At 52.0% G+C, this 50863-nt stretch carries 22 protein-coding genes and 1 pseudogene (1 of these 23 running past the window's edge); 22 read left to right on the forward strand and 1 reads right to left on the reverse strand.

Going from position 1 to position 50863, the window contains the following annotated elements; translation table 11 throughout:
* Positions 1-16349, reverse strand: partial view of a SprB repeat-containing protein gene (locus GGR27_RS15645; RefSeq protein WP_168038992.1) — the 5' portion only. It extends 5953 nt beyond the left edge of the window; 16349 of the gene's 22302 nt are visible here — the first part of the coding sequence; its start codon is at positions 16347-16349; its stop codon lies beyond the left edge, outside the window.
* 1254 nt (positions 16350-17603) lie between these two features.
* Here GGR27_RS15645 and GGR27_RS15650 point away from each other — a divergent pair.
* From GGR27_RS15650 to GGR27_RS15750, 22 genes and pseudogenes are all read left to right on the forward strand, one after another.
* Positions 17604-17825, forward strand: coding sequence for a hypothetical protein (locus GGR27_RS15650; RefSeq protein WP_168038994.1), 222 nt, complete (start codon positions 17604-17606; stop codon positions 17823-17825).
* A 1174-nt stretch (positions 17826-18999) separates the two neighbouring features.
* The gene (locus GGR27_RS15655) at positions 19000-19734 is read left to right on the forward strand and encodes a hypothetical protein (RefSeq protein ID WP_168038996.1); all 735 of its coding nucleotides are present in this window, start codon (positions 19000-19002) and stop codon (positions 19732-19734) included.
* A 343-nt stretch (positions 19735-20077) separates the two neighbouring features.
* On the forward strand, positions 20078-20743 hold the full coding sequence (locus GGR27_RS15660) for a hypothetical protein (RefSeq protein WP_168038998.1): 666 nt from the start codon (positions 20078-20080) through the stop codon (positions 20741-20743).
* 346 nt (positions 20744-21089) lie between these two features.
* Entirely contained in the window at positions 21090-22823 is a 1734-nt protein-coding gene (locus GGR27_RS15665; RefSeq protein ID WP_168039000.1) for a TonB-dependent receptor, read from the forward strand.
* Positions 22824-22825: 2 nt separating this feature from the next.
* Positions 22826-27925 carry a fibronectin type III domain-containing protein gene (locus tag GGR27_RS15670; protein ID WP_168039002.1) on the forward strand — a complete coding sequence of 1700 codons (5100 nt, stop codon included), beginning with the start codon at positions 22826-22828 and terminating at the stop codon, positions 27923-27925.
* 1 nt (position 27926) lies between these two features.
* Positions 27927-30626, forward strand: coding sequence for a hypothetical protein (locus GGR27_RS15675; protein ID WP_168039004.1), 2700 nt, complete (start codon positions 27927-27929; stop codon positions 30624-30626).
* A gap of 41 nt (positions 30627-30667) precedes the next feature.
* Positions 30668-31813: a hypothetical protein gene (locus tag GGR27_RS15680; protein ID WP_168039006.1), complete on the forward strand. Its 1146-nt coding sequence runs from the start codon at positions 30668-30670 to the stop codon at positions 31811-31813.
* 2 nt (positions 31814-31815) lie between these two features.
* On the forward strand, positions 31816-32463 hold the full coding sequence (locus GGR27_RS15685) for a hypothetical protein (protein ID WP_168039008.1): 648 nt from the start codon (positions 31816-31818) through the stop codon (positions 32461-32463).
* Positions 32463-33140 carry a hypothetical protein gene (locus tag GGR27_RS15690; RefSeq protein ID WP_168039010.1) on the forward strand — a complete coding sequence of 226 codons (678 nt, stop codon included), beginning with the start codon at positions 32463-32465 and terminating at the stop codon, positions 33138-33140. The genes GGR27_RS15685 and GGR27_RS15690 overlap by 1 nt, the downstream gene beginning before the upstream one ends.
* A 5-nt stretch (positions 33141-33145) precedes the next feature.
* On the forward strand, positions 33146-34324 hold the full coding sequence (locus GGR27_RS15695) for a hypothetical protein (RefSeq protein WP_168039012.1): 1179 nt from the start codon (positions 33146-33148) through the stop codon (positions 34322-34324).
* Positions 34324-34569: a hypothetical protein gene (locus GGR27_RS15700; protein ID WP_168039014.1), complete on the forward strand. Its 246-nt coding sequence runs from the start codon at positions 34324-34326 to the stop codon at positions 34567-34569. Before GGR27_RS15695 ends, GGR27_RS15700 begins: the two co-directional genes overlap by 1 nt.
* Before the next feature lie 432 nt (positions 34570-35001).
* Positions 35002-38583 carry a hypothetical protein gene (locus tag GGR27_RS15705; RefSeq protein WP_168039016.1) on the forward strand — a complete coding sequence of 1194 codons (3582 nt, stop codon included), beginning with the start codon at positions 35002-35004 and terminating at the stop codon, positions 38581-38583.
* 129 nt (positions 38584-38712) lie between these two features.
* On the forward strand, positions 38713-40683 hold the full coding sequence (locus GGR27_RS15710) for a fibronectin type III domain-containing protein (protein ID WP_168039018.1): 1971 nt from the start codon (positions 38713-38715) through the stop codon (positions 40681-40683).
* A gap of 1378 nt (positions 40684-42061) precedes the next feature.
* Positions 42062-42466 (forward strand): hypothetical protein, encoded by a 405-nt coding sequence (locus GGR27_RS15715; RefSeq protein ID WP_168039020.1) that lies wholly within the window; start codon positions 42062-42064, stop codon positions 42464-42466.
* Between the two features lie 720 nt (positions 42467-43186).
* On the forward strand, positions 43187-43303 hold the full coding sequence (locus tag GGR27_RS20640; RefSeq protein ID WP_168039022.1) for a pentapeptide repeat-containing protein: 117 nt from the start codon (positions 43187-43189) through the stop codon (positions 43301-43303).
* Between the two features lie 209 nt (positions 43304-43512).
* On the forward strand, positions 43513-44142 hold the full coding sequence (locus tag GGR27_RS15725) for a hypothetical protein (protein WP_168039024.1): 630 nt from the start codon (positions 43513-43515) through the stop codon (positions 44140-44142).
* A 624-nt stretch (positions 44143-44766) separates the two neighbouring features.
* Positions 44767-45222: a transposase gene (locus GGR27_RS15730; RefSeq protein ID WP_168039026.1), complete on the forward strand. Its 456-nt coding sequence runs from the start codon at positions 44767-44769 to the stop codon at positions 45220-45222.
* Positions 45223-45415: 193 nt separating this feature from the next.
* The gene (locus GGR27_RS15735; RefSeq protein WP_168039028.1) at positions 45416-46789 is read left to right on the forward strand and encodes a hypothetical protein; all 1374 of its coding nucleotides are present in this window, start codon (positions 45416-45418) and stop codon (positions 46787-46789) included.
* 250 nt (positions 46790-47039) lie between these two features.
* Positions 47040-48404 carry a hypothetical protein gene (locus GGR27_RS15740; protein ID WP_168039030.1) on the forward strand — a complete coding sequence of 455 codons (1365 nt, stop codon included), beginning with the start codon at positions 47040-47042 and terminating at the stop codon, positions 48402-48404.
* Between the two features lie 272 nt (positions 48405-48676).
* Positions 48677-48736, forward strand: a pseudogene (locus GGR27_RS20310) (MopE-related protein); the annotation flags it as partial.
* A 6-nt stretch (positions 48737-48742) separates the two neighbouring features.
* Entirely contained in the window at positions 48743-49015 is a 273-nt protein-coding gene (locus GGR27_RS20155) for a T9SS type A sorting domain-containing protein (protein ID WP_320060361.1), read from the forward strand.
* A gap of 280 nt (positions 49016-49295) precedes the next feature.
* On the forward strand, positions 49296-50723 hold the full coding sequence (locus GGR27_RS15750) for a sensor histidine kinase (protein WP_168039034.1): 1428 nt from the start codon (positions 49296-49298) through the stop codon (positions 50721-50723).
* The last annotated feature ends 140 nt before the right edge of the window (positions 50724-50863 follow it).

The following is a 50863-nucleotide window of genomic DNA, read 5'->3' on the forward strand; positions in this document are numbered from 1 at the left end:
GTATTATTGTCGATTGCCGAGTAGGGTGCCGTGCCACCGGTAATGGTCAGTGTGACCGACCCAGCACCAGCTTCAATGCGCGCGTTCGTTTCATCGCAACTGCTCGTTATGGGAGCGGGGCCGGTAATTGATATACTTGCACTATCAACGCATCCCGTAGCGGCGTCAGTGACCGTGACGGAGTAACTCGCTGCTCCAGAAACCTGAATGGAACTCAAGTCAACTGCTTGCTGTCCGTCACTCCAGGCGTAAGTCAGTGCGCCGGTTGCCCCTGCTACGGTAGCGACCAGGGTGGTCGATCCATCCGAGCAATCCAGTACATTCTCGTTCGCCACCAAGTCGACGGAAAAAGTATTCGTACAATCTGTTGGGTCAACCAATATTTCGCCCGAACAAACGACTTGTTGCTCACAGCCATTAGCATCTGTGACGGTGAAGCTAAGTGCGTAAGCTCCTACGGGTAGGTTGGTAATACCGAGCTGGTTCAGCTCGGTAACCATAGCAGCTAGGTTAGTGCTATCGTTGATTGCCGTGTATGGTGCTGTACCACCGCTGATGGTCAGCGTAACTGAACCGAAGCCGTTGTCGATTAGCGCGTCCACCTTTTCGCAATTAGCGGTGATGGGTGCGGGGGCGGTGATGACTAAGCTTGCTGAATCAACGCAGCCCGTAGCGGCATCAGTAACCGTGACGGAATAGCTCGCTGCTCCATTTATATCGATGGAAACCAAGTCAACTGCCTGCTGCCCATCGCTCCACGCGTAGGTTAGGTCACCGGTAGCTCCCGTTACGGAAGCCATCAGTACTGTCGCTGCGTCCGCACAATCCAGGGCATTGTTCTCCGCCGTAAGAATAACGGAAAAGGTGTTCACACAATATTCCGTGTCTACGCCGATGGTACCCGCACAGTTAACCTGCTGCTCGCAGCCGTTAGCGTCCGTTACGGTGAAGCTAAAGTCATAATCTCCCGCGGGTACGTCTGTGACGATAATCTGGTTAAACTCGTTAACGGTGGCCGTCTGATTAGTGCGGTCATCGATTGCTACGTAAGGCACCGTGCCGCCGCTGATGGCCAGCGTGACGGATCCAGTGCCGTTCTCGCTTGGTGCGTCAATTTGATCGCAGGTAGCGGTAATGGGTGTGGGCGCGGTAATTTTTAAACTGGCGCTATCGACACAACCCGTGGCTGCATCGGTGACCGTTACGGAATAGTTTGCCGCGCTAGTCACCTCAATTGAAGTTAAACCAACCGCTCGCTGCCCGTCACTCCACGCGTAGGTTAACTCACCCTTAGCTCCGGTAGCGGAAGCCGTTAGCGTGGTCGCTCCTTCCGCACAGTCTAAGACATTGTCTTCCGCCGTGAGGGTAACGAAGAAGTTGCCAGCGCAATCTTCCCCTTCGACTTCAATTTCACCCGAACAGCTAACCTGCTGTTCGCAGCCATTAGCATCGGTGACGCTGAAGCTGAGGTCGAACCGTCCTACGGATACGTTAGTGATGATTTGGTTCAGATCGGTAACTGTAACTGCTTGGCCGGTGCTATCACTGATCGCTGCGTAGGGGGCGGTGCCACCACTAATGGTCAGGACGACCGAACCGGTACCTGTTTCTATGAATGCATCCACCTTTTCGCAAGTACTGACGATGGGGGTGGGCGCGGTGATTTCTACGCTGTCGGTGCTAACGCAACCCGTCGCCGCGTCGGTTACCGTGACGGAATAATTTGCCGCACCGGTCACCACAATAGAAGTCAGGTCAACTGCCTCCCGTCCGTTACTCCAGGCGTAGGTCAACTCGCCAATCGCTCCCGTAACGGAAGTTGTTAGCGCGGGCGATCCGTCAGAGCAGTCCAACACATTACTATCCGCCGTGAGGAAGACGAAGAAGTTACTAGCGCAATCTACTTCGTCGACTTCGATTTCGCCCGAGCAACTGACTTGTTGTTCGCAGCCATTAGCGTCGGTGACGGTGAAACTGAGTTCGTACGCGCCGACGGGTAAGTCAGTAACAATTTGGTTCAATTCAGTAACGGTGGCCACCCGATCGGTGCCGTCATTGATTGCCGTGTACGGTGCGGTACCACCGCTAATGGTTAGGGTGACCGACCCGGTGCCGCTCTCGATTAGCGCATTCGTTTTTTCGCAAGTAGCGGTGATGGAAACGGGGGCGGTGATGGAAACGCTCGCGCTATCAACGCAACCGGTGGCTGCATCGGTAATCGTGACGGAATAGCTTCCCGCTGCGTTCACGGTAATGGAAGCTAAGTCGACTGCTTGCTGCCCGTCACTCCATACGTAGGTCAGTTCCCCCGTACCTCCGGTGACAACCGCCGTCAGCGTAGTTGATCCGTCCGAACACTCCAGTGCACTATTGTCGGCCGTCAGGGTGACGGAGAAATTACTGGTACAGTCCTCCGCATCGACGTTGATTTCCCCCGAGCAACTAACCTGCTGTTCGCAGCCGCTAGCGTCCGTTACGGTGAAGTCGAGCGTGTACGGCCCTACGGGTAGGTCAGTGACGGTGATTTGGTTTAGGTCATCAACGGTAGCTAATTCGCCGGTGCTGTCATCGACCGCCGTGTACGGTGCGGTGCCACCACTGATGGTCATTGTTACCGAGCCGGCTCCAGTCGCAAGGAATGCGTTTACTTGGTCACAACTAGCGGTGATGGGCGTGGGTGCGGTAACTACCAGGCTGGCACTATCGACACAACCGGTAGCTGCGTCCGTGACCGTAACGGAATAGCTCGCCGCACCGGTCACCTCAACGGAAGTCAAGTCAACCGCTTGTTGCCCGTCGCTCCACGCATAAGTTAGTTCACCCGTGGCTCCGGTAGTAGTGGCCGTTAGTGTAGTAGAGGCATCCGAACACGCTAACACGTTGCTATCCGCCGTGAGGGAGACGGAGAAGTTGCTGGCACAATCTTCCGGGTCGACTTCAATCGTGCCCGAGCAGGTGACTTGCTGTTCGCAAGCGTTAGCATCCGTTACGGTAAAGCTGAGGGCGTACGGACCCGTCGGCAGGTCAACTATAACTTGGTTTAGTTCGGTAAGGAAAGCTGCCTGGCCGGTGCTATCATCGATCGCGGTATACGGTGCGGTACCACCGTTGATGGTCAGTGTTACCGAACCGGTGCCGGCCGTAATGAACGCGTCCGTTTTGTCGCAAGTAGCGGTGATGGGGGCGGGTGCGGTTACGTTTAAGCTCGCGCTATCGACGCAGCCCGTAGCCGCATCGGTTAAGGTCACGGAATAATCTGCCGCACCGGTTACCTCAATGGAAGCTAAGTCGACCGCCACCCGTCCGTTACTCCACGCGTAGGTCAATTCGCCGGTAGCGCCCGTAACGGAGGTTGTTAGCGTGGTCGATCCATCAGCGCAATTCAACACATTATCGTCCGCCGTAAGGGAGACAGCAAAGTTACTGGCGCAATCTTCGGGGTTGACCCCAATTTCGCCCGTGCAACTAACCTGCCGGTCGCAACCGTTGGCGTCCGTTACGGTAAAACTGAGTGCGTACGGACCTACGGGTAGGTCAGCGGTAATAATCTGATTCAATTCGGTCACAACGGCCGTTTGGCCGGTACCGTCGTTGCTGGCAGTATAGGGTGCGGCGCCACCAGTAATGGTTAACGTGACCGAACCAGTACCGGACTCGATCAGCGCATCCGTCTTTTCACAGGTAGCGGCAATGATTGCGGGAGCGGTTATCGTCAAACTAGCCGAGTCAACGCAGCCCGTAGCCGCGTCGGTCACGGTGACGGAATAGCTTCCCGCACCAGTTACTTCGATGGTATTTTCGGTGGATTCGCCCGAGGCTTCACTCCACGAATAGGAGAGTTCGCCCGTAGCGCCCGCAACGGAAGCCGTCAGGGTGGTCGCTGCGTCCGCACAGTCCAGTACGTTGTCGTCCGCCGTGAGGGTGACGACGAAATTGTCAGTACAGTCTGCTGGGTCAACGTCGATCGTACCCGAGCAACTTACCTGTTCTTCGCAACCATTAACGTCGGTAACGGTGAAATTGAGGTCGTACGGTCCCACGGCGAGGCCGGTGACGAGAATTTGGTTGAGTTCGGTGACGGTGGTCGTATCGCCAGTGTCAGTATCGACGGCCGTGTACGGCCCGGTGCCACCATTAACGGTCAGCGTAACCGAACCCGTTCCGGACTCGATCAGCGCGTCCGTCTTGTCACAGGTGGCGGTGATGGGTGTGGGAGCGGGGTCACTAATCGTAACGGCGGTTTCGGCTACGCAATCATTCGCCGCGTCGGTAACGGTCACGCCGTAGCGGCCGGCTTCCAGTACGGTAATACTACTGAGTTCCGGACCGGATTCTCCCGTGCTCCAGACATAGCTTAGGGTACCCACCGCGTTGGTGGCGGTCGCGGTGAGTTGGACGGGCTCGCCAGCACAAGTGAACGGCGGTGGCGTAGCCAAACTGACTTCCAGCGCGCAGGCAACGGCGGTGATCGTATCACTCACGTACGTCGCCCGGTCACCCGCACAGCCGAGGCTGTCTACTACCCGAATGGTATAAGCCTCGCCCGTGGGTAGTGGCCTTACCAAGATCATGGCACCCGCGTCCGCGCCAAAAAATTCATCATTTACGAAAACGGAGTAAGGAGGAGTGCCACCGGAGACGGTGAGTTCGACGCTACCCGCCCCGTCGGCCGCCGCTGGCTGCTGGGTTGATCCGCTAACGACGAGTTCAGTAGGTTGGCCAACTTCGTAGCTTGCTACGGTACTACAATTGCGCGCATCGGTAACGGTAACCGCGTAGGTGCCTACGCTAAGATCGGACAGTACGGCACCGGCAGTTTCGTCGGCCCAAGTGATAACGTAAGGAGGAAAATCTCCGGTGACCGTCAGTTCGAGCGAGCCATCGCTGCCACCGAAACACGTCACGTCCGTCGTCGCCACCCCGATGGTGGGCGGGGCGTCGCACGCCGGGTCGAGCACGGTTGAGGTACAGGCGGCTGACGAGCAGCCGGTTGAATCAGTGAACTCAAACGAGTAAGTACCGGCGGCGAGGTTTCTCCAAACGTACCGTTCCGCGTTGATGTCGGCGCGGGATTCGATGAGCTCATCGTCGAGGTAAGCCCGCACTACGAAGGGAGGGCTTGCGTCGCCAAAGGTCAGCACCACCCTGCCGGTAGACGTGCCGACGGAAGTCGTCGGCCGCGGCGAACAAGAAATGATGAGTTCGTCGCGCGGGGTGACGGAGAAAGTTCTTACCACCACGCAATTGGCTTCATCGGTCACCGTAACGGTGTAATCACCACCGTTCAGGCCGGTGATGTCTTCGCTCGTAGCTCCGTTCGACCACTCGTAAGTGACCCCGCCGGTAGCACCCGTAACGGTCAGGTCCAACACCCCGGTCGTCGTGCCGAAACACGGGTCCGTGGAGGTAGCGTCGACGCTCAAATTACACGCCGGGTCGGTAACGACGGACGTACACTCCGTGCTACAATCGTTCGCGTCAACTATTCGAAGCACGTAGGTCGCGGCCGTAAGGTCCCGCAGAACGAACGTGTCCGTTAACTGGGTAGCGATGGGTTGATCAGTACTGTCGACGTAGACAGAATAGGGGGCAACACCGCCTCCGAAGGCGAGCGAAACCGAACCGTTATTTCCCCCTACATCAGTAGTTGCCGTAGCCTGGCAAACGAGGCTTAGTTCGGTGGGTTCTTCGACGGTAAAGGTCCGGGAAAAACGACAGTTGGTGGCGTCGGTAACTACTACTGAATACAGTCCGGCGGATAGGTTCGAGACCTCGTCCTCGGTGGAAAAGACCTCTTTTTGGTCGTTCGTCCACACGACCGCGTAACTAGTGGCATCCGTTAAAATGTCCAACGAGATGGTACCGGTCGCCTCGCCGAAGCAGCTGACATTTTGAATGCTTCTCGTCACCGCAAGCGTGCATTCTAGGTCGGGAATCGTGGCTTCACAGTCGGTCGCGGAGCAGTCATTGCCGTCCGTCGCGGTGATTACGTAAGTACCGACGGACAGCAAATCATCGTCGATCAGTACGGTGCGTGAGTTGGTGAACACCGGCGCGCGGTCGGCGATTTGGTAACGGAAGGGAGGGGTGCCGTTCACGAAGGTGAGCGAGATGGTCCCGTCGGAGCCGCCGCGTGTCCTGACGGTGTCGCCGCTACATTCAACGGCAAAAGCGGGGGTGTCGAGCACGCTGGCGCTGTCTATTTGTTCGCAACCGTTAGCGTCGACGACGCGGACGGCGTGTAGGCCGATGGTCGCGTCGATTTGAGGGCCGGAAGCAGTTTCGTTATCGTCCCAGAAGTATGCGAACGGGTTGGTGCCGCCTACGGTAATTGCCGTGAGCGTGGCGGTTTCGCCGGCGCAGTCGACGGTGACGTCTTCGACGGATACGACCAGTTCATCCGGCGCGGTAACGGTCGCGCTGAGCGCTACGGAACAGCCGTTATCGTCGGTGACCGTGACGCCATATTCACCTGCGGAAAGCTGGGTGGCCGTGGCACCGCTGGCGTCGGTTCCGGACCATTCGTAGCGGTAGGGCGTCGTTCCTCCCCGTACTTCGGCGGTTAGGCTGGTCTGGTCGGTGGCGCAATCGAGGCTGACGTTACCGGTTATTTCTCCGGTAAATTCGGCGGGGTCAGCCAAGTCGAACGTGTAGACTTCGACGCACTGCTTGTCGCTGGTCACGGTTACCGTGACGGGGCCGCTACACAGGTTGGTTGCCGTGGCGGTGTCGCTCCCGTTGCTCCAGGAGTAAGTGTATTCGTACCGGTCATTCAGGCCAACCACTTGCAGGGAAGCATCGCAGGCGCGGGCGCAGGATGCCAGGTTGATGGGTTGGATGCGCCCGCCAAAGTCTTCGAACGGAGTGATGACTAAGCGCTTCGACTGGGTGCATTCGTTACCGTCGGTAACGTTGATGGTATACTGGCCGGCGGGTAAAGTCGGGTTCCGCTCGGTAGCGACGGTATCCTTTTCGTTGGTCCAGACAATCGAGTAATCACCGTCCCCACCGGAAATACCGACGTTAAACTGGCCCTGCTCGCCGGGGCAGACTTCCACGTCGCGGCCCGTGATGGTAATCCCTGGAGTACGGTTTACTGCCACATTGGCTACCCGCTCCCTGCAATCGTTGCCATCAAGTACTACGATGACGTAGGTACCATCATCAAGATCCGAAAAAGTATAGTTGGCTACCGAAGTGCGCTGACTGCGGGTCACTTCTTCCCCACCTTCATCGCGTAAAATATAGGTGTAGTCGGGCGTACCGCTGGTTACGGTTGCCGTGATGGTTCCGTTGTTTTGGTCACAGCTGGCGTTTTGATCACTAGCGGCCGTAACGATAAGTTCGGGCGTGCTAGCCGGCGTAACGCAGCCGGATACTTCACAGCCATTTGCGTCGGTGACGGTCACGCAGTATTCAGTATCACCCTTTAAGTTAGCTACGGTTTGGGTAGTACCGGCTTGGTCGGACCACTCGTAGGTATAGCCAGCACCCGGTGTTCCACCGGAGGCATTTGCGCTTGCCTGGGCGTTAGCCTGCCCACAGCTGCTTGGCGTACTCGACAAAGTAAGCTCTAGCAACTCGGGCTCCGTTAGGGTGTCGCGTAAGGTTTCGGTACAGCCATCCGGGCTGGTGATTTGAACCTGGTACGGGCCGGCACAGAGTTGAGTGGCGGTAGCGCCGGTTTCGTTGTTGCTCCAGGAAAAAGTGTAGCCATCCGTTCCGCCGGGAATGCTCACGCTGGCCCGCCCGTCGCAGACGCCATTGCAGGAGATGAGGCGGGTCTGGGTTAGGGTGGGGGTGAAATCGGGGAAGGTGTTGACGCTAAAATTAGCGGACCTCCGGCAGTCTTTGCTGCGTACGGTAACCGTGTAGTCACCGGGACCGAGGATCGGGTTCTGCTGATCGGATACTTCTTCCTTGCCGTTGGACCAACTGTAGGTGAGTGCTCCACCGCCACCCGTAGCGGTGATGTTCAACTGCCCGGTTTGGCCGGCGCAGACGTTGATGTCAGCGCCGCTGATGGTGATGGCGGAACTGCCGCGGACCTCGATGTTTTCTACTAGTGCTTCACACCCGCCTCCGTCAATGATTCTTCCTCGGTAATTACCTTCGGCAAGGTTGGAAAAGGTAAAACTGGAGTCTACGGTGGCTGTCTCGCGCGCTACTTCGTCGCCGCTAGTACGCAGCAGGATGTAGGTATAATTTGCTTGTCCGTCGGTGACGTTGAAAGTAACGCGACCGTCGTTTCTTCCACACTTGGTGTCAGCGGTGGTGAAACTTGCGGTCAGCGTGTTGCTCCCGCCGGGAGTGGCACACTTGGTGATCGAACAGTTATTTTCGTCAGAAACCGTGACGCAGTACTCCACACCACCGGCTAGGTTTTTGACAGTAGAGGTTGTTAAGCCATTGGACCAGAGATAAGTGTAATCACCCGTTCCGCCGTTGGGAACGGCGGTGACGCTAGCGTTAGCTTCCCCACAAGTAGAAGCGGAAACGCTTAGGTCGAGCGTGATCGGACTCGGCTCGGTGAAGGTGCCGCGTAGTGTTTTGCTACAGCCATCGGTGCTGGTCACCACGACGGAGTAATCGCCGGCGCAGAAACCGCCGAGGGAACTGCCGCCGTCCTCACCGTTCCAGGAAAAAGTGTAGCCATCTGTTCCGCCGGGGATGCTCACGCTGGCCCGCCCGTCACAAACGTCGTTGCAGGAGATGAGGCGGGTCTGGGTCAGGGTAGGGGTGAAATCCGGGAAGGTGTTGACGCTAAAATTAGCGGACCTCCGGCAGTCTTTGCTGCGCACGGTAACCGTGTAGTCGCCGGGGCCGAGGATCGGGTTCTGCTGATCGGATACTTCTTCCTTGCCGTTGGACCAGCTGTAGGTGAGTGAGCCACCGCCACCCGTAGCGGTGATGTTCAACTGCCCGGTTTGACCGGTGCAAACATTGATGTCGGAGCCGCTGATGGTGATGGCGGAACTGCCGCGGACCTCGATGTTTTCTACTAGTACTTCACACCCACCTCCGTCGACAATTCTTCCTCGGTAATTACCTTCGGCTAAATTAGAAAAGGTAAAGCTGGAGTCCGCAGCGTCCGTCTCGCGCGCTACTTCATCACCGTCACCATCACCATCACCATCACCATCAGCTTGGAGCAGGATGTAGGTATAATTTGCTTGTCCATCGGTGACGTTGAAAGTAACGCGGCCGTCGTTCCTTCCACACTTGGTATCGGCGGTGGTGAAACTCGCCGCCAGCGCGTTGCTCCCGCCGGGAGTAGCACACTTGGTGATCGAACAGTTATTTTCGTCGGAAACCGTGACGCAGTACTCCACATCACCGGCTAGGTTTTTGATGGTAGAGGTTGTCAATCCATTAGACCACAGATAAGTGTAATCACCCGTTCCGCCGCCGGGGGTAGTGGTGATGAGCGCATTATTCTCACCGCAGGTAGAAGCGGAAACGCTTAGGTCGAGCGTGATTGAACTCGGCTCGGTGAAGGTGCCGCGTAGTGTTTTGCTGCAGCCATCGGGGCTGGTAACCACGACGGAATAATCACCGGCGCAGAAACCGCCGAAGGAACTGCCGCCTTGCTGACCGTTCCAGGAGAAAGTGTAACCGTCCGTTCCGCCAGGGATGCTCACGCTGGCCCGTCCGTCGCAGACGCCGTTGCAGGAAATGAGTCTAGTTTGGGTTAGCGTCGGGGTGAAATCAGGGTAGGTGTTGACGCTAAAATTAGCGGACCTCCGGCAATCTCTGCTGCGTACGGTGACCGTGTAGTCGCCGGGGCCGAGGATCGGGTTCTGCTGATCGGATACTTCTTCCTTGCCGTTGGACCAGCTGTAGGTGAGTGAGCCACCGCCGCCCGTAGCGGTGATGTTCAACTGCCCGGTTTGACCGGTGCAAACATTGATGTCGGAGCCGCTGATGGTGATGGCGGAACTGCCGCCAACCTCAATATTTTCTACTAGTACTTCACACCCACCTCCGTCGACAATTCTTCCTCGGTAATTACCTTCGGCAAGGTTGGAAAAGGTAAAAGTGGAGTCCGCAGCGTCCGTCTCGCGCGCTACTTCATCACCGTTAGCTTGGAGCAGGACGTAGGTATAATTTGCTTGTCCGTCGGCGACGGTGAAGGTGACGCGGCCATCATTCCTTCCGCACTTGGTGTCGGCGGCGGTAAAACTTGCGTTCAGCGTACTGCTCCCGGCGGGAGTAGCACACTTGGTGATCGGACAACCGTTCGCATCAGTAACCGTGACGCAGTATTCTACGCCACCAGTTAAATTACTGACGGTAGCTGAAGTCTGCCCTCCCGCCCAGTTGAAGGTGTAGCTACCCGTTCCGCCGCCGGGAATGGCGGTGATGCGGGCGTTGGCTTCGCCGCAAGTAGAAGCGACAACCCGCAGGGCGAGCGTGACGGGGGTGGGTTCGGTAAAGGTGCCGCGCAGCGTTTTGCGACAGCCGTTGGGGCTGGTCACCACGACGGAGTAGTCACCAGCACAAAAACCGCCGAGGGAACTGCCGCCGTCCTGACCGTTCCAAGAGAAAGTGTAGCGATCCGTCCCGCCGGGGATGCTCACGCTGGCCCGCCCGTCGCAGACGCCGTTGCAGGAGATGAGGCGGGTTTGGGTTAGGGTTGGAGTGAAATCAGGGAAGGTGTTGACGCTAAAATTAGCGGACCTCCGGCAGTCTTTGCTGCGTACGGTGACCGTGTAATCGCCGGGTCCGAGGATCGGGTTCTGCTGATCGGATACTTCTTCCTTGCCGTTGGACCAGCTGTAGGTGAGTGAGCCACCGCCCCCCGTAGCGGTGATGTTCAACTGCCCGGTTTGACCGGTGCAAACATTGATGTCGGAGCCGCTGATGGTGATGGCGGAACTGCCGCCAACCTCAATATTTTCTACTAGTACTTCACACCCACCTCCGTCGACAATTCTTCCTCGGTAATTACCTTCGGCAAGGTTGGAAAAGGTAAAAGTGGAGTCCGCAGCGTCCGTCTCGCGCGCTACTTCATCACCGTTAGCTTGGAGCAGGACGTAGGTATAATTTGCTTGTCCGTCGGCGACGGTGAAGGTGACGCGGCCATCATTCCTTCCGCACTTGGTGTCGGCGGCGGTAAAACTTGCGTTCAGCGTACTGCTCCCGGCGGGAGTAGCACACTTGGTGATCGGACAACCGTTCGCATCAGTAACCGTGACGCAGTATTCTACGCCACCAGTTAAATTACTGACGGTAGCTGAAGTCTGCCCTCCCGCCCAGTTGAAGGTGTAGCTACCCGTTCCGCCGCCGGGAATGGCGGTGATGCGGGCGTTGGCTTCGCCGCAAGTAGAAGCGACAACCCGCAGGGCGAGCGTGACGGGGGTGGGTTCGGTAAAGGTGCCGCGCAGCGTTTTGCGACAGCCGTTAGGGCTGGTCACCACGACGGAGTAGTCACCAGCACAAAAACCGCCGAGAGAACTGCCGCCGTCCTGACCGTTCCAGGAAAAGGTATAGCCATCCGTCCCGCCGGGGATGCTCACGCTGGCCCGCCCGTCGCAAACGCCGTTGCAGGAGATAAGGCTGGTTTGGGTTAGGGTTGGGTTAAAATCTGGGTAGGTGTTGACGCTAAAATTAGCGGACCTCCGGCAGTCTCTGCTGCGCACGGTAACCGTGTAGTCGCCGGGGCCGAGGATTGGGTTCTGCTGATCGGATACTACGTCCGTACCGTCGAACCAACTGTAAGTAAATCCTCCGCCGCCCCCCGAAGTGGTGATGTTAAGCTGTCCGGTTTGGCCGGCACAGACGGTGATGTCGGAGCCACGGATGGTGATGGCGGAGCTACCGGGAACGTTGATTTCTTCCAGGGTAGCTACGCAGCTGCCTCCGTCGACGATGCGCGCGCGGTACTTACCGACTGCGAGGTTGGAAAAGGTGAAGCTTTCAGTCGGCGCATTCGTTTCCCGGGCCACTTCCTCTCCGCCGTCGGAACGGCTAAGAGTGTACGTGTAAGTCGGTCGACCTCCGGTGACGTTGACGGTAACCCGGCCGTTGTCCGCACCACATTTGGCCGCCGTGGTGGTGAAACTCGCCGCCAGCGCATTGCTCCCGGCAGGAGTAGCGCACTTGGTGATCGGACAACCGTTCGCATCAGTAACCGTGACGCAATATTCTACGCCACCGGTTAAATTACTGACGGTAGCTGACGTTTGACCCCCCGCCCAGTTGAAGGTGTAGCCACCCGTCCCGCCGCCGGGAATGGCGGTGATGCGGGCATTGGCTTCGCCGCAAGTAGAAGCGACAACCCGCAAGGCGAGCGTGACGGGGGTGGGTTCGGTGAAGGTGCCGCGCAGCGTTTTGCGACAGCCGTTAGGGCTGGTCACCACGACGGAGTAGTCACCGGCACAAAAACCGCCGAGGGAGCTGCCGCCTACCTGACCGTTCCAGGAAAAAGTGTAGCCGTCCGTGCCGCCGGGAATGCTCACGCTGGCCCGCCCGTCGCAGACGCCGTTGCAGGAGATGAGGCGGGTTTGGGTTAGGGTTGGGTTGAAATCTGGATAAGTGTTGACGCTAAAATTAGCGGACCTCCGGCAGTCTCTGCTGCGCACGGTAACCGTGTAGTCGCCGGGTCCGAGGATCGGATTTTGCTCATTGGATACTACGTCCGTACCGTCGAACCAACTGTAAGTAAATCCTCCGCCGCCCCCCGAAGTGGTGATGTTAAGCTGCCCCGTCTGACCGGCACAGACGGTGATGTCGGAACCACGAATGGTAATGGCGGAACTGCCGGTAACGTTGATTTCTTCTAAAGTAGCTACGCAGCTACCTCCGTCGACGATGCGCGCGCGGTACTTGCCTACCGCCAGGTTGGAAAAGGTGAAGCTTTCAGTCGGCGCGTCCGTTTCCCGCGCTACCTCCTGACCATCTTCGGAACGGCTAAGAATGTACGTGTAGCTCGGTCGTCCTCCGGTGATGTTGACGGTAACCCGGCCGTTATCCGCACCACATTTGGCCGCCGTGGTGGTGAAGCTCGCCGCCAGCGCATTGCTCCCGCCGGGGGTCGCGCACTTGGTGATCGGACAACCGTTCGCGTCAGCAATCGTGACGCAGTACTCCGTGCCACCAGTCAGGTTGCTGATAGTTGCTGAAGTCTGCCCCCCGGCCCAGTTGAAGGTGTAGCCACCCGTCCCGCCGCCGGGAATGGCGGTGATGCGGGCGTTGGCTTCGCCACAGGTAGAAGCGGAAACCCGCAAATCGAGCGTGATCGGACTCGGCTCGGTAAAGGTGCCGGGCAGCGTTTTGCTGCAGCCGTTAGGGCTGGTGACCACGACGGAGTAATCGCCGGCGCAGAAGCCACCGAGAGAACTGCCGCCCACCTGACCGTTCCAGGAAAAGGTATAGCCATCCGTCCCGCCGGGGATGCTCACGCTGGCCCGCCCGTCGCAAACGCCGTTGCAGGAGATAAGGCTGGTTTGGGTTAGGGTTGGGTTAAAATCTGGGTAGGTGTTGACGCTAAAATTAGCGGACCTCCGGCAGTCTCTGCTGCGCACGGTAACCGTGTAGTCGCCGGGGCCGAGGATTGGGTTCTGCTCATTGGATACTACGTCCGTACCGTCGAACCAACTGTAAGTAAATCCTCCGCCGCCCCCCGAAGTGGTGATGTTAAGCTGTCCGGTTTGGCCGGCACAGACGGTGATGTCGGAGCCACGGATGGTGATGGCGGAGCTACCGGGAACGTTGATTTCTTCCAGGGTAGCTACGCAGCTGCCTCCGTCGACGATGCGCGCGCGGTACTTGCCTACCGCCAGGTTGGAAAAGGTGAAGCTTTCAGTCGGCGCATTCGTTTCCCGGGCCACTTCCTCTCCGCCGTCGGAACGGCTAAGAATGTACGTGTAAGTCGGTCGTCCTCCGGTGACGTTGACGGTAACCCGGCCGTTATCCGCACCACATTTTGCCGCCGTGGTGGTGAAGCTCGCCGCCAGCGCATTGCTCCCGCCGGGGGTCGCGCACTTGGTGATCGGACAACCGTTCGCATCAGTAACCGTGACGCAGTACTCCGTGCCACCAGTCAGGTTGCTGATAGTTGCTGACGTCTGCCCCCCGGCCCAGTTGAAGGTGTAGCCACCCGTCCCGCCACCGGGAATGGCGGTGATGCGGGCGTTGGCTTCGCCACAGGTAGAAGCGGAAACCCGCAAATCGAGCGTGATCGGACTCGGCTCGGTAAAGGTGCCGCGCAGCGTTTTGCGACAGCCGTTAGGGCTGGTAATTACTACGGAGTAGTCACCGGCACAAAAACCGCCGAGGGAGCTGCCGCCTACCTGACCGTTCCAAGAAAAAGTGTAACCATCCGTTCCGCCAGGGATGCTTACGGATGCCCGCCCGTCACAGACGCCGTTGCAGGAGATGAGGCGGGTTTGGGTGAGGGTGGGGGTGAAGTCTGGGTAAGTGCTCACGTTGAAATCAGCGGATCGACGGCATCCACCCTGATCCGTTACCTGCACGATGTAACTACCCGCGGCAAGCACGGGATCTTCTACCTGCGACACTTCGGTTGTACCTCTAAACCACCGGAAGGTGTAGCTCCCCGTCCCCCCGGAGACGTTAATGTTGATCTGGCCCGATGTGCCGGCGCATACGGTAGGACTGGTGCCTGAAATAGTGAGGTTCGCCCTGCGGGAGACGGAGAGGTCAGTTAGGGTGGTGGAGCAACTGCTGCCGTCGGTTACAATTACGCTATAATCACCAGCGGCAAGGCTGTTGAACGTGTAACTAGTGGCCGTCGTTACGGCAGATCGGTTTACTTCATCGCCACCGGCGTTGCGCAAGATATAAGTATAGCTACCGTTACCACTCGTTACGTTCACGTTAACGGAGCCATTATTTGCTCCGCAACTAGCGGTACTCGTACTGGCAGTAGCCGTGAGGCCAGAACTGGTGCGAAGGGTCGCACACGCTACCCGGCTACAGTCGTTTTGGTCCTGCACGGTGACGCAATACTCAACGCCACCTGCGAGGTTTGAAATGGTGGAAGCCGTCTGATTATTACTCCAAAGGTAGCTGTAGATGCCAGCTGCACCACCCGTGCCACCACTAGCCACCGCGCTGAGACGGCCGTTCGATTGGCCACAGGTGGGTTGACGGCGGTTAAGGGTAACCGCTAATGCATCGCTGGGCTCACTAATGGTAAAGCACCCGGAATCGCTACAACCGCCAGCGTTGGTTACGGTGACGCAGTATTGGCCCGCGGGCAAATTATCGAGATTTTTCGTAGTGTAAGTCGTCGACGTCCCCGTACGGGTCCACCGGAAACTTGGATTGACCGCATTACTGACCCGCAGGATGATCGCACCAGTGCTTTCACCCTTGCAGTCTACGTTTTCTACCAAGTCAGTACTAATTACGGGTTCGGGCTGGGCGATAATTCTGAAGGTCGTGGGAACCGATTTACATCGACTACCGCTATTCTCGGTAGCGACGACCGTGTAAATTCCGGGAGGGCCCGTGAAGTTTTGGTCCGTACTTACCTGTGTGCCGTCCGAAGCATCCCGCCATAGGTAGGTGTAGTTATTGTTGCTTCCACCGCCTCCGTCGTCGGCGGGGTCCGCGACTAAACCGCCCGACGCGGTTATGTTAATGGTCCCATTACCGGTTCCACAAACACTGGCGTCACTACCCATGACTTTAATGTCTGATGGCTCAATGACGATGGGGCTGCGCGTCACCGAGCAGTCTCCACTGTTGACGGTGAGTACGTAGCTTCCGGGCAGCAGATTAAATATCTGGCGGCTGTTTGAGAAGAATGCACCGTCCTTGCGCCACTCATAAACGTAGTTTCCACTACCGCCGGTGGCGGTAAGGTAGTCGATCTCGGTTGCGGGACACTGCGCCGTGGAGGGGGGGGAGGTAGCCGTTATTCGGAGTCCATTATCGCGTACGGTAAAGACTGCGTTAGCACTACAACCATTTGCGCTGGTTACCGTAACGCGGTAGATACCGAAGGACAGGCCACTGATGTCCTGGGTGGACCAGGTAGCGGTGCTACCATCTTTTGTCCAACTGTACGTTAATTGACTGTTGTCGCTGTTGACTACGCTTAAGTTGATAAAGCCATTTCCGTTACATCGATCCGAACCAACCGAAGTGCCATTACTGGTTGAATTGATCGTTACTCCCGATCTTGCGTCGACCCGGTAGGTCACGTCGAAGGTACACGCGGGGCCGGTCGTCTGCGTAATGGTGACGGGGTACAGGCCAGGAGCTAGGTTGTCTCTTACGCGGCTGGTCGAGCTACTATTTGCCCACCGGTAGGTATAGCCCGTGCTGGGTAAATTGATAGAAATTCGCCCGGTCGTGCTGCCGGAACAACTAGCCACTGACGTAGCGGTGGGCGTGGGTTCAACTACTCTTGTTATTACGTTAGAAATACCACCGCCACAGCCACTGGCGAGGGTAACTCGTCGGTAGCTTCTTGTGAATCCAGTCGTCGCCGGCACGTAATCGCGACCCGTCGCACTGGGGATTACACACCAACTAGCACGTGTAGGAACGAATGATTGAGCACTAGAACAAAAAACTTCCCACCGATAGGTTCCTCCTACTATGGTAGTTCCAGTGATTGGAATATTGCCTGGGTCATTTCCGCAGTATGAGCCCTGACCGGTGTCGGTGATGGTGTTGTCGGCGGCGCCCACTATTATTGGCCCATCGTCGCTCGTAACGATACAACTTGTAGCACTTCCAATTTCTTGTTGACCACCACCACCACCACCACCACCACCACCACCACCACCACCACCATTGGCCTGAAAACTACCCGTTACGAAATAGTTTCCCGGGGCGAGATTAGAAAAAACTGAGACACCACTGCTGTTGAATAGTGTCCGACTAAAGTCATTGGGTCCTCTTAGAGTTATATCTCCCTCTATTCTAGCAGTAGTACACGAACCCGTAGTCCGAGCCGACACCCGTACGCTTATTTCTCCATCGTCACATCCATTGGAAGTTACGGTTGGCAAAAGTGCTACTTCACAAGTACAGGATTGTTGAGCATCAAGTGAAGTAAAAGACAACAGAAAGAACACAAATAGTAGAAAAATTCTCATACGTTATTAGGGTTTTGATAATCCACCTACCTAAGCTCTAAGAGTTGCTGGTGGCTAGGTCCGTCAACTGGCCACATCTCAATTGCTACCGTAATTATGGTAGTGTAGAATTAGCCAGTAAGCTCCTAAAAATGGCAAAGCTCCAGGACGCGATGTGCTAAAGCCTTTTCAGGGAACAAAATTTGGAACCTGATTCACCTTACTAAGTGAGTTGAAATTTAAGCGAGTGGTCTAGTCGTAGTAAAGTAAAGGGCTCAGTAACAAAAGTTAAAACAAGGTGTCGATCAAAGTGAGGCGTCAGCAAAATCGTCTCACTCCAACAGCACAAATATACACCCCCTTCATCATACATGGGGTCCACCACCCCATGCCCAAAAGTGTCGTAAGTACATCATTGTCAGCCCTTACGCACCTACCCGGCACCCGCGGCCGCGCCGTGTTCGAATTTATTGCCTTATTTTGTCATGTTTTTACGTCGGTCGGCCCCCCCCCCTACGCCGCGCCCTCACCCTATTATCCGCGTTTTTGCACAAGCTAACCTACCTAATCCTAACCCTCCTCCTAGCCACCCCCGCCACCGCGCAGGACTTGGAAGGCTTCTTCGGTAATATCAAGCAGCGCCTCGCCGACCGCGAATACCTCAAGATCCGCGGCCGCGCCGGCGCCCGCCTCGGCTACAACTACTTCGACGACGGTGGCTCCGGAGCCAGGCCCCGCAACGCGCCTTTTACCTTTACTAAGCAATAGTTTATTGATGCGTTAAAAAGTAAGGCTAACCTTCCCTCTAGTGCAGACCCCGCTGCTCTGCCCAAAATCGGAACTGGATCTAACCAAATATCAATTTTTGATCTAGGAAACGTTAGAGAACTACACGTAATCAATGGCACCGGAAGATTCATAATTAAGAGTAACGATTGGTAGTAAAATTATTTAGTCCATGAAAAATTTCCTAAAAATAATCGGTTACATTATAGTCTTTTTTCTCTTAGCCAGCAGGTTAGGAAGTATTCTGAAGCGCAATTACGACAAACCAATTGTCCTCCCACCGGCACTAATTACGCCCGAAGTTGACACTTTGTTCTATAATAGATACATGCATGAGTATGAATGCGCTGGTATAATATGTAAAACCATGATCGAAACTAACCCTCCCGCATCCCTTTTCTTTATAAAAAATGAAGGTAAAATGAGGGGAGACACAACTGAATTTAGGGTTTTCGTCGACTCTGTTCGATCCAATAATTCTCATTTCATAAACTTTATAGGTGTTATCAGTGACCCGTGTGACTGCCTGACTGCATTCGAAAAGGGTATTGAAACATCAGGATTTTCTTTCTTCTTAAAATATACTTATAATCAAGATTCTACTTTTCTGAAAAGAAATTATGAGGGTTTTACATCGTACTAAGTTTTGTCAACGTAGGCGATCTAATGCGCAGCTATTTTTTGTGTATTGATATAATAGGATCGGTCATCCCAGGTAATTTTGGCTCGTTCATTTTCCGCCCTGGTTCGTTAGAAAGCCTGCTAAGCAAGCGGGACCCTTCACCCAATTCCCGCGGACTACGCAGCCGCATATATTTCTTGCTTTGCAGGACAGAAAATAGACTTTCCAAAATTTCAAATGGGGTCACCGAGTCTAGTATAATAGGAAAACGCTTCGATAAGGAAGAAGATCAACGGGTGGATTGTGCCATTGTGCCCAAGTACGGGTTGTTCATAATATGGCGTCCATGATGTTACGTAAATCGTACTTTATCTTGTGCTCTACGGGTAAATATGGCTCAACTTCATTCCGTTAGCGATCAGTCAATCGAGTCCACTGTTTGATAATATTTCGTGTTAATTTACCGACTTATGGGATACGGCTGAAAAACATCTTATAGACTATAACCAACAACACAAAACCAAAGCATTATATATGAGCAATTGGAATACACTACACTTCTTCGATTTCAATAAATATCAAAACGATGTAGTACCTAAGGCCCCTCAAAAGTTGTCATTAAAGCTCATGCAAAATAGCCCACCTGCAAACTCGCAAAGCTTGCGCGAACTTCTAGAAAATATGGAAGAGAATTACATCGTTCATACTGAGCTAAAAGATATCGAGAGTCTAGAAAAAAGAAATGGCGAAACGTATGAGGCTATGCTGTCACGTAAACGTTCGGAGTATATAGTTTTTAAAGAAAAATATGACTTCATTTTATGTGATTACGCTGAGCAACTAAGCATTTTGCTCTTCACCGAAGTAGCCCAACTCGATAATTACCTAATCCTCGGGCGCAATATACTTACGCAAAACGTTGTGGCCATAAAGGGTAGCGTAGCAGAGGAGTGCTTAAATAAAATGATGACAACCCGTCCAGGAACAATAAGTGCTTACGGCGGTAGCGGCATTCTTAACTGGTTAAGTGCTGAAGAAATAAGTCTCCTCCATATGGACCGGACTAATGTTCACCCTGCAAATTCCTCAGCATCTACTTACCACCGTAGTTTTTTAGCCATGGTGGACAAGGCGGCAACTCATGAGTTTGGGTTACTGTGCGCGTCTAATTTGAGTAGCCGTGTGGTAGCAGAGGTGAGACGACAGTCAAACCCCCTAATCACCGTAACGTTTGATGGTAATTATTCAAACATCATCGTAAAGTATTGATGATATACTAAGCTGCGCACTACTGGACATTTTTGAGAATTGAGTGTTTTCATTCATAATCCAGCGCTAGTATTCGGTTGATGAAAGTGTCTAAATTGGCGTACAAGGGGATGATTACGCTCAACCCTTTGCGGAAGATAGATTCTACCGGAAAGCACGTTCCATCAGCGTACGTATCTGGACAATATTAAACGAATATTCTGTAACCCTCTCCCCCAACCCCTCTCCGAAGGCAGAGGGGAGCAAAGGCAGCTCGCTTCGCTCGTCAAAATGTCAAAATAATACTGTCCAAGTACTTAATAATCTGAATATTAACAGACCTATGCACCCCCTATCCACACTAATGGTCGACCTCAGCTCAAGTTTTCTGGTCGACGAAAATAAAGTCGAACTCAAGGATGGCCAAATAGTAGTAAAGCTAGTGGACCCGACGGGCACACTGACGGCTGACCAACTAGGTGCCTTACCCGATGTCATGAGGGTTTGTGCTACGATTGCCTCCCGGCACTTACCCGGAGCGAATGCGAACACCACGGCGTTTCTCATCTCAAAAGCCACTCACGCAATATTACTTAAACACAAGCTGCCACGGTTCGATACTTTTTCAGTTCAGATAACTGGGAAAAATCAACGTATCACTACAAGAGAGGATTATGTGATCATCTTACTGAAAGAAGACTTTTTAACTTACGTCAGTTACACGGCTAGCGTTTTTGAGGTCTATGATCGAAATAGTAAAAAATTTATCTGCGGCTTGGAGGAAGTTAACTCGTCAGCGGATCTTCGGAAAATGGTAAAGCTGTTGATGCCCAACGAGCGCCAAAGAACAAGTCGGTACCAGCTTAACGAATACCTTGACCTAATACCAAATTCACCATCCGCTGCGTATGTCAGTAATGATCTTGAAAAAGCCCTAATTGCCGCTAATATTTCTGGCGTTAAATTTGTTAATTACGATAAATTTGAAGTAGTGAATGCCCCGACAGTAGCGCCTGATGGGCCAACATAATTTATTTGGATAAATCAATAATTTGCTGTGTGTAAAGCTCAAAATAGTTCTGGAAATGCTACGTCCATACATGAATATTGAGCGCCTTATCGCCAACGCTCTTGTTGGTTGAGTACAATTAACATCCCTGACTTTGGTAGTCGAAACTACCCAGGTTGATATTAACTAACCCACTATAGTTTCAAGAATGATTTTGGAGGCACGGATGAATACCTAAAGGAGCTCTTTGACACCTAATAAACCCCGCACCCGCGCCCGCGCAAAAAAACATTCCCTACCTTACGTCTTCCTTCCCCCCCCTTTAGTCTTAAACCAACACCTCAGCGCTCCCTTATCAACCAAGCTTTTGCACAAGCTAACCTACCTAATCCTAACCCTCCTACTAGCCACCCCCGCCACCGCGCAGGACGTGGAAGGCTTCTTCGGTGACATCAAGCAGCGCCTCGCCGACCGCGAATACCTCAAGATCCGCGGCCGCGCCGGCGCCCGCCTCGGCTACAACTACTTCGACGACGGTGGCTCCGGCGCCAGGCCCCGCAACGCGCCCTTTACCTGGAACGCCAACGCTGGGCTCAACTTCGACCTGCTCGGGATGCAACTGCCCTTTTCCGCCGCGATCAGTAGCCGGAATACACTCTATAATTTACCGAGCTACAGTTTCATCGGCCTGAGTCCGACGTACAAGTGGATTACCCTGCACGGTGGCGATCGGAGCCTGACCTTTAGCCCCTACAGCCTCTCCGGCATCAACTTCCGGGGCGGCGGCTTCGAGTTGAAACCGGGGAATTTCTACGTGGCGGCCATGCGCGGTAAACTCCGCCGGGCGCGGATTCAGGACATTACTGCCATCCAGTCCGGGCTCGACACCCGCTACCGGCGCATGGCGACCGGCGTGAAGTTCGGGTTTGATAACCAGGAAGGGACGGCGGCGACCGTCAGTTGGTTCAGCAGCAAGGACGAGCTCGAAGGGACGACCGATTCCCTCCGGCGCATCCAGCCCGAGGCCAACATGGTCCTTACGTTTAGCGGCAGTCACCGGCTCTCTTCCCTGGTCAGCTTCAATGTGGAATACGCGCAATCCGCCCTGACGAGGGACGTCAACAGCCCCCAACTCGCCGACCCGGACGGCCGTCTGAACCTGTTCGGCCTCTTCGACGCCCGCACCACCACCGGTAGCGCGAACGCTTACAACGGGAGCGTCGTTTTCAGCCCCGAATTCGCCACCTTCGACGTTAAGTACGAGCGCATTGCCCCCGGCTACCGGACCCACGGCAGCCTCTTTTTCCAGAACGACGTGGAACGCATCACGACCGGCGCCCGCGCCCCGCTTTTCGACAACAAACTCAACCTGACCGCCAGCGTCGGCTTCCAGCGCAACAACCTGAACGGCGACCAGGCCGAAAATTTAAACCGCTTCATCGGCAACGTCAACGCGAGCTGGAAGGTGAGCGACCGGGTGACGAACACTTTCGGCGTGAGCAACTTCACGACCACCAACCGCCTGCGGACGATCAACCAGGCCAACCAGATCGTCGACAGCATCGTCATCGCCCAGACGCAGTTCAGCGCCAAGGCGGGCACGACGGTCCTGCTGCGGGAAGACGGCAGCCAGACGCTGTTCGCCAACGCCAGTTTCCAACGCGCCGACCTCATCCGCGAAGACGAAGTGCAGGGCGACCAGCGCAGCAACTTCGTGCTCGCCATGGTGGGTTACAACCTTAAGCCCAAGGATGGCAACTACGGCCTCAACGCGACCCTGCTTTTTCACCGCAACGAGACGGCCGTCGTCAACCTCAGTTCCGTCGGCCCCACGCTCGGCTACCAGCGCACGATGCTGGCGGAAAAACTGACGCTGCGGGTGAGCTCGACCTACAGTTTCACGTCCACGTCCTTTCGCGACCCGGCGCTGGGCGGTACCGACCGCGCTTCCCTCGTGCAGGTCAACGGCGGGCTGGGGTACGAGCTGGGTGAAAAGCAATCGATCGACCTCAATACTTCCCTCATCAGCGCGGCCACGACCGACTTCCGCCCCGGTTATACCGACGGACAAATCAGCCTCCAGTACGGCCTAAGCTTCTGATTATGAGCAGGATATTCCTCGCCATCGCCGTTCTTTTTTCGCTGGGCCTCACGGCTCAGGTCACGCCGGTGCAGGTCACGGTCGTGCTGAACTCGAACAGCGTTTACCCCGAGGATTTCACCGAGCCCGGGGCGGCGATCGTGACGCTGCTCCTCCTCGACGACGGCGCCGGCAGTAACCGCGACAACCTACCCGTTTTGCTCGATTTGAGCATCAAGGACCGCAGCAACGTCGACTTCCGCACCGCCCCCGCCAACCGCCGAATGCTGACGTTGCAGCCCAACATTCCGCTGGTGCTGACCGGCGCGCAACTCCGTCCTTTCTTCGACGCCCTGATCGAAAGCGCGTTTTTAGAAGGTAGGGGCGCGGACGCGGGTGCCGTGGATTTTGGGAAAGCAGGGATCGTCCTCCAGGAAGGCATGGTGGAACTCTGCGCCGAGGTCTTCCTCGCGGATTTTCCCGACCTGCCCGGCATCTCCAACCAAGCCTGTGGCCTCACGCTCGCCCAGCTTCAGGACCCCCCGTTTAACCTCGTTCCGGACCGGCAAGTGGAGGCCAACCCGGACGACGTCGTGCCCTTCGCCTGGCTCCCCGGCCACACCGCCGCCGGCCCGGTTTTTTACCGGCTGACGGTCTGGGAAGCACCCTACTTCGGGGCCTCGACGATCGACATCGCCACCTTCGGCGCGCCGGTCAATACCGTGGAAACCATGAGTAGCGAGTCTTTCTACAACTGGTCCGTGTACGACGGCCGCCTCACCCCGGGCCGTGATTATGCGTACGTCGTCCGGGTAATCGACCGGACCGGGCGGGCCAACTTCAAAAACGACGGTTTTTCCGAATTCGCCCGCTTCAGCTACGGGGAGCCCGACGAAACGGTGGTCATTTCTCCGGACTGTTACGAGCCCCGGAACTTTCGGGCGGTCTTTACCGGAGTAGATGAGCAGCTCCAACTGAACTGGCAGGGTAGGAAAGCGCCGAAGTCCGGTCATACAATTACCGTTCGCCGCCCCGACGGCCGCTTCGTCCTGCAAACCGCGCCGGATAATACCCCCCGAACACTACCCCGCAAGCGGATAAAAGGGAGTACGCTGGCCTATACGTACGCCACCACCTTAGCGAACGGCCCCGGCCGCGCGGGTTACGAAATCGAACTCTGCGTGGACTGCCCGGACGGCACGAAAAACTGCCAGATCGTAACCATCGCCGGCGACCCGACCGCCCCGGCCGACACCACCACGACGACGGACTCCACGGCGGTGGATAGCCTTAATTGTAGCCCCGTCGTGCAGCCGGAAGTGCTCGCCGCGGGTGGCGATGCAGTGCGTTTGGTCTGGAGTGCGCTCTCGGGTGTGGAGAAATATTACCTGAGTTGGGCGCGCATCGTACCCGACCCGAGAGGGCAGCAACGGGATCAACGAGCAGCACCGGCCGGGAGGGAGCAAGCGGGTGAGGACGGGCTCGGTGGTGATGATCGCGTCCCCGGGGCGGGAGGTGCGCCGCCCAACCCCGGAATGAACCCGGGCAATCCCTCCGGCAACGACTCCCCGCCCGCCCGGAGTACCGAGGGCCAGCGCGTTCCCGTGGGAGGAATTACCCTGGAGAAAGACGCAACCGAAACGACGGTCACCTTACTCGAACCCGGTGAAATGTACGAATTCACGTTCTGCCGCACGTGCGTGGACGGAACGCAAGAATGTACTACGTGGGTGGAAGATTTTGAGGGGTGTAGGGCGGAATTCAGTCCGGTGCTGGTGGCCATGAACGCGGGGTCCGCCCTGATCGGTTGGGGGGAGCCGGGCAACGTAGCCGAGCGGAGCGAGGGCCGTTACGAAATGCAAGTATTCGGTAACCGCCTGGCCCTCGAACCGGGTCAACTGGGGAACTTCGCAGCGGAAAACTACGATTACCTCCCGGAACAACTAGCGACCACCCAACGGCTGAATAAGTACCTGGTCTACGCCGCCAGCGTGCGGACGGCCTGCGCCGATTCGGCACTCAGCGCGTGGTCCGACCCGGTGCTCTTCTCGCTCAACTGTCGTCTGACGGATAGCCTGGCGGTAGCCGAAATAACGGACACTTCCGCTATACTGAGCACCGCCGATCGAGAAAACGCCCGCTATTTCGTATTCGAATACCGCGCGGTGGGACAGGCGGACTGGACCCTCAGCCGGCAGCGCCGCCGGCCTGACCTCAGCCTGCGCGACTTGCTGCCCAACACCAACTACGAAGCCCGGGTGCGCTACTACTGCGACGCGCGGATGTGGTCGAATTACGGCGAGACGGTGACGTTCACCACGCTACCGGCCTGTGCTCCGCCGACGGAGGTAATCATCAGTGAAGTCGGTACGGACCTATTTACTCTCTCCTGGACGCCGGCGGAATACGCTACCGAAACGGTCGTCACATACCAGAACGCTACTCGACTTAATTACTATGCCTTAATAAGAAGCTTTGGTGGCCGCGTCCGTAGTGCTCGCCGCCGCGCCCAACGTGCCCTCGGGGTACACCGCGTACGTACTTCCGATTCAACTATGCTAATCGATGGCCTAATCGGTGGCGCCGAATACAACTATAACCTGAAGAGTAACTGTAGCGTCAACGTCAGCGAATTGACGGCGACCGACACGGCGACACTCAACTGCGCGCCGCCGGGGATGGTAGCGGCCGTCAACACCCAACCGACCGCTACGCTCGTGATTTTGCGGCGGACCTCCCCGACTTTAACCCGGAACCGACTGGACTACCGCGCCCTCGGCGACACCGACTGGCTCACGTCCGGCACGGGCCGAAGCGGTGGCAAACTCGACTCGCTGAACGACCTGACGACCTACGAATTGCGCGCCACCAGCACCTGCCGCTCCGGCCAGGATTCCCCGCCCAGCGACACGATCCAGTTCTCCACGCCGGTCGATTGCCGCACGCCCGACGAACTCATGGTCACCAACTTGGAAACCAACACCGCGACGATTGCCTGGGCCACGACCGGCTCCGTCAGTCAGTGGGAAGTCCGTTACCGGCCGACGAGCGGCCGCGCGGCGCTGGACAACCGTATCCAGAACCAGGCGGCCATGACCGGCCGGGGTTTTGATACGCGAACGGAAACGATGGGAGATATACGGGGAGGATCTCCCGGAGCGCCGGGCAACCCCACAACTTCAACCACTTCGAACGCCCCGCCACCGGAGGTAGATCCGTACGCGAGTTGGCAAGTAATGTTGGTCGATGAACCGCGCGTAACCCTAGGCCTGTCGATCGCAACGGATTACGAACTCATCGTCCGCGCCCAGTGCCCGACGGACGTGACGACGGACTGGTCGGCGCCGATCCGCCTACGCACTCTCTGCTCCGACGCCGCGCCCAGCGACGCCGTCGCCGATAATCTGCTGAGCGCTTCCGCAGAATTGAACTGGCGGGCGAGCAGTGGTTGCTGGACCGGCTCCCAGGTTCAGTTGGAGCAACTGAATAATTTTGACAAGAGCGGGCCCGCCCAACGGAGGGGGATACGGGCGACGAACGACCCGGTTCGCGAAATTTTCGTTGAAGGGCGGGATTACCGCGCCCAGGGGTTGGTCGCCAACACCAACTACCGCTACCGCGTCCAGACCCGCTTCCAGTACCGCACGTGGGCGGGCGAGCAAGACGATGACGGCCGCTACGTCGGCTCCCAGGACTACGGGCAGTACGGCGCGTGGACTTCCTTCCAGACGGACGAATGCGCCACGCCCGTCAACTTCGTGGAAAACACGCTCGACAAAAGCACCGTCGAGGTCACCTGGACCCCGAGCGCGGGCGTGAACCAGTACGATTTTCAGTATAAACTGGCGACCGAAGGAGACAACAGTTGGATTACTTTCCCACCGGTCGCGGAGCCCTACGTGGTGGTCGAGAACGTGCTGCGGGGGGAACTGTACGATTACCGGGTCGCTGAGGTTTGTCGGGACGGCGGGGTGCTGGCGGGAGTGCCGGGGCAGTTTGGGGTGGAGCGGGTTAGTTTGGCTAATGGTTTGTACGCGTGTGGCGTGCTGACGGACGTGGACGTGAGCAACCAGACGCCGATGGCCGGTCTGTCGGTGGGTGATACGATCATGGCCTACGATTTTAAGGTGGCGCTGACGCGGGTGCAGGGTGGAAACGGTCGCTTTACCGGCGAAGGAACGATTTCCGTACCTTACTTCAACAAGGCCAAGGCGAAGTTTACCTTCGATAACATTTTTGTGAACGATGAGGCGCGAATGACTGATGGGTACATGGGTTTTGGGGGTGCTGGCTTAGACATCCTCCCCCCGTGGGCTGAGGGCATTCTGAATGCCGTTATGGAAGTAGCGGGCATTCTTGACCAACTGGCCCGCGCGCAGCAAATTATCGAGATGCAAAAGCTAATGACCTGTTGCCCGGGGAGTCTCTCTCCCTACGCCATCCGGCAAATGACGGCTTTTCTGGATTGTTTTGAGCGGGCGAACACGGATGAAGAAATTGAGGCTTGTGATGTCGTCATGCAGGCTGGGATGGGGGATTTGATCGAGAGTTTAGATAGTACCATTGCCGGGTTTGACACGTTGATTTGGGAGAGTGTGACGATGGATATTATTCGGGAGGCGGTGGTGGAGGTGGAGGGGGAACGGTTACCAACGTACGGCGATTACCGCTCCGCTTACGACGTAGCGAAGGCTAAGTTGACTGATAATTACGCACCTTTGGGTGGCGGCGGTACTGAAGATGAATCGTTCGACTTCGAACTAGAAGTTGAAGAGTATGATTCCGGAACGATCCCTTCTTCCCCGAATAGAGATATAACCACCGGCACGGCGGGCTATCAATCCAGTGTCAAAGCGCTGGAACGCACGGCGCGCACGCTAGTGATGGAGAGTATTTTCACCACAACGGACGCCAAACTGAACAGCCACGCCAAGTTGAAGGAGCTCGCCCTTTCCTTACGGGAGGGTGATGAAGATATTTACCAAACCATTCGCGACGGGGTAGATGCGGCACAAAACGACAATCCGGAGATAAATATTTTGGAAGGCCCGGAAAGGGATCGGTTGCGAACGGTCGCGCGTAATATGTTTTTAGCTAAGATTCAATTTTTAATTGGTGAGTGATATGAATAAGACTACTTACTGGATTTTATTGGTGATGATACTGCTGTCTGGAAACATTGAGGCGGGATACTCAACTGTTCCCCCGAATAAAATAGATACTCGCAGCTTAACTGAGAAGCTATCGGCTGGAGAAGATGTGGTGGAGCAATACGGTAACATCAGCTTAATAAATTTTCCGAAGACGTTTTCTGATAACCTTCTACAGCAACAAGGCGACCTATTAGCCAGCATCGAAGACAAAGAAGTACGGGTTAGCTACCTAGCGGACTACGCCCAGACTAGCGACCAATTTGAAAACTACGAAGAAGCGGAGTTAATTCCTCACCTGAAAGAACCCTACCGGCGGGTTTCCGGCGAGTTGACGCAGGCGGAACTGGACGATTTGATGAGTAACAATGTTTCATTCGTTCAGAGCCACTTCAAGACGTGGGCTAATAAGAACAGCATCCATATTGCCTACATGGCGATGATGTTCCTCAATTCTGAAGGTGGAACGGAGTACAAACTAAACCGCTACTTGATGTTCGGTGGCAGCGTGGTTCGTATTGATCGCATCAAAGCTAAGCAGGTCAGATCGCTAGTTGGTTTTGACCTGGCCGCGGGGGATAACGACACCTACCTACAGGACTACATTGATGAGTTGTACCGAGCGATGACCGATCGTGGGTACGTAATGACTGGAAGTATAACGCACGATGGTATTCAGTACGTAAATAACGATACCATTTACATAGATGACGAGCAGGAAGGTTTGGTGAACGAATATAGCCAAAACCAACCGATAGAGTTAGTCTTTGGAGTGAATAGTCGGGATGCTGTGACCAATGTAACTTGGTCAGAATCTCCCGGTAGTATAAAGATGCTCAGCCAAAATTCAGGTAAAAGTGTTAGTGCAAGATTTCATCGGGACCACTATACTAAGTTGTCAAGAATTGATGTCGATTATGGTGATGGTATGAGCACGGTCGTGCACATCATGCCGGTCAACTTAAAAATCAAGTTTAGAAAAGACACCTATCAAACAAATGAGGAAAAGCCCGTTGAAATTGAGATATATAACAACTATGCTCTATTCTACCTGCCTGCAAGTACCTACATAAATATAAAGGTATTTTATGGCAAGTATGCTGATAATGTGGTGAGTAATTACTTACACAAACCTGACGATTTACCAGTATACGAGTGGACACCTGACGGAAGATGTGAAGATCACTTTGCCAGGGCTTCACTTGGTCATCCAGCGTATGAGAGCACCATTAGTAATGCTGAGAGCAGTGCTCTTAAGATAGTGTGCGGCAGGGAACTAGTAGGTTTAGAAGCTATTCCTAACTACTATGATGCAGAAACGGAAAAATTCAATTGGAAACCTAAACGCAAAGCTAAAGAAGGCCAAACCATTTACTTTGTAACCACTAATGGCAATCAAGATACTCGCTCGCTGAAAGTGAAAGGTATCTATAATTCTCCGCAACCTAAAAGCCAAGATTTTTGGAATATATTGTTGCAAGGTGGTGGATATAGCCCAAGTGCGAAGGAACCGAAATGGAATTACTCGCATAATTTAGATGAACGAAAAGTCCTCTGGCGAGATAATGAGCGAGAATTTAAGTTTGCTGATAATTATTTTCCTGGTACTTTCGAATGGCCAAGTTTATCGGATGCCTTCAACGACTTCGACTTTTTAGATCCTGATTCCTATATTCAGGTGCTGCAGGAAATGGATTTTAGCGGTGTCAATGATGTCAATCGGTTCGAAGGTCTAGTAACGTATGAAGCTTTTAAACAGCAGAAATCAATATCTGCCGCTTTTTTGCACGAAAACAGAAGATCGTTCGATTTTACAAAGCTTATTGAGAAGTTCCCACTTAAATTAGGACCAAAGTTCTCGTCCGCAGCAGATAAAATTCAAAACCTTACAGATCTAAAAAGTAAAGCGAAAGAGAAAAGAAAGAAAGTTGAAGATCAATTTCCGGAGGGGGCGGATGAAAACGGGTATGATTACTACGGAAATCCTGCTTGGGATGGCACTTCAACTACAAATAGTGGTACTGAAACAGAGGTAATCCCTAGCGGAAGTTTTTTCTCTAATCTGTCGTGGAAAGCTGATGTGGCTTATTACAACAAGGAAGATGAAGAGAGTCCATCATATAGGCAACTATACAAGTTTGGACTAGGCGGATCTTACCGCTTAGTAAAAAAAACCATACCTCTTTTTGGTTGGCCAAACCCTATCATAAAAGCATATTTTTACATCAGTATAGAAGGCGGTCTTGCGCTAACTGTGGCACCAACCATTTCAAAAGATCACGCTGCTGATTACCTTTCAAACAGCTACCGATTGGATAAACTGGCGGGAGAATTTACTGGGAAGTTGACTTTCGCAGGTGGGGCTACGCTTGGATTTCAGGACTTCATCGAAGACGCAACTAAAGATCTTTTCCAAATTAGTGGAGATGGTAAATTAAGCTACCCTTTTGAAGGAAAAATAAAATATGAAATAAACGAGCCGAGGTCAATATCAGATATTTCCGAAGGAGAATGGATATTTGAATTAAATCACGGCCCGGCAGTGTTCACCGTAATATTACAAGTTAAACTAACCGCTTTGGATAGAATACCTTTTTTGAGTGGCTGGGATTGGGACGTGGTAGATGTCAATTATCCGTGGACTTTATCGGAAAAACGTACTGAGCGGTGGTAAATCACAGTGACAATTTTTCATTCAAGACCCAATTTAGTAGATTGTTTAACATTCTTCTGATTGCATCATTCTCTTGGTCAATTGGTATTATTGTATTTGTAAGGTATCCCTACTTTACTGAAAACGATAGATGTACGTTACAGATGGTTGATATAAGTTATCCTCCTGCGACTGGTGGATACTATGCCCCAGTACTTATCAGTGAACCTTTTTCGGACGGATGTAGGGAACAAGTTTATCTATCAAATCTGATAGGAACTAAAGACTATGCCGCCCTACAGCAGGCAGTGTTAGATGTTGAAAAAAGCGGATACGTTTTTTCTGGATACTGCAGCAAAGTATGCTACTTCGAAAAATCAGACAGAGTGCTTTCTCTCTCAGAGATAAAGAATATAAATATAAAAACAATGGCTACGGAACTTTTGCTGGCAATGACTCTATTGATCTGGCCGGCAGTACAACTGCTGCGAGGCAAAAAATTATTTTGGTGGGGTGTTTGCATTGTTATTTCGGCAACTCCAAATGCCTTGACCGCGCAAACCCCAAAGCTTGGAATTAACTTTCCAACTTACGCCGTACAAACCAAAATTGATACAGTATATACCTATATATATGATACCACCTCATTAATTCGCCGTACCAACCTGGACACAAATGACATAAGCCTACAGTATCCAGAACAAGTGCTAGAGGCTATGGTTAACTCCACTGGAAACGATTGGGTCGACTTTTACGCTGAACCAAATGGTGTTGAGCGTAAATACAAAAAAGAACGCCATTACGTCACGTTAAATAAATCAGCAAGCGAAGACTTTTATTTTAGACCAGTACTAAAACTTGTCTACTTGTACGAAGGCGAAGTAACTACATTTATCCGATATCGAATCGTTGACCAGAGAGTTCCTTTCAATATCGCTGCGCTCTGTGCAATAAAGAAGGTTGGGGACAAGTACTTGTTAAAAACAAAGCCCACCCGGGCCGACATAACATTCGCTCTTACCTACCTCAAGAAGGATGTATTGATGGGTCTACTTGACCCCAATCGCGATGACCTTAACAAGCTTAAAGAAAAGGTCTTTACGGATGAAAAACTAGACTTGAGTCTGTTAGGACAATATTTCATGTACTGGTACCAAAATACGGAGTTTTTCGATTACGAAATCAAGAATTACGTAGAGAAAATTTAATCATGAAAATCACATTACTATTTTTTTTAGGGCTGTTATCAGGGGCAACATTGCGAAGTCAAATTGATTGGTCTACGTGTGTTCCTAAACCCACGGCGGTAGTTAATAGCGAGATCATCTATCATTCAGTAGTGGCGTGGGATACCGCCGTAATAACGCTGATCGACAGTTCCTCAACAATTGCAAGGATTGACTTGAGCATCTATGAAGCAAAAGCCTTTTCAAATTTTATAAAAGATGTAGCACTTCTCGATGGAGTTGAGATTGCTCCAACTGCAATTATACGCAGCCTAAACCCAAATTATGGGATCTGCGCTGAGCCAAATACTGTGGATTGTAAGCAGTATTTTATCAGAATAGAAGGAGCGACATTCAACGGTGAAAATTTTACTGCAATAGGTGTAGCCGTAGTGACGGATGGTGAGTTGAAAATTATTCAATCATTAAAAGAAAAAGCCATCAATAATTCATCTAATCCATCACGACTAGTTAAGAACTTGAACTTCCGGAAATTCCAATCAGCATTCGCAGCAAGTGACAATAAATTGGGTCCCGATTTACAATTGTTCGGAGATTGTGAAATGCTACATCTCCAGGGATTATATGACATTGACTGCATTTTGTCGGTCGTCAACAAAAATAAGAAATAATGCACCTCCTAAAATTTGCTGCGTTTGTTCTGTTAGGTGTATTATTTACTATCGGCCTGCCTCTAAACGCCCAAAACACAAACCAAAACACCACCGACTCCCTAATAACCCTACAAACCCAAATAATAAACGCCCGCGAATCCCTGGGCCGCCTAGACACCATCCGCCAAAAAATAAAGACCGCCGTCAACATCGGCAAATTCATCCAGAAACTGGATAACCTGGAGGCGATCACCTTTCCCGTCGTGCTGGGCGACACCATCAGCGGCGTACCGATCTACATCGCCTTCGACAAGCTACAACTGCACCCCGATTACGCACAACTGGAAACGTACGTGCTCATCCAGCTGCCGCAGCGGGAAATCGAGGGGGCCGGCACTACGGAGTACACGAAACTCCTGTTCGGTACCCCGGACCTCAAATTTAGCCACGACGGCGGCATCGTTGGCGACGCGCGGATCGGGCTGCTCGGTGACTTCCCCATCGCGACCAAAACCTCGGCCAAAGCCGCCTTCATCCTCAAATCGTGGCGGCAGGAAAGCATCGGAAATACGACTCAGGATGCGGGTACTTACGTCACCATCGACTGCGACGGCTTCGTGGAAATGGGCCTGGCTACCGACGTATTGTTTAGCCGGGAATGGATGCTGCCGAACTCTAACCCGTGGCAATTATAATCAACATGAATCATCCAGATAGTTCTATCGTGATTGTTACGATCGTGGCAATAGTTCTAGCAGCATTTGCAATGATCCTTACATGGCCAAAATCGGTCGTGTACACGTGTGATGATGTTAAATTTGACAAGATCAGCATTACCGGTAAGCAGTCATCAGGAGATGCTGCTTATTCCTACACTTATTATAAGGGTGTTTCAACATATGGTAATACTTCAGTAAAGCTGTCAGATGAACATTTCCATGTTTTTTTTCCAGATAAATATCCACGAGATAATGAATTTATTGTCAACCGAGATACATTATATGAAGCGAAGGTGTATTTTTTACCGAACGGTAAAACCTTTTTGCGGCAACCAGAAGATTGTAAGGAATGGAAAGATGATAATCAATTCAAAATATACATTTCTTTCATACTTTTTATACCTCTTATCCTGCTAACTGTTAGACTCTTTTGGAAGACAATAGTCTACATGAGAAAACATTTATTCTTACTGACCCTATTCTTGATCATCCAGGTGAACATACAGGCGCAAGAGGTGGATAGCACGACTGTATTTCTTGTAAATGAAGTTAAAGAGAATGCTGTCTTATTGAATTACCCTATCGGGAACATCATCTTGCGTCAAACTGACGGATACACTATTTCAACATCATATCCAGAAGGTGTTCTTGTGAAATTGATGTCAGCTAGTGACACGGTTTTGCTAAATAGCTTATTCCTTCGAGGAGATGCCAGGTTTATGTTCCCGATTCCAGCGCAGTACGTAAATGCGGTGAATACGAGTATCCAGGGTAATGTAGGTATTCAGCCACAATACAAAATTGAATTCCAGGGAAGTACCGATACAACTTGCTACTTAAAGTTTTCATGTGTTCAACTGTCAGATGGCACAGGTCAACTGGTAATGATGCGTATGATTAAGAAAGATGGGCGTTGGTATATAGATGAGAAACCGATAGAAGTGAAGTTGTCGGTAGCTATCTCGTCGACAAAAAAAGATGTGCTGCACCAAATCCTCACGGGAGAAACTTCTAATGAGCAATTAAGCAGGTACCATCAAGCTGTGGCTAGCGAAGGGGTAGTATCTCTTGATGCATTCGTCGAGGTCTACTTATCATGGTTTAATGGTGATACCAAATTATCTAAGGAGCAGACTGCTGAATACACAAATCAAGTTTAATGAAAACATTAATTGGAATAATTATTTCGTGCCTACTTAGTCTAGGAGTAGTCAGCAGCCAAGTGGGTGAAGACTATTACTCAGCGCTGCCAAGTTCCAAAGTGAAACTTATTCATTCGACACCAACGGTGTATCAGGTGTATAAACCGCGTCCGCTTAATCAAGCATCAACTGAAATTCTGGAGAAATTTATGAGGCAATCGACTCAGCAACTATTTTTCCGTGCGCAAGATGTGTCAAAATAGCAGTTTCTTTTTTAACATATTTAGCCATATGAATTATGTAGTATGCGAGCAGGTAAGGTATGTAGTGTCGGACTCTCCGGCGCAGAAGATACAATCAGTGTATTTCAACTTGGGATATCGTCTTTACTTGATAAAATTGACAGCCCTATTTCATTTCCGGAAGTTGTCCTAGCAAAAAATATGAGCCTTAAGGCCGTAAAGTCATTACTCAGGATCGGGTATACGCGAGCCCCTGACCGCACACTGCGGGAGTTGTCCGATTGCCGAAATTCACACGTTCAGGATAGAATGGGCGAAGGCTGTCTAGCCGAAAAATTTTCCGACGTGACGCTAGCTGAAATTCAAAATCTCAACAGTATTTTGGAGGACTATTTTACGTCGAATTAATCTTATATTTGTGTCTATTTTGATTACGTAGTTAACACCATCTTCATGAAGGCCTTATTCCTGTATTCCATTTTGATGTGTGCATTGTGCCTAAGTAGCCTCCAAGCCCAAAACACAAACCAAAACACCACCGACTCCCTAACCACCCTACAAACCCAAATAATAAACGCCCGCGAATCCCTAGGCCGCTTAGACACCATCCGCCAAAAAATAAAAACCGCCGTCAACATCGGCAAATTCATCCAGAAACTGGACAACCTGGAGGCGATCACCTTCCCCGTCGTGCTGGGCGACACCATCAGCGGCGTACCGATCTACATCGCTTTCGACAAGCTGCAGTTGCACCCTGATTACGCACAACTGGAAACGTACGTGCTCATTCAGCTACCGCAGCGGGAAATCGAGGGGGCCGGCACTACGGAGTACACGGAACTCTTGTTCGGTACCCCGGATCTGAAATTCAGTCACGACGGCGGCATCGTCGGCGACGCGCGGATCGGGCTGCTCGGTGACTTCCCCATCGCGACCAAAAACTCCGCTAAAGCCGCCTTTATCCTCAAATCCTGGCGGCAGGAAAGCATCGGAAATACGACTCAGGATGCGGGTACTTACGTCACCATCGACTGCGACGGCTTCGTGGAAATGGGCCTGGCCGCCGACGTATTGTTCAGCCGGGAATGGATGCTGCCGACCGACGAGAGCGGCGTCCCCCAGGGGCGGCAACGGGTGCAAGCCAGCTTTAGTACCGTCGTGCAGGACTGGAACAATATGCTCTTCGAAGTCAACTTGCCCGACTTCGTCCTCACGAAGTTTCCCGACGTTGGCTTCAACCTTACGAACGCGGTTTTTGACTTCAGCGACTACCGCAACAGCGCCAAAATGCAACTGCCCGAAGGCTACGCTGAGCGCTACCTGCCGCCCGGTAACCTCAATTTGTGGCGGGGCATCTACATCGAAGAACTCAGCATAAGTTTGCCCCGCCAGTTTGAAGACTGTACGGCCAGCAACGACCCGCCCGGGGGCAACAGAAGGGGCATGCTGTTGCTGGACCAGGCGGGCGAATACGCGTTCGCCAACGGCGGAACCCCGCTCACGTTGCGGGATCGGGGGCCCAGCGCAGCGGGAGTTCCCACGGTCACCACTGGAAATACTTCTCTGCTTTACCCAGACTACCCGGCACCCGCGACCGCGCCCAAAACAACCCCGCAAGAGCCCGACACGCTGACCAGCGCAGCCAATGACTGCCGGGTAAAAGTCGGCGTCAAACACCTCCTGATTGACTTTGGGGTCGGTGTGAGTGGTAATTTTTACGGCGAGAACGTCCTGAGTTTAGGAAATATGGATGGTTGGGCGTTCACGGTAGATACGCTGCGGGTGAATATCCTGGCTAACCGGGTGAAAGCCTTTGGCTTCGGGGGCGAACTTCAGATTAGTTTGAATAAGGAAGACGAAGCCTTTAATTACAGTGCCTTCATCAACCCGCCCGACAAGACTTACAACTTCCGGGTGGAAACCCAGAAGAGCTACAAATTCGACGTCTTCAAAATGGCGGAGGTCAGTATTGATTCCTCTTCCTATGTCGACATCGAAGTCATCAACGGCCGCTTCAAACCGTCCGCCGTCCTGACTGGCTACGCGGCGATCAAGGGTAAAATCGGTAGCAAAGATGACGACTCCAGCCTACCCTCGGACAAGCAAACAATCAAAGCGCCGAGGATAGATTTTGTGAAACTGTTCGTCTCGACGGACGTGCGCAAACCCATCGGCCTGCTAGAAGGTGGAAGCCTGGAACTTACTTCTAGCCCCACGCTACTGGGTTACCCCCTGCCCGTCGCGGACATGCGGCTGACGAATAGAGAAAACGGCATCGCGCTGAACGTCAGCGTTCGGCTCAACTTAGCCGCCCAGGGCGATAATGGCTTCAGCGCGGGCACGGACATCGCCATCCTCGGTAAGCCCGATCTAGTTCCCTACAGTAACGACCCTCTCGACCCCGACAATTACGGAGACCCCAACGACCCGAATAACCAACGCGTCGCCAGGTTTAGGAGCGACGGGCTTACGGTCGCGCAGATTTTTGTAAAGATTAAAACACCGGGCCTCGACGTGGAGGGCTACGCCAATGTTTTTGAAGCCGACCCCACTTACGGCCGGGGTTTTCAGGGGTCGCTTTCCGTGCGCGTTGGGCCAGACCCGGCCGCACCACTCGTTGTCGTCGAGCTCAACGCGATGTTTGGACAGACCGAGTTTAAATACTGGTACGTAGATGGGTTCGTGGAAGTAGATAAAGTAGGTATCCCCCTGATCCCCGGCGTCTTGGAGGCCAACGGCTTCGGTGGTGGCGCGTATTACCACATGAAAATGGTCGGCGCGAATCTGCTCGACGGGTCCGACGGAAGCATCGGAACGATGAGCAGTGGCGTCCGCTACGAACCCAACGAAAGCATTACGTTGGGCCTCAAAGCTTCCCTCGCTTTTCGCTCGCCACCGCCGAACACGACGCTCGACGGGGTTGCCACGCTGGAGCTGGCTTTTTCTGGGACGGGCCTACAGGACATCATGTTCTACGGCCGCATTGAGGTGGTTAGCCCTAAGGCTAATAGCTGGATGGCGAAGAAGCAGGAGAGTATGGAGAAGCAGGTCGGCCGTTTAGCTCAGGAGACGGAGGAAGCCCGTAAAGACAGCGAGGGCGCAATTCGTAATCAACGCGATGCGATTTTGGGAGCAGTGTTTCTACGCCTCAATTTCGAGCGCGGCTTCGAATTCCAGGGCACCTTCGAAGCGCGCGTATCCGCCGCCGAGGGCAAACTCGAAGGTGGCGGGATGATCGATATTCTAATCTCCGAACCACAGGACCGTTGGCACATCTACGTGGGTGGGTACACGGACGGGTCAATCGTAGCCAACACGGGGACGCGGGTGTATCCCGTACAGGTGGCCATCCGCCTGGGTGCTGGAATTACGGGTTCCGCCGGTGCTTACTTTATGATGGGTAACGATATTCCCGGCCCGCCTCCGATCGACCCGGAGGTAGCGGCTTGGTTTGGGGAGAGCACGCAGCAAAACGACCGAAGTGGCGGCCTGTCCAGCAAAATGGCGCAGGGCAGCGGGTTTGCGTTTGGTGCTTTTGTGAAAGCTAAGGTTCACGCTAATATCCATAGGAAGAAAAAAGCGAAGAAATTCCATAAATTTTACGTCAAGGGGCAGCTCGGCGCTGGCTTCGACATCTCATTATTGCGGTATGCTAATAATACGCGGTGTACCGCCGACAGCCGCAAATCGCCCCACGGGCACAAAGGCTGGCGGGCAACGGGGCGCCTCTGGGCTTACGCGGACGTAGAGGCCAGAAAAGGAGGGAAAGGGCCATTCGATCTGGCGTTTGGCGTAAAAGTAGACGGTGATCTTCCCAACCCTACTTATCTGAGCATGACCATTAAAATAGGCATCAGAATTATTTTCAAGATAAAATTCGACGTTGACGTAAAGATTGGAAAACGGTGTGGACGACCCGCCATGGCCACGCTGGATCCACTGTTGGATGGGTTGCACTACGTTGACTTGAGCGACCAGAGTAAAAGTGGAAGTAATCTGCTTAGCCAGGGCTGGGATAAAGGCTGGTATCCATGACGCGAGCGCTTCCAACCAAACAGGTCATCTGTGCTTTTCATTAGATATTCTCGCTTTATGTTTCGTATTCTTTGCTTATTAATTTTAATTACCACGGCGTCCGCTAGTGCACAAACGGCTGACTACCGTATGTACAGCGCACTTCGTCAGGATGGCCAGATATACGTACGCTGGGCTCCACAGAACGGCCCGGCCTTTCGGCAGTTGCTCGATGGTGGCCTTACCGTAGAAATTTATACAATCACGAATGGTGGCCTCGGCTTAGTGGAGACCTTACAACCGCGGGCGCTGTCCTTATCAGATTATTTAGCTACCGCTATCAACAACTACGATTCCGTAGCCATCGCTCATCTCTATTACTTCGATCTTGCGGGGGAAGACTGGGAAGACATGAAAGACGAGGAAATTCCGGATATCCCCCTTGCAGAAAGGGATAACGAGTTGCTACTGAATCATAATTACAGTACCGTACATGACTGGCGAACCAGCGTGAAAAGTGGCCAGGGGAGGGCGCTGGCGCGGGATGCCGTGGGGGAGGGGATAGCCGTGAAAATCTACCCCACACCGAGCGGAGATACGCTGTACTATCAACGAAACCTCATCGATTACGAACCGCCTTCCGTACCAGAGCTAAAGGGACAGTTTAATAATCAACGCGTAAAACTGCAGTGGCGACACTACGACATGAAGGAAGCCTACTGGGGATGGTTTGTGGAAAAAAGCGTTAACGGGGGGGCGTTCGTAGATATTACCTCCGGGCCGTACATGTACGCTACTGACATCACCGAGGAGACCCCCGAAGCCTTAAAATCCCTCTACCGCACCGACGCGATCGTCGAGAACAACGTCCCCATCACCTACCGCTTGCGGGGGCAGGATTTTCTTGGTTTCCGCTCCGAAGTCTATTCGGAGCTCACCGGAGAGGGCTTCGAAGACGTGAAGTACTCGCCGGGCATCCAGCGCAGTATCCAGACGGATAGCAACTACGCCGTCCTGCAGTGGACTTTCGACGAGGCGCAGGAACCCTATGTGGACTACTTCCGCATCATCGTAACCGACAGCGTGGGCGGCACCCCCGTCACGGCCCTCGACGAGATCGGTGCGGACGTCCGCGAAGCCGCCGTGCCGATGAAGTACCGCTCTAACTTCTACCGCGTCCAGGTTATCACCAAAACGGGCCGAACGATTAGCTCCTTCGAAAGCCTCGTGATGGCTTTTGACGCCACGCCCCCGGCCGTCCCGCGTGATTTTGCCGGCTACATCGACAGCGTCGGCATCGCCCACTTTACTTGGACGCCCACCAACGAACCTGATTTGGCGGGTTATTACCTTTTCAAAGGTTACTACGACGGCACGGAATTAGCAATGATCACGCCCGACCCGCTTCCCGGGCCGGAGTTCGTCGACACGGTCAACATGGTCACGCCCAACGAGCACGTTTTTTACCAACTGCGGAGCGTGGATACGCGGGGGAATGGATCGGGTTTTAGTCCGAAACTAAAATTGAAGAAGCCAGATGTTTATCCGCCCGTCGCGCCCCAATTTCGCCGGGGGGAGGCCGGGGACGATGGGATCGAATTGAGCTGGGTATCGAGCCCCTCGGAGGATGTCGTTAGCTACGAGTTACTCCGGGAAGTGATGGACGGTCCCGCCGCGCCCATCTCCGTGCTCACCTTCGACACGAGTGCTTACCGGGGGGCTTTCGTTGATCCGGAGGTGGAGCCTGACGTAGTGTACCGCTACTTTATCCGGGCCATTGACGACGATGGTTTGGTATCCGATAATTCCCAGCCGGTGACGGTGGAGATGAGTGATTTTGGTTTGCGCGCACCAATTGAAAACATTACCATTTCCGCGCAGCCAGACGCAAACACCATTACGCTGGACTGGGAATACGCCGCCGCGCCCAGTGAATTTTATTTATACCGGGGGGAAGGGGAGGAGCCAGTGGTACTGCTCAAGGCGCTGGCCGGCGCTGACCGGCAGTTCGTCGACCAAGCCGTGAAGGCGGGGCGTCGGTACCGGTATTTAATGCAGGCGATTTTTCGGGACGGTGGGGTTAGCCCCTTTAGTTCGGAGGTGGAGACGGTGGTGGAGTAGGGCGCCCCGACGGAGTGCGGGACTAGCTTACGCGTCGCGGTCGCGGGTGCCGGGTATTTTAGTTTGTTCAAGGGTACTGCGTACGCCTTCCCCAGCACCTTGCACTCCCGATAGCTATCGGGACCGCGCCAAAATCTACTACCAAAATAGATGCATTTGTCATGTTCTTCAGTGAAAGCGAAATCAATCTATTTGTAGTCTAAATAAAAGCATTGGTAACCCAGCACACAAGCTGATCTGCTGGCCTACCTGAAACGCGCCCACTAACCCCCGGAATAACGAAGTGCGGAAACGAATAAGCATGGTGCCCACCCGAAGCAGCACGTCGTTGTTCAGTACAATTTTGCGGACGACCACCGCTACCGCTAGGGCCACAAATTAGCAATTATACTTATTGCATTTATGGTTCTGTTTTCCATAATAAACATTACCTGCCTTGATTATCTTTCCGCTAGTGCAGCTTGGACTGGTGAGTATTTTTATTCGTTTAGTCACTTTTGAGGTAGAGACCCCGCTCAACTGTACGTTATCAATTAGATCGGACTATTATATATGCTACGCCGCCAATAAGAAGGTAGCAATTACTTATCTTGGAACGGCTAGCGTAGGCCTATTGAATATTGGATGGCTATGAAAAATATAAGTAGATTATTGTTCATCTTTTTCGCCGTCTCGGCAATAGCGGCAATTACGTATGCGGTTTGGTCAGATCGTCTCGCTGCCGCTGAAGTAAGCGAGGACTTTCAAGCGAAATCCAATCTAGCTTACTACATGAAGTCCACTAGGGATAAATTTCATAAACCTATGGATTGCTCCGACGTTTACGTGCACTTACAATTCCCAGACCCATCCCTCGGTACCGCAACTTTTTCTTTCTGTAAGGATACTGTTATAAAGAACTGTCTTCTTGATTTAGTAGTATCTATTTCGGTTCAAGCAGACCGAATCGTTATCAATTACCCTGGGGCAGTGTCGAGTCGTCTGACAAAAACATTTTGCGAGAAAGAAATTATCCTCCCAAATTATCTTGAGTACCGTATTGATACGGTGAACGGCTACTACGAAGATTTCAGAAAGATGAACATTGAGGGGTTCTCAAATAACTGGATTGGGAATTACTGAGTTGTAACTGTTGTATAGAAAAGTTTAGGAAGGTCGGTAATCGGCTAATCGTAAAGGAGCTGAGCGTGAATAATTTATATTATGAGGGGGCAGGGTATGTAATTTATATGTCCGTATGGGCGTTACGAAATGATGCGTATTATGTGTCAACGGAAATTGGCGAGATGTTAGGAGATCGAATACTTGCCTATATTGCACCGGTAAATTTGACTGAAATGAATGTAAACTGCCAACTTTAACTTTAATACAAAAATAGATGTATACCCAAAATAAATTAACTATAGATTTTTTAGTTGTTGACCAAGCTTACCAAGCATCAGTTTTGCAGATTTATAAATTGAAAGAACTTTGGAACAGGATACATGATTTAACTGGTAAGTATCCTGTTGAAGTTAAATCGCCTGAAGAAATGTCTGAAAACAACTTTTATTTTTTGGTCAATTGGAACCGAGAGGCCTTTTGGGCATTCAAAGGAAAGTTAAGGAATACTATAATTCTAAACTTGACCCTAGATAAGTTGAAAGAAGTATCGGAAGAAACACCATTGGGGGCTTGTTTGTTGCGATGTGTTTATAGCGGTCAGCCTATGCTCTACGTCAACGATGCCGTGAGGATTGTGAGTGAAAATGAGCCAATAACAGCTCCAAAAAAAGTTAGGTAGTTTAAAATTAGTGTATGATGAGCATAAGGAGAATTCGTTTGATCTAGCGCTTAGTGTTATTAAGAATGTTCATCTTAATGGTAAAGAAATCAAATGATTTTCTACCTTCAGCCCGAAAGTTAAAGTGCTTTAAAGCTTGCCACCCTTACCGGTTAAAAGGAGGTAAAATCTCGTCAAACTTAGAACGATACAAACTCATGAGGACTAGAAATTGGGTCTTGTTCATAATTTATCAATCCCATAGCTGGAATTTATAAGTCTTCTCATTTTAGACCTTGTGTAAGTGCATATTACCTAAGGGCACAATATAAAATTGTGGGGCATAATGCTTCACTGATGCTGAATTTTCCTATTATGCGTGGTAATTCTCCGTCATAGGCGAAAACATAAAGCCCCGATTAAAAACTAAAAGCAACCCGTATTTCCTGGAAATAAACTACACAAATTAAACTCACTAAATCGCTTGTACTGCAACTCAGAACCACTCCGATCAATATTGACAGATCTTAAGTAAAATTCCCAAAAAAGCTACCACCCGTATTTAAAGTTTGAGTGTGTATTGCGAGATAGGAAAGTTCAACCCAAGTCCTTCACCAAACCTATTTACTTTATAGTACAAAAAGAAACGTACACTATTGATGACGACAAAATACTAGGTAATTTCTCCCTATATCTTCAATTGCAGTTGATGCTAAATTTGAGCAATCATATTTTGAGCGAGTGGCTTTTCATGACTGTGATTTATCGCGAGCCAACTTTGCTAACTGCGTTTTTTTTAAGTCAGAATTTTCAATGTCAATTGCGTTTGAAGCAAGTTTTGACAATTGGAAATTTTAGAATGTAAATATACAAAAGAGGGACCCTTAGCTCTAAGCTATCAAATTGCACATATATAATATGTGATCTTGAGCTCGTAAGTCTAAGACCAAATAAATGTTCAATCAAAAATTTATAGATCCCAACAATTTTCTAAACGAACTACACAAAAATATGTTACTCTTGTGAAGTAGATCTGCTGAATATATATCTACGTAACGTATATTGCTATGGTATTTAAAGACGGTTTTGCTGGTTGGACTTTTGAAATTTCTGACTACAGCTTAAGAAGTAAAAGAAACTTCGCTAATCTTTCCACTGAGAGCCAACTCGAATTCTTTAGGCAAAGCCTTGATGTTGCGAACGGTATTTCCGAACGACTCTCAGATTTTAATCTTTTTAACTTGAAGAAATATAACCTAAATGGTAATGAGGTTTTAATTGAGGATATGGATATGTATCTCGACTCTGAAAATCCGGAAGCAATTGAAGGCTTTGTATTGACGGGGGACGTTGGGTTTTATCAGAGAGGTCAACTAAAATGGATAAGCCACGAAATGGAAATTGAAGTGGAGGTTAAATTAGGTCTAGTGTCAGTAATGCTATTAACTGACAAGTGGATGCCGATAGGTTACGATTATAAGATCAATGGATTCAACGACGCAAGAATTAATTCTAACAGACTGGAGACCTGTTTGCTATCCATGGAAAATATAGGATTCAGATTGCCGTATAACTATAACGAAGTAACACAAGAATACGTCTGTACTCAATTCGAGTTTAAAATGTATTACGCTGAGTCATTTGGTCGCGATATAGAGGGTAAATATCAGAAATGGATAAGATCATTTCAATTTTAGAATGTAAAAGCACGATTAAATAAAATAGTACTTGAACATTTTCTGAAATATAAAATTAAAATGATGACAACAAGCAACGATTGGCTCAATAACTTCTATGGAATAAAAGAAAGGCAAAATGTGCTAGACATTTAAAAAAAGCGATAAGGGAATAGTCGTCACGAATCGTGCATGAATGGATATGTCGCGTGCCATTTCTAAGAGCGTGTCTAAATTTGCGAGCACTTTGTTAGACGGAAGCTAAAAGGCTGTCAGCCGTATCTTGTAAGTCGCTAAACTAAAGACAAGATATAACCAAGCAGTGGACTCGGTTGACTGACAGCCAGTGGGACAAAATTAAGCAATATCTACCAGCCAAACGCAAGCAAATATGATCTTCGCAACATTTCCGATGCCAATTTTTGCCTGGTCCGTACGGGATGTCAGTGAAAAAACTTACCGAATCAGTTCCCCCCCCCCCTTACCGAACGGTGTTCTATTATTTTGACTGCTGGTTGAAAGATGCCACCATCAAGATGTTAATGACGCTTTGAACAGATTAGAGCGTCAAGTAATCCATGGTCGGAAGGAGATACCGATTCTTATACTGTTTGATGATCAGTGTGTTATGCTATGTTAAATTCAATGATTGGCAGCGACCGTAAAATAGATGGCGGTAAATGGGTCAATGGACGCAAACGTAGTATTGTAACGGATACCCTTGGTCGTATTTGGCGAGTAGAAGTACACGCCGCCAATATTCACGATGGTGTTGCCGGTCAGGACCTCATCTACCCTGATTTTACCGGCCAAATGCCGAGAGCTAAAAAGCTACTTGGTGACAATGCTTATCGAAAGAGTTTTGCCGAACTCACGGCCGACCTTGATACGGTAACCTTTGAATGTCCATCTCGGCCAGTGGGTAGTAAAGGCTTTGTCGTTGAAGCTAAACGGTGGGTGGTTGAAAGAAGCTTCGCGTGGATGAATTTCTACCGTAGGATTACTAAAGATTTAGAGCGGGCAGTCAAAAATTCTGTAACGTTTATCTACTTAGCCAATATACAGATGGTAATTTCGTCGTTAGACAAAATAACAACCTAAAATTTTTAGACACGCTCTTAGAGAGTGTACAAGAAGGTGTCTCTGGATTGAAAATACAATCTCCCGTTCGACCCAACGTAGTGGAATTATTGTCTAACTTTAATGTGGGCCCTTGGGTTCTTCATCCGGTTCCATCACAAAGCGTTCCTTTAAGCTTCGGTATTCTCTCCACTCCGCATTTTAATAAATACTAATGAAGTTCACTCGCTATTACGTAATTCTGGTACTGCTTATAAGTATACCTAGCCATATATTTGGTCAGCAAATCATCCCTAGTGGAAGTAAGACAACCTATGCCTTTCCCATTGAGCTAGCTGGAACAATTAGTCCCGTAGCACCCAGCATTCGCTTTAAGCAAAAGCTGGGTGGAACCAATTGCGATTTTTATACCCGAGTTATTGAAAACATCGTCGCAACTGATGTGGAACCTGATAAACAAGTCACGTGCTCCTCCTTAAAGATGGAAAGAGACGTTACGACGCTGCAGCAACAATTGATGACGGACCAAGTGGAGGTACTGTGTAACTATCGAGGGCTATTAGCATCATATGATCGTTCATATCACTTACTGCTACTGACCATTCGCAACGAAACAAATGGGGAGTGCCGCCCACTTCCTCTCTTGTTAATGGAAACCGCCACGGCGTACGAACTAGTTGATGTCCCGCCCTACAAAGAGAATAACATCTACGAGATTCTTCAATTTATTGATTTTAATAAGTTAGATAGCTTAGCTGAAGAACCGCACCTCACGAGTATTAACGAAAACCAAGAGAGCGCCCTGTCTCTTGAAAAACTCGCTAGTAGTAGAAAAGTGACAAGTGCGGACTTTTATGATTGTAATAGGCTACACGGTGATAACGATTCGATAGCATTAATTGCATCCTTGACGGGCTATCAGGACGTGGTTCAAACACATAATTATGCTGATGATCAGTTACTGGGTCTTGCTTACTACCGCAGTCACGGTAGTGACTTGCGGGGCGTTGCCAGATACCGACAGCCCGTGGATCTGCTCTCGGCCTTTATGCTTGCTTACACCAAGGAGACCGTTACTCCGTTGTACCAAAACACAGCACAGGCACCAATACTTGATTACGCGTTGCGGAAGGAGAGAGCAGACTTAAGCTTCTATAAGCAAAAATACTTCACTCTCGACTATACAGTCGATGTGCCAAATAAATTTGGTTTGCCACTGACTGGTGTGGTCTTTGATATTTGTACAGACGGACAATCCGTAGAGAAGCGGGCGCTAATTTTGCACGATTCGCCGCGAGATGGATACCGCATATTTACGAATTTTGATCAGTACCCTGGACTCCGTAATAAGATTCAACTACTAGTTTCTGTTAAATTTGATGAACTCAAGAATGGTGTGGTTGCTAATTTTGATGGGTCCACTTCACGTAGCGACGCCGTAATTCGAGACGAGGCGTTTCGCCCAGGAGAGGCTACCTTTCTGCTCAATCGTTTCTACCGGTTAATGGAAATGAGTGATACCCCTGAAAAGAAATTTGCACCTTATTATGAATCAGTTACTATGATTGGGCCAAATGAATTTTGGTAAGATGAGTGGTTTGTTTAAGTTCAAAGCAGGTCTACAATTTTAAGTTGTAATATTGTCTGATGGCAAAATAAGTATCTGTACTATAGCCAAAAATGAAACGCCGCAGGATTTTAAGCCAGTCGCTCTAAATCTTTGGTGATGCTATGGTGTAGATCTATCCAGGCGAAGCTTTCACCACGCTCCGACCGGTTTCCTCACAAATCGCTAAACCTAGATTCAGAACAAACCGACCACATTTCCCAGACCGCTAATGACTAAATACCTAATACTGACAATTCTGCACCTACTCTTGAGTTTATCCCTCCGCGCGCAGCAGGACTTTTCTCAATCAGTGGAGGTGACTTACGAATTCTATCAGTCGATGGTAAGTATTTTAGACCCCGTAAATAAAACGTCCACGCAGGCAATACCGATTGTGGGCGATAATTGCACTTTTTACCGGGAGGTTGCGCTCCAACTGGCGGAGCTACTGCCAGCCATGTTTACCGGTAAGACAATCGTATGTAATGATTACGAGACGGCACGAACGGTAGCGTTGGTCAAGCGAAAATTAAACGCGGAGAACGGTCGTGTACATTTGATGTATGCCTGTGATTTGTCGACTTCGGACACGGACTATATGCTCGCGATCTTTCAAATTCTGTCACCAGATAATAGTAGTTGTGTCCAAGCGCATATGCTATTCAGGGAGGAAGGGAATAATTTGGTGATGGTTGATTTACCAGAAAATGCGGAAATGTGGTACTGGAAAACGGTGCTGGATTACATTTCCACCGATGCGCTGGTTGATGCTTACGCAGTTGACGCTTTGACTGTTATGGATAGTACCGGAGTAAAGTACCTGGACGTCCCTAATATTGAAAAATCAAAGGCGCTGAATCGAGCCGATATCTACGAATGTTCTTTGGAAGAAAGAACGAGGGCCTTACCAATTTACTTGACGATAATCGACTCGTTTTCAACGTACGATTTGAAGCTATTCAGTAAGGACCGCATTATGGCTGATTGGTACTATCGCGGTCACCACCGTCCGTCGCTCCACGAAGGCTATAAAACACCGGAAGATTTGTTGGCGGCCTGGATGATGGCTAATGATGATGAATACAGGAAGTTGCTCTACGACACCCCACAGGACAATCCTGATCTGAAGGTGAAAGAGTCCGCCGCAAGGTCTGCGATGGATTATTACGATAAAAACTATTTGAGCCCACTGCGGACGGTGAATCTATCCACCCACTTTGACCAGCCCGTTGGCGGCATAACGTTCGAAACACACCGGGAAGGGGAAGCGGTTTCCTACGGAGCGCTACTCTACGTTGAAAATAAGGGTTCATTTAAGGTGTTCACGAATTTTACTAAATCGAACCACCAATTAGCCAAAATCAAATTTGCCCTGTTCGCTGATTTTTATACGCTCGACAAAATAGCACACGGTACCTACGCCGAAGACCCAGCCAAACTTGCTGCGCTGCGGCGAATAGGAAGTCAGGAGAACGGGGACGATTTTTTAATCGATCTCGCTATTCAAAACGTGATGGAGGGACGGGTCCGCCAGGACCTGAGCTCGGTTTTCCTGCAGGACGGTCGTTTGTACGGCGCTTCTGAGTACTGGTAGTAGCTTTCGTAGAAATAGGGTGGCACTTTAAAAAGACTACTGGGATCAAATTATACCAAGTTACCTCGGTCCTAATTGTAGCAATCCGCTACGTGAAGAAACCTTAAGTAGTTTAACTGGAGAGAAGAACAATTAACCCCACCCAATAAACCCCGCACCCGCGCCCGCGCCCGCGCAAAAAGACATTCCCTACCTTACGCCACACTTCTCCTTTTTTAGACTTAACCCGGGACTAGGATACCTACCTCTTCTACGAAGAATGCAATGACGTAAACGCCGCCATCAACCCCGGCGCGCCGGACGTGGCGGGCAACGGCATCGACGAAAATTGTGACGGCGTGGATGGCGCGACGGGCGTTGCGAACCCACTGGAGGGGGAGTTAACCGTTTATCCCAACCCGACTTCCGGGCAGTTGCACGTCACCTACTCCGGCGGTGAACTGTTGCGGCTGGAAATCTTTGACGGGTTGGGTCACCTATTGCGGTCGCGTGAGGTGCGCCACAGCGCCCGGTTCTCGCTGACGGAGCTACCGGTTGGCGTGTATTTATTGCGTACGACGAGTGTTGCCTCCGGTCGTTTTGTGGTGGGGCGGTTGGTAGTGAGCCGGTAGGTACGTTAAGTGGGCGCGGTCGCGGGTGCAGGGTTTATTTAGGCGTACCGGATGTTGGCTTCATAACCCGACCTGCTTGCGGTAACCCTGCATATTTTCAGTCTTGCGCCGGCCCGTTAGCCTCGGCTCCTTCCGTCATGACCCCGCACCCGCGACCGCGCCCAATACTAAGGGGACGGCCTCCTCCCGCTTTGCCGTCGTAAACTAAGGACACCGTTGCGACGCTATAACAAAAGCCCCCCGCCCCAGTACCTTGCACCCAACGCGGTAAAAAATACTCATGGCCAAAAGAACCATCTTTCTCATTACCACCCTGATGACCGTGTCCCTCCTGGGCGTAATCTTCCTGCAGTACAACCTGATTCGGACGGCCATGAACGTCAACGAACAGCGCTACGACGAGGCGTTGCAGGATGCGCTCAACAATACCGCGCGCGACCTGGAAGCAAAGGAAGCGACGGAGATCAACGTATCGGCGAATGGCTATAATAGTGGGATGGGCAAGACGGCCGGCATCGTTGCTGGCGACCTAACCCGCGATCTGCCCCGCCCCGGCCTGCTGGGGGGCAAAAACCTTCAGTTGTCCGAACAGCCTTCTTACCGCCTGCGCCTGCAAACGCAGTACGCCGCCCGCCCGCTCGTGGAACGGATCGACCGGGAGTTCCTCGACAGAAGGCTCCAGACCGCCTTCGAAAACGCCGACCTGAAGGGAGACATTGAATACGGTGTTTACGACGTCCGCAACAAAGAATTCGTCAGCCGCAACGGCCGGTTACTGTCCACAATCGGCGCGGATACGGCCCGCCACCTGGATTTGTTACGTAGTTCTTACCGGGTGTCCCTTTACGATACCGAGACCGACGCCGCCGGCTACCTCCTGGCCTACAGCCCGCGCAAGGGAAGCGTTATTTTCAACACCATCCTCAATAATCTCCTGGCTTCGTTGCTCTTCATCAGCATTATTCTGGGCTGTTTCGTCTACACGATCTACGTCATTCTGTTCCAGAAAAAACTCTCGGAGATGAAGACGGACTTTATCAACAACATGACCCACGAGTTCAAAACGCCGATCGCTACGATCAGCCTGGCGACGGACAGCATCATGAGCCCCAAAGTAACCGGCAGCCCGGATAAGGTGATGCGCTTCGCCCACATCATCAAGCAGGAAAATAAACGGATGAACGACCAGGTGGAAAAGGTGCTCCAGATGGCTAAGCTGGACAAGAACCGCCTCAACCTCAACCTGACCGAGGTAGATTTGAACGACGTCATCATCGAAGCGGGCGAGTACATCCGCCTCCAGGTGGAGCCGCGCGGGGGGAGCGTCGTGGTGATCCCCGAGGCTGACCCGTCGTCCGTCGAGGGCGACATGACGCACCTGGCCAGCCTCGTCAATAACTTGCTTGACAACGCTAACAAGTACTCGCCGGAAGCACCGCAAATCGTCGTCAGTACGCGCAACGTCCCCACCGGCGTTGAGGTCACGATCCTGGACCACGGCCTCGGGATGAGCCGCGAGGCACGAAAAAACATCTTTGATCGTTTCTACCGTGTCCATACCGGCGACCGCCACGACGTGAAGGGCTTCGGTCTGGGCTTAAGTTACGTGAAAACGATCACGGAAGTCCACGGCGGGAGCATCCGGATCGAGAGTGAGCTCGGGAAGGGGAGTAGCTTTATTGTTACTTTTCCTTACGAACAGCGGTAGAAAAAGTAGGCGATAGACTAGTAGGCGGTAGTTTTAGTTATTTTAGCCTACCGCCTACCGCCTACCGCCTACCGCCTACCGCCTACCGCCTACCGCCTACCGCCTACCGCCTACCGCCTACCGCCTACCGCCTACCGCCT

Origin of the sequence: Neolewinella antarctica (genome assembly GCF_011927835.1) — a bacterium.
Taxonomy (GTDB): domain Bacteria; phylum Bacteroidota; class Bacteroidia; order Chitinophagales; family Saprospiraceae; genus Neolewinella; species Neolewinella antarctica.

Excerpts from the sequence above, each read along its gene's own strand:
- GGR27_RS15655 (WP_168038996.1), top strand. The coding sequence starts at position 19,000 with ATGAGCAATTGGAATACACTACACTTCTTCGATTTCAATAAATATCAA.
- GGR27_RS15660 (WP_168038998.1), top strand. The coding sequence starts at position 20,078 with ATGGTCGACCTCAGCTCAAGTTTTCTGGTCGACGAAAATAAAGTCGAA.
- GGR27_RS15670 (WP_168039002.1), top strand. The coding sequence starts at position 22,826 with ATGAGCAGGATATTCCTCGCCATCGCCGTTCTTTTTTCGCTGGGCCTC.
- GGR27_RS15675 (WP_168039004.1), top strand. The coding sequence starts at position 27,927 with ATGAATAAGACTACTTACTGGATTTTATTGGTGATGATACTGCTGTCT.
- GGR27_RS15685 (WP_168039008.1), top strand. The coding sequence starts at position 31,816 with ATGAAAATCACATTACTATTTTTTTTAGGGCTGTTATCAGGGGCAACA.
- GGR27_RS15690 (WP_168039010.1), top strand. The coding sequence starts at position 32,463 with ATGCACCTCCTAAAATTTGCTGCGTTTGTTCTGTTAGGTGTATTATTT.
- GGR27_RS15695 (WP_168039012.1), top strand. The coding sequence starts at position 33,146 with ATGAATCATCCAGATAGTTCTATCGTGATTGTTACGATCGTGGCAATA.
- GGR27_RS15700 (WP_168039014.1), top strand. The coding sequence starts at position 34,324 with ATGAAAACATTAATTGGAATAATTATTTCGTGCCTACTTAGTCTAGGA.
- GGR27_RS15705 (WP_168039016.1), top strand. The coding sequence starts at position 35,002 with ATGAAGGCCTTATTCCTGTATTCCATTTTGATGTGTGCATTGTGCCTA.
- GGR27_RS15710 (WP_168039018.1), top strand. The coding sequence starts at position 38,713 with ATGTACAGCGCACTTCGTCAGGATGGCCAGATATACGTACGCTGGGCT.
- GGR27_RS15715 (WP_168039020.1), top strand. The coding sequence starts at position 42,062 with ATGTATACCCAAAATAAATTAACTATAGATTTTTTAGTTGTTGACCAA.
- GGR27_RS15725 (WP_168039024.1), top strand. The coding sequence starts at position 43,513 with ATGGTATTTAAAGACGGTTTTGCTGGTTGGACTTTTGAAATTTCTGAC.
- GGR27_RS15730 (WP_168039026.1), top strand. The coding sequence starts at position 44,767 with ATGATTGGCAGCGACCGTAAAATAGATGGCGGTAAATGGGTCAATGGA.
- GGR27_RS15735 (WP_168039028.1), top strand. The coding sequence starts at position 45,416 with ATGAAGTTCACTCGCTATTACGTAATTCTGGTACTGCTTATAAGTATA.
- GGR27_RS15740 (WP_168039030.1), top strand. The coding sequence starts at position 47,040 with ATGACTAAATACCTAATACTGACAATTCTGCACCTACTCTTGAGTTTA.
- GGR27_RS15750 (WP_168039034.1), top strand. The coding sequence starts at position 49,296 with ATGGCCAAAAGAACCATCTTTCTCATTACCACCCTGATGACCGTGTCC.